Origin of the sequence: Vibrio harveyi NBRC 15634 = ATCC 14126 = KCTC 12724 (assembly GCF_001591145.1) — a bacterium.
GTDB lineage: Bacteria > Pseudomonadota > Gammaproteobacteria > Enterobacterales > Vibrionaceae > Vibrio > Vibrio harveyi.
The window spans coordinates 57,672-115,342 of record NZ_BCUF01000003.1 but is presented as its reverse complement, the minus strand read 5'-3'; the positions used below and the strand labels follow the sequence as shown (position 1 = coordinate 115,342).

The window sequence follows — 57,671 nt, the reverse complement described above, 5'->3', positions numbered from 1 at the left end:
GGTTCGATGATTTTCTCAGTTACGTACCAACCGATAGCCACAATAATTACTGAAGATAGACCAGTAAAGAAGATGTTCGCTAGAGGGTTAACCACGTACTCAGGATCTAGAACCTGCGCAGCTGTTTGCGTGAAACCAGCCAATAGAGGATCGATACCAGAAGGGATGAAGTTTGCAGAGAAACCACCCGATACACCTGCAAACGCTGCCGCGATACCCGCTAGAGGGTGACGCCCAGCCGCGTGGAAGATGATACCACCAAGAGGAATAACTAGAACGTAGCCCGCATCCGCCGCAGTGTGCGATACGATTGCTACAAGAATGAGCATTGGAGTAAGAAGTTTAGCTGGCGTGAAGTTCAGCATCTTCTTAAGACCAGTGGTGATGAAGCCAGAAGAATCGGCAACACCTACACCCAACATCGCTACAAGAACGATACCAAGTGGTGCAAAGCCAGTGAACGTTGTCACCATGTTAGCAAGGAAACTTGCTAGTGCTTCGCCTGTTAGAAGGTTAGTGATTGTGAGAGCTTCGCCAGTTCGAGGATTTAGAAGGTCGAAAGAAACATTCGACAAAAGTGCAGACGCAGCCCAAGTAATGATTAGTGCCCAGAAGAACAGAATCGCAGGATCAGGAATTTTGTTACCTGCTCGTTCGATAAAGTTCAGGAAGCGATCCATCCCGCTCGGCTTCGGTGACGGTGCCTTATTTACTGCTTGGTTACTCATCGTAACTCCATATGAATGATGTTGGTGCCATGGCCTATTTGAATAATTATAACGGCCTATTTTCAACAGAGCATTCTAGTAAATAGCGCCTCAGAAAGCACAAGGTTCTATGTTTTTTTCCATATTTGGAGACATATTTTGCAAAAACGCCATATCAATTAAACATAAAAAAAACAGTAGCACACCATTCGCATTAACAGTTGTAAAACCACCCATTAACCACGCAATTTGGCAATAAAAAGCGTCAATATTAACGATAAAAGTAATTATAAGAGGAATACCTAATCCATCACTTTTCGAATTCACTATGACGCGAAATCATAGTTTTCAATTCAACTGATTGCGTTTCCCCCATTCGGTCAACCCAACTCGATTTGATAGTAATGGTCTTAAGCGATCCTGAAACCGTAGCTGCTGGAACTTCCCACTCAACAACATAAGATCCACTAGCAGAAGATCCGGTTGCAATCGAAGCAAAATTGGCAGGCGTAATGGTAGACATCGCCTCAGAAGCACCACGAGAGCGGAACCATTCAAGTTGATTTTCAGCCAGTCTCAACGCCTCGATACTATGAATCGCATAATCCGATTCACGTTCCATGTAAATTTGTAGTTTAGTGAGTCCGAGCGCCCCAATGCCCAATAAAAGAAAAGAAATCAGCACCTCAATTAAACTAAAGCCTTGTTGTCTAGAGATCATTCCAAGACCCCTTTTGCCAATATACTTTCTTTAGCTTCTTCCAAGGTTCGTCAATAACATCACGATTGTATTGGAAGGATAAAGCCGCATTGAAGAGTGCAAATGTTCCAGGCGCGTCCATGACAAAACCTCCTAATGGGTTAAACGCTCCGTGCTGAAAATAGCCAATCTTTGTCTTTTCCATAGGCACTGTTGCATCTAAAGCCGCGATAACGCCATCCAATGCTGGGTCATTCGCGGAAGCTGCCCAGTCGGTAAAATCTAATGTAGCCCCGGTTGTCGGGTCGACATACAGTGGAGAAATAAAATGGTAAAGCATACCTTTAAAATTCTGTGTCCCTATCGTAGAAAAAATACCGTCTTGAACAACTAGGATTATTCCGTTGCCCCCTAGGCTGTTATCTATTGCGTTCTTTATACTCGTGAAATCTGCCGTGTTTATTTCACAACCACCGTAAACCCAAATGAGATCTTTTCCATTTTCGATATTGCTAACTATCCCCTCCGCGCAAGTATCATTGAATACCGGAGAAGGAAGATCCGCTTCAGAGTCCAATGTCATACCATTCAACGACAAAGGTACATATCCAAACAAAGAGCTATCAGACATCACATCGAACCATTCACTACGCGGGACATCAAAGACATCTTTAAATGGGTCCATGTCCGAAGACTGGCGATAATCGCTCTTAGATGCCGCAACACTTGTGCCCCAACTGTAGTGTGTAGATGCACATTTTTGTTCCTGTCCAGCAGGACTATCAGGGAAACTTGAATAAGGTTTGTCGGATAGCTGATAAGGGTGAAAAGTACTTACACTGGTAGCATAGAAAAAGTTGTAATAAAGAACTGAGGTGCACTCCCACAAATTACTACCGAGACTTTTACTCGGATCTGGAGAGCTCGTATATGAACCATTAATAACCAGATCAGATTTAGATTTGATCGCCCCCGCCCCGCTACTTGAAGGCAACTTGATGGTCTTTTTCGTTTCCCGATGACCAATCGTTGAAGTTACGAGACTTGAAGGACCTGAGGAAAATGTAAGTGCATCAAGACCCATCGCTGTGATGCAGTCATTGACGTTAGTTGGCAATTCTTTATTTAGTTTGGTTTTGCTGTAAACACACTCTAACCCGCCTTCTGCACGCCAATGCTCTTGTCTGGATTCAATTTGATTGTTGGCACGTTTGATTTGATAGAAAAGGGACTTGTAGCTTCCCAGTGACATCATTAATGCCGCAACCAGCAACACGCTCACAACTAATAATGCTGCGGCTCCCTGTTGATTTCTCATTACTGCCAGTTCCTCTGCTTCACGGTAAACGACTGCTCTGTTTGAACACTTGTTGCGCCAACTAATTCCGTTCCTAAGGTAATGGTGACTACCGCGCTTTCAGCATCTGTGTTTTTCAGCGTGCGAGCGGCAAGATCAAAGCGGTTAATATGAATCGCTCTCTTATCAAAAAGCGTATTGCATGTACCGGTACCAGAAAGCGCAATAACTTGACTGACGTTCCATATCGTCGTTTGTTTTTTCTCACAGACAAACAAAGACTCGGGCGTATTAATCCGCTGCTCATATACAACATTTTTATAAAGTGGTGCTGCACCTGAAGTCCCAACTTGATAGGCGTATGCAATCAACCCCATCCCCGGAGTATCAAGAGTGTAAATCGTATCGGTCGCACCTGAAATTTTGACTGAATCACTGCCACTTTCATTAAAGCCAGCTCGTTGGATATCGTTTCTTAACATCGCTAATACGCTGCCCGTGTTTTGCAGTAACATCAGCTCTTTGGAACGCTCCATCGCCACTTTTTGTCCACTGATGTAAAGCGATCCAACAATAGCTAGAGCAATCAGCCCTAAAGAGGATGCAATCATAAACTCGACGAGGCTCGCGCCTTTCTGCTTATACATATTCATTCCTCAAGAACAGGTTGAATAGCCGAAGAACTCGGTATTGTTGTTGTCGCTGCATACCCGGACACGCGCAGACAAAGTGTGAGAGATAAGTTTTAAGGCTTTAGAAGACTCTCCGACCGGGTAAAAGCGAATGTTGCCTGAAGAAGGGCGACCATGGACTTCATCAAAACTGATTTGGTCTGAAGCGTAGCTCGGAGTAACCACAATGCCCTTGTAAGGCGCGCCTGAAAACGAGAATAAAACCGTACCGGCTCCCTCGGAGCTATTATCTGTGAGCTCAATGCGCCAATTACCATCACTGGATGAACCTCCAGACATGATCAGGTGTGCCCAAAGCCTCTCTCGGCGCAATACCGCTTCTGACTTACCTTGAATAACAAAACCATGCAGTTCATTCGCTAAGCGCTGCATTTTGTTGGTTTCAAAAACATTTTGGAAAGAAGGAGCAGCAGCCGTGAGCAAAACACTCAGCACGGCGATAGTGATCAGAAGCTCCAATAATGTAAACCCGCGAGGCATTTCCCAAATTCCTATGCAAACGGCAAGAGGACCGTAATTCATCTTGCGCAGATGCTATCACCTGAGAAAAATAGGCGGAAAAGTGAAAAGGAAACTACTCGTCATGATTCGAATTTCTGGTTGTAACGGATACAACAAACGATTTAGAGGGATGACATTGATCGAAATACTGATAGCAGTTGTGATTATTGGAATCATCGCGGCTATCGCTTATCCGTCATATACCAACCACACCATTACGGCACACCGCACCGTTGCTCTAAGCGATATCAGTCGCATACAGCTGGAGCTAGAAACCTCTTACAACGGTGGGTACGATTGGAGTAGTATCATCTCTGGCGGGACTTGTACGATCTGCGACTCCGATTCAAATCGCTTTTCATTTAATATCGCAAGCACATCCAGCGCAGCTTATGTTATCGAAGCAACGGCAAAAGCCGATTTAGGGCAAAACGGTGATAACTGTTTCCCTAGTGGGGTAAATAAAATAACCCTAACGTCCACCAACATAGAGTCACCGAGTGCATGTTGGGATTAGCCCTTTCGAGAATAGATAAAGACAACTTAGACGACAAGTTCGATGCCATAAAGTCACTTTAAATAAAAAGAAAGCAGATACAAAAAAGCCTGCATCACAGCAGGCTTTTTATTGGATTCAACTAACCAGCAATTAGCTTGTTAGGTCATCAAAGAACTTCTTCACGCCGTTGAAGAAGCCTTCAGATTTTGGTTTGTGCTTAGTTGCGGCATCGCCACCACAAGATTCATCAAACTCTTTAAGCAATTCTTTCTGACGAGCGCTCAAGTTAACTGGAGTCTCTACTACAAGCTTAACGATTAGGTCACCAACACCGCCACCACGAACGCCTTTCACCCCTTTACCGCGCATACGGAACATACGTCCTGTTTGCGTTTCTGTTGGTACTTTAAGGTTCACACGACCATCTAGTGTCGGAACTTCAACTTCACCACCTAGAGCAGCCATAGCAAAGCTAACTGGCACTTCACAATACAAGTTGTTGCCTTCACGTTCGAAGATATGGTGCTCTTTCACGTGAACTTGTACGTATAGGTCACCTGCTGGTGCACCCATTTCTCCAGCTTCGCCTTCGCCAGATAGACGAATGCGATCGCCAGTATCAACACCTGCTGGGATCTTAACGTTAAGTGTCTTAGTTTTCTGTTTGCGACCTTGACCATGACATTCGTTACATGGGTCTTTGATGATCTTACCTTTACCATGACAGGTAGGACAGGTTTGCTGCACAGCAAAGAAACCTTGGCGCATTTGAACTTGACCGTGACCATGACAGGTTCCACAAGTCTCAGCTGAAGAACCTTTCTTCGCACCGCTACCGTCACAGGTATCACAATGAACAAGCGTTGGTACTTCGATTTCTTTCGATACGCCACGAACAGCTTCTTCTAGCGACAGTTCCATGTTGTAACGTAGGTCTGCGCCACGTTGTGCACGTTGCTGACCACCGCCACGACGACCACCGCCAAAGATATCGCCAAAAACGTCACCAAAGATGTCGCCGAAATCAGCACCACCGCCACCAAAACCGCCGCCGCCGAAGCCGCCACCGCCTTGTTCAAAAGCAGCATGACCATACTGATCGTACGCCGCTTTCTTTTGAGGGTCAGTGAGAATTTCGTACGCTTCTTTTACTTCTTTAAACTTATCCGCAGCAGATTCATCACCCTGGTTACGGTCTGGGTGGTATTTCATTGCTAGACGCTTGTACGCCTTTTTGATATCGCGCTCAGAGGCATCACGGCTTACGCCTAATACTTCGTAAAAATCACGTTTTGACATGTTCTTCGTCACCAATTAATTACTGCAAACGGCATGATTTACCGCTTGGTGTTTGTATCGTTCTAGGTAAGTGCACTTATTGCAAAATACTTAACTAGAAAGACAGCTTGGACAAACAGACGGGCGTAAGAGTTACCCCAAACGCCCGCACACAAAAGTCTTATCGACTCTAGGCGACCATAAGCCGCCTAGTTAAGAAATATTATTTCTTGTCGTCTTTAACTTCTTCGAACTCAGCATCAACAACATCGTCTTCTTGAGACTGTTGTGCACCAGCGTCAGCACCTTGTGCTTGTTGCGCTTGAGCTTGTTGTTGAGCGATTTCCATTAGCTTTTGAGCTGCAGTCATTAGCGCTTGAACTTTAGCGTCGATCGCTTCTTTGTCATCACCTTTACGTGCAGTTTCTAGCTCAGAGATAGCTGCTTCAATCTTCTCTTTCTCTTCTGCAGGTAGGGCTTCACCAGCTTCTTCTACTTGCTTACGAGTACCGTGAATCATTTGGTCAGCTTGGTTACGTGCAGTTGCTAGCTCTTCGAACTTTTTGTCCGCTTCTTTGTTAGCTTCTGCTTCTTGAACCATTTTCTCGATGTCGTCATCGCTTAGACCGCCAGAAGCTTGGATAGTGATCTTCTGCTCTTTACCAGTCTGCTTGTCTTTCGCTGAAACGTGTAGGATACCATCCGCATCTAGGTCGAAAGTAACTTCGATTTGTGGCATACCACGTGGTGCAGCTTGGATACCTTCTAGGTTGAATTGACCTAGAGATTTGTTGAAAGACGCTTGCTTACGCTCACCTTGAAGAACGTGGATAGTTACCGCGCTCTGGTTGTCTTCTGCTGTAGAGAAAACTTGGTTCGCTTTAGTTGGGATAGTCGTGTTTTTCTCAACTAGCTTAGTCATTACGCCGCCCATTGTCTCGATACCTAGAGACAGTGGAGTAACGTCTAGTAGAAGTACGTCTTTAACTTCACCCGCAAGTACACCACCTTGAACTGCAGCACCCATTGCTACTGCTTCATCAGGGTTTACATCGCGGCGAGCTTCTTTACCGAAGAACTCAGCAACCTTCGCTTGAACCATAGGCATACGAGTCTGACCACCAACTAGGATTACGTCAGTGATGTCGTTTACTGATAGGTCAGCATCAGCTAGAGCAACTTTTAGTGGCTCAAGAGAACGTTGTACTAGGTCTTCAACTAGAGATTCTAGTTTCGCACGAGTCACTTTGATGTTCATGTGCTTAGGACCAGTTGCATCAGCAGTAACGTAAGGTAGGTTTACGTCAGTTTGAGAAGTAGAAGAAAGCTCGATTTTCGCTTTTTCTGCTGCTTCTTTAACACGCTGCATTGCTAGTGGATCGTTCTTAAGGTTGATGCCTTGCTCTTTGTTGAACTCGTCTACTAGGTAGTTGATTAGACGGTTATCAAAGTCTTCACCACCAAGGTGAGTGTCACCGTTAGTTGCTAGAACTTCGAATGTTTTCTCGCCTTCAACTTCATCGATTTCGATGATAGAGATATCGAATGTACCACCACCAAGGTCGTATACCGCGATAGTGCGGTCGCCACCTGACTTGTCTAGACCGTATGCTAGAGCAGCCGCTGTTGGTTCGTTGATGATACGTTTAACTTCTAGACCTGCAATACGACCAGCGTCTTTAGTAGCTTGACGTTGAGCATCGTTAAAGTAAGCAGGAACTGTGATAACTGCACCAGTTACTTCCTCACCTAGGAAGTCTTCAGCAGTTTTCTTCATTTTCTTAAGTACTTCAGCAGATACTTGAGGAGCCGCCATTTTCTGGCCTTTTGCTTCTACCCATGCATCACCGTTGTCAGCCTTAACGATTTTGTAAGGCATGATTTCGATGTCACGCTGAACTTCTTCGTCTTCAAAACGACGACCAATTAGACGCTTGATTGCAAATAGCGTGTTAGTTGGGTTAGTTACTGCTTGACGTTTCGCTGGTTGACCTACTAGCGTCTCACCGTCAGTGTAAGCAATAACCGATGCAGTAGTACGTTCACCCTCTGCGTTTTCAATTACACGTGGTTTGTCGCCGTCTAGTACAGCAACACATGAGTTAGTAGTACCTAAGTCAATACCAATGATTTTACCCATCAGGCTATCTCCGAATAAATTCTATTTTGTTTTGCTATATCCCCTATGTGGGGACTTAGAATCGGGTTTCAACCCTTGCTCACAAACTAAAGTAATGTTGTTTGCTTCTCTTATGCCCAATAGATAAGGGCTGCAAATGGCTTTTCAAGGGAGAGAGTGAAAAAAAACAAAAAAAAGTTGCGCAAAAGGCGAGAGACGAGCGCAACTCAGCCCCGTTCGACTCTTCAATCTCGATTTTCGTTTCTATAAAAGAAAAAGCGAGGCATATAGCCTCGCTTTTCAACTAAGAGTGTATTGCAAATTATGCGCTTGCTTGTGCAGGCTCTGCGTCTACGACTTCTTCTTTACCAATCTCGCCTTCAGACTTCGCAACAATAGTGTTTACTGCTGTATCACCAACTACGTTAGATGAAGTACAGAACATATCATTGATACGGTCTACAGCTGCAATGATTGCTAAACCTTCTGGTGGAAGACCTAGTTGGTGTAATAGAACACCTACCATCACTACGCCGCCGCCCGGAACACCACCAGCACCGATAGAAAGTAGCAAGATAGTTAGACCAAGAGTAAATATATCAGCAGTATTGATTGGCTGACCAAACGCGTTTGCGACAAACATAGTTGCTAGTGCGATGTAGATAGAAACACCAGACATGTTCATTGTTGCGCCCAGTGGTACACCGAAACCAGCAACCGACTTAGAAACCTTAAGCTTCTCAGTTAGCGTGCGCATTGTTACCGGGATAGTTGCGTTTGAACTTGCAGTTGATAGTGAGAATAGGATCTGCTCTCGAGTTGCACGTAGGAACGCTTTTGGTGAAGTGCCCGTCGCAATACCTACCGCCATTGGGTAGAAGAAGAAAATCCAGAACACTAGCATTGCAACAACAAGTGCTACGTAGCCAGCAACAGACATCAGCGTGTTTGCATCCAGTGTTGCACCTAGTTGAATCATCAGAGCAAATACACCGTAAGGTGCAAGGCTCATTACTAGACCAACCAGCTTCATCATGATTTCGTTCGCCATTTTAAACGTACGAATTGCCGGGCCGCCTCGAGAATCCAAAGCTTGAATAGCAAGACCTGTCAAAATTGCCATAAAGATGATTTGTAACATGTCGCCATTTGCAAACGCTTGTACAGGGTTGCTTGGAACGATGTTTACAACCAACGAGAAAATGTCAGGTGTTTCAGTTGTTGTTAAGTTAACAGTTTCTGAAATCGTGCCTGCCAGATTTGCATCAGCACCCGGTTGGAAAATAAGGCCAACAGTCAGTGCCGCAGTAATCGCGATGATGGTGTTGATAATGTATAGAGCAAAGGTTTTACCACCAAGACGACCAAAAGCCGTGATGTCTTTTAGGTCCACGATACCGCATACGATAGATACGTAAACAAGAGGTACTACTAACAGCTTAATCAATGATACGAACATACCACCAGCGCCTTCCGCTGCGCCAAGTAAATATGTATCAAAGAGAGCAACGCCACTAAAAAGATACTGAATTGCAGTACCGATCAGAAGACCCGCAAACAAGCCGATAAAAATCTTGCTAGAAAGCGATTTATCCATCATAAATCTCCAAAATGTTGTGTTTGCTATTTATGCTTTTATAGTTACATCTGCTGGTTTTTACGGCAGACCTCGCGAATAATACACACCACAGTTACAAAATAAAGACTTTCTTTACAGGATTGTTAATAAATAACATTAAAAGTAAACCACTAGATCTACATTCATATTCAGAATTAAATTTTGATTGCGAGTGATAACAGGTACTTATAGACACACCCATTCCATAAGTAAGCAAGATAAAGAAAGGATATCCCTTATTGGAAAATTTTTTACCAATAAGAAAAAATTTGAAGGGGATCAAATTTCATTTTGCGCACATATTCAGAGAGATGAATATGTTGATAGAGATGTTTGAAACAAAAACGCCCGCTATTGAATAGCAGGCGTTTTAATATATTTATATCAATGAGTTATTTGATTACTTAGCAACCATAACCATTGCAGGACGAACAACTCGACCGTTTAGCTCATAGCCTTTTTGCATCACAAACATAACTGTGTTTGATTCGTGATCTGGGCTTTCTTGAATAGACATAGCTTGGTGGAATTCAGGGTTGAATGCTTCACCTTCTGGGTTGATCTCTTTCAAACCAAATTTCGATACTGCGTCTACAAACGTCTTGTGTGTTAGCTCAACACCTTCAAGAATTGGCTTAACCACTTCGTGCTCTGCATCTGCAGCTTGGATTGCACGCTCAAGGTTATCGATAACTGGAAGTAGTTCTTCAGCGAATTTGTTCAGAGCGTACTTACGAGCTTTATCGATTTCTTGCTCAGTACGACGACGCATGTTTTCTACTTCAGCTTTAGAGCGAAGAACCGCATCTTGCTGGTCTTTCACTTTTGTTTCGCTAGACAGTAGTGCTGCTTCTAGTTGAGCAATCTTAGCGTCTTTCTCATCACCAATTTCTTCAAGTTCTGCTTCAGCTTCTTGCGCTGCGGCTTCTACTTTCTCAGCTTCTTCGATGATTTGATCAAGCTCTTCTTCTGTAACTTTGTTTTCTTCGTTGCTCATGATATCTCCAGAATTCAACTTAATGTCCTTAAAGCCACTCACTTTTTGTGGGCTTTAACCACATAAAAATTCGCATATTTAGGTAACTTGCCATTATTATGGGGATGAAGATTCCTGATTCAAGCCTCTTTAATGCGGAAATGCTATGAAAAACCCATGTAACGTGATCGCGATTATCGGAAAACCACGAGATCAGCAGGCAATTCAAACTCATAGAGAGTTATACGAATGGCTGACATCCGAAGGTTACCAAGTATTTATCGATGATCGCCTTGCTGCAATTTTAGACGAAATCCCGCAAAGCCAGTTTGCTAGCCTCGTAGAGCTAGGTAAAAACGCCGATCTCGCTATCGTAGTTGGCGGTGATGGCAACATGCTGGGTGCTGCTCGTATTCTATCTCGTTTCGATGTTGCTGTGATTGGTGTCAACCGAGGTAACTTGGGGTTCCTGACGGATCTAAACCCCGACGATTTCAAAGAAGCATTAAAAGCCGTATTAAAAGGCGAATATATAGAAGAAGAGCGTTTCTTATTGGAAGCAGAGATCCATCGTCACGGTCAAATCAAGAGCCATAACGCGGCATTAAACGAAGCCGTGCTCCACCCAGGACAAGTGGCGCACATGATTGAGTTTGAAGTTTATATTGATGACAGCTTTGCGTTTTCGCTGCGTGCCGATGGTTTGATTGTCTCTACTCCAACAGGCTCTACGGCTTACTCCCTGTCAGGTGGTGGACCTATTTTGTCACCAAGCTTAAACGCGATTTCTTTAGTGCCAATGTTCCCGCACACATTGTCTAGCCGCCCATTAGTTGTCGATGGCAAACGTCGTATCAAACTGGTCGTGTCACCAGAAAACCGCGGTACTCAGGAAGTAAGTTGTGACGGACAAGTTTCGCTCCCCGTCTCTCCAGGTGATGAAATACACATCTACCAGAGCCCGAACGTTCTCAAACTTATCCACCCGAAAGACTATAGCTACTATCACGTACTAAGAAATAAGCTTGGATGGTCGAGCAAACTGTTTTAGCAATAAAGGTTGGTGTGAAAGCATCAACCTTTTTTCTTTGCTCATATTTCAGCTTTCTACTCTATCCCGATTAAGGCGACACAAAATAAAAACCTACTAAATCTAGATTTATAAAATTTGATCTTGTGGGCAGATTTTATACAAATCTTGGAGAGCAAATTGAATGATAGGTGTCTGGTGATATTCTTGCCATGAATAGAATATTAACTCTATTTCATACAAACTATCTCAAAGGACACACTATGAAAAAAACAATTATATTGTCCGCTCTCAGTACTTTAGCGCTTATGGGCTGCCAGTCTGAGGAGGCAAAGGTTAACAATATATCAAACGCAAAAGCCGAGGATATAACCAACACAAAACGCGCGCTCGCTCAGCAGCTTAGTGAGAGCTATACCAGCATGGAACCAATGCTACGTAGGGACATTACCGCGGAGCACACTAGCGTCCCAGTATCTTCCTTTGTTGAACAAACGCCTCAAGCTGCTTTCAGTAAACAGCTTGTAAAAGCCGACAACCAAATCCGCACATGGAAAGGCATCGAACAATACTCAGATCAGTTGCTAGAAGTCCGTCTAGCGAATGAAGAGATGCTAAATGTATGGCAAGAAGGGAAAGTCGATCCCCTATTCGCTTTCGAGCCAAGCGGTGATGACTCGCAATGGCAGTATATCGAAGCGTACGATGTATATGGTCAAATCCACCAGCTCGATGTCTATCAGCTTCCTGACGTACCAGTATTGGTTGTCGACAATAACAGCTCTGCAGAACTAAAAGCAGGTCTGCAAGCGATGCAAGCTGAGATGAAGAGCTTAGGGCAAGCCACGATGGTTCAGCCATACCTAGCGGACAAACAGCAAGTTAATTCCCCACTTCTCGCTAGCGCCGAAAGTTCGGTTCAACCGATTCAGACTACACAACTGAAGAAGATCCGTCTTTCTGATGACCAAGAACCATGGATCTCGGGTAAAGCAGAAATCTACGCCATCGTCACAGGGGTGAACCCAAGTCGCGACGAGCCGACGTTAGATTTAGTCGAGCTTCCATATTTGGATTATGACAACAAAGACTATTACCCGAATCAAATCATCATTCATTGGTCTCGTTACCGTTGGGGCGCGGCTGACATTGTATTGATGGAACAAGATGACGGTACGGATTACAAACAGTTGGCAAAACTGCTCGTTCAAGTTGCTGAAGAAGTATTAAAGGCGATTCCAGATCCAGAGGTGCAGGCGTATGCCATTATTCCTCAGATCACCAACAAGATCATTGATGCAATTCCTGATGGGGTTCTGACCAATGATGACGATTTCGTTGATGTTTACTACACCCTGATGCAAGACACATCTTACGTCGACCATCCTGGCGCGGGAGTCAATGCAGTCGTCACATTAGAACCGCTCACCATTAACCCAACTCGTCCATAACTTGTTCAATTTAAATAGGTCGTTGCATTTTGCACGACCTATTTTTCTTCTCTTCATCACAAAAAGCCGCTTCTTTAAGAAAAAATACCGCACCTGACTTTACTGTATAAAGAAACAGTATATACTGTTTTCTTATACAGTATTGTTCAGTTATACAGGTAAATAAAAATGCTGGCTCATCTAAGTGTTAATAATTTTGCGATTGTTAAGTCTTTACAGCTCGAGCTTTCAAAGGGCATGACCACCATTACTGGTGAAACAGGTGCAGGTAAGTCTATTGCAATTGATGCGTTAGGTCTTTGTTTAGGCGGACGTGCCGATGCAGGTATGGTGCGCCAAGGCGAAGAGAAAACAGAAGTCAGCGCTGCCTTTTTACTGGATAACAATCTACACGCAACGCGTTGGCTAGAAGATAACGACCTGCTTGATGGCAGCGAGTGTATCTTGCGTCGCATCATCACCAAAGAAGGTCGCTCTAGAGCCTTCATCAACGGCAGCCCAGTCCCACTTTCACAACTCAAATCTCTTGGGCAGTTGTTGATCAACATCCATGGACAGCACGCACATCATCAATTGATGAAGAGCGAGCACCAAATGGCAATGCTTGACCAATATGCAGGACATTTAAACCTATTAAAAGGCACACGCAGTGCTTACCAGCATTGGCGTCAGGCAGACAATAACCTCAAGCAACTAAAAGATAACAGCCAGCAAAATCAGGCACAAAAGCAGTTGCTCGAATACCAAATCAAAGAACTGAATGAGTTATCGCTAGGTGAAGAAGAATTCGCAGAGCTCGAACAAGAGCACAAACGACTGTCCAATAGCGGTGAGCTTGCCGCTACCTGTCAGCAAGCCATCGAACTTATTTACGAAGGTGAAGAAGTCAATGCGCTTGGTATTTTGCAATCGGCCAATCACTCCCTAATTCAATTAGCTGAATTGGATGAGAAATTAGCAGAGCTACCAAATATGCTGGCAGAAGCGATGATCCAGCTAGAAGAAACTAAAAACGAACTTCGCAGCTACCTTGATGGCATTGATGTCGATCCGGGTCGCATGGCTTATGTCGAAGAACGCTTTTCTAAAGTGATGTCAATGGCTCGTAAACACCACGTTATGCCTGATGAGCTATATCAACACCATCAAGATCTATTGGCTCAAATCGAAGCGCTCGATTGCTCTGATGAACGTTTGGATGAACTCGCTCAAGAAGTTGAACAAAAATATCAAAGCTTCTTGACCCAAGCGGAAAAACTGCACAAATCACGCAGTCGCTACGCAAAAGAGTTGAACAAACTGATCACACAAAGCATGCACGAATTGAGCATGGAGAAAGCGGTATTCAGCATTGAAGTGAACAACGAAAATACCCACCCATCACCGCTGGGAATGGACAGCGTCTGCTTCTTGGTTTCAACCAACCCAGGTCAGCCATTGCAACCCATCGCTAAAGTGGCATCGGGTGGTGAGCTATCACGTATCTCATTAGCCATCCAAGTGATCACCGCGCAGAAAGTAGATACTCCAAGCTTGATCTTCGATGAAGTAGACGTAGGTATCAGTGGTCCAACCGCCGCTGTTGTCGGTAAGATGCTGCGCAAACTAGGAGAGTCGACCCAAGTAATGTGTGTCACCCACTTACCTCAAGTCGCAGGTTGTGGTCATCAGCAAATGTTTGTCGCAAAACACACCAAAGGTGGTCAAACTGAAACACAAATGCGCTCACTAGATAAAGAGCAACGTGTGGCAGAATTAGCTCGTCTACTTGGTGGTAGTCAAATTACAGATTCCACATTGGCAAATGCTAAAGAACTGCTTATCGCCGCTTAAGATTATTACTGAGCCACCGCATATCAATCAGTTCAGTGGCTCTCTCCCATTTCAACAGCCCCAGTACTTTTGCTTTTCGCTAAACGAATGCGCAATGTTCCGCCAATTATTGTTCAATCTCAGCGAATAAATGCAACTCAACTCAAAATTCGTTGTCAGATTCCCTACCATACGACGCATAGCTTTTTACATCTGCGTCGAGCTTGTTTATTATCAGCGCAGTATTTTAAAGGTTACTAAGAAATTATTATGCAATTAAAGAAGTGGTTAGTTGCCGTACCATTAGCAATGACATTGCTGACAGGATGTTCGGTATTGGAAAAACTGGTTTATCGCATTGATATCAACCAAGGCAACTACGTAGAACAAAGTGCGGTTGATAAATTAAAGTTTGGGATGACTAAAGCACAGGTTCGCTACGTTCTTGGTTCACCTATGTTGGTTGAAAATGGCTACCCGAATACGTGGTACTACATTTACCACCACACTCCTGGTCACGGTGACTCAGTGCAAAAAGATCTTATCGTTCAGTTTAACGACCAAGGCACGCTGGCAGACATCACTGGTGACTACCCGAAAAGCGATGCATTTTACGAGAAGATTCAGTAAGCAACCTTTATTTTCACTGTATTCTTAAAGCCTCCTGACGGAGGCTTTTTTATTTCTGCTCAACAGAGCAAGGAAAGTTCGCCCCACAAAAAACAACACCTCCCAATTGGGAGGCGTTGTTCGTAATCAAAAGCATTATTCCTCAGCTTTTCTCAAAGCATTGGGCTTACCGCCTGTCACAGGGTCTGCACTACCAGCGGCCTTTGCTTGCTCCGCTCGTTTACGACGGATCTCTTTTGGATCTGCCAATAGTGGGCGGTAAATTTCGATACGGTCTTTGTCGCGTACCGTTGCATCTAATCGCACGTTACGGCTGTAAACACCGACTTTATTCTTCTTCAAATCAATCTCCGGGTATAGCTCAAGCACACCCGACTGGCGGATAATATCTTCAACCGTTGCTTGATTGTTTACCACCAAATTGAATACACGCTGCTCTTGAGGAAGCGCATAAACCACTTCCACGTGAATCATGTCCGACTCAATACTCATAGCACTCGTACACCTGTTTCGCGCGTTTGGTAAAAGCATTCACCATGTTATTGGTTAGCTCATTAAAAATCTTGCCGAAAGCCATTTCGATCATCTTGCTTGAGAATTCAAACTCAAGCTTCAGTTCCACTTTACACGCCTGCTCATCCAAAGCAGTGAAGATCCAACCACCACGCAGTGTCTTAAATGGACCATCGACCAAATTCATCATGATCGCTTGACCCGGAATAATCTCGTTAGAGGTTGTAAATGTCTTACTGATACCTGCTTTTGCTACATCGACAGAAGCCACCATACCATCGTCCGAAGACTCAATGATTCGTGAACCTGAACAACCAGGTAGAAACTCAGGATACTTAGAAACATCATTGACCAGATCGAACATCTGCTCTGCACTAAAAGACACCAAGGCAGAACGGCTGATTTGCTTCATACACACTCCTATCGATACGCGTACATGTTTAAGGCTTGTGCCAATTCTACTTTTATTCCACGATAGCGCAAATAAAAGGATTTCCTAACCCATATCCAACCCGTATAATGAGTCCATTATGGTAAAGAAAAAATCAAAGCAAAAAGCGGGTAGCAACACTATCGCGCTGAATAAAAAAGCTCGCCACGAATACTTCATTGACGATGAAATTGAAGCAGGCTTGGAGCTACAAGGCTGGGAAGTGAAAGCACTTCGCCAAGGTAAAGCCAATATCGCTGAAAGCTACGTTTTCATGCGTGACGGAGAAGCCTTTGTCAGCGGAATGACCATCACGCCTCTTAACCAAGCTTCTACTCACGTTGTCGCAAACCCTACACGTGTGCGAAAACTATTGATGAGTCGTCGTGAACTCGACAACCTTCTTGGTCGCATCAACCGTGAAGGTATGACGCTAGCCGCATTGTCACTGTACTGGTCTCGCTCTTGGGTGAAGATCAAAATCGGTGTTGCGAAAGGTAAAAAACTTCACGACAAACGTACCGATCTGAAAGAAAAAGACTGGGCTCGTGAAAAAGCACGCGTGATGAAGAGTTCACTGCGTTAAACTTGACCACTTAGACGCATAGTACTGGACAGCTTAGGCTTTTCTGTTACTATGCCGATATTACCTCTGGGGCTGATTTAGGATTCGACGGGAATTCAGAAGTCTGAGGTGCATGCCGAGGTGCGGTAGGCCTCGTTAACAAACCGCAAAAAAATAGTCGCAAACGACGAAAACTACGCACTAGCAGCTTAATAACCTGCTCAGAGCTCTCTCGCCCTAGCTTCCGCACGTAAGACGGGGACCAACGAGGGATCAAACCCAAACGCGCTAGCCCGGATTCTCCCGCCTGAGAGATGAACGGCGAATTTTAATTCAGGATAGTCATTCATTAGCGTGTCGGTTCGCAGGTGGGTGGTGAATTTAAAGATCGACTAAGCATGTAGTACCAATGATGAAAGGTTTTCGGACGCGGGTTCAACTCCCGCCAGCTCCACCAATTATCATATTAAAGACGTCCTAGGGCGTCTTTTTTCTTATCTAAAAGCTCTCAGAATCGATATTACGTTCAGGTTATAGACTGCATTTCCCAAATAGACGAAGTCGACACGGTAATCTATCCCATGCTATTTATGAGATTTACTGAAGTGTGATTTCTACGTATGTGTACTTTGTCAATTGTGGTGATAACCTTTATGGCAACAAATAAGAACAAGGTGTTGTGTTAACTCAAGTATGGTGTAGCGAATTAGCTGTTCAACACTTAACTTTCAAATCCATCACACCTTAACTTTACTAAGTAAAAATATCCCCTTTCTAAGCAAATGAGTAGCAATATGCCTCAACGACAATATGCTTGCCTCCTTTATCTTCACCGACGAAAAAACAAGCGAAAAACACATAACGGGGAAAACGTCAACCATATCTAGACTGTACATCACCACGCACACAAAGATTATCAAATATTAGTGTTGCATATTCATAGTTTATGCTCTCTGATGGTTTTATACTTTTGATATTGGTTTACTCAAACATCCTTATTAGTAACGTTTCACTTTGATGATATTTATCTGAAAAAAGGGTAATCACTTTTCTACAGTATGTGCCTTTTTTGTAGCAAAAGGCGATAGGATAAATTTTTGGCACTTAAAAAACGATGACACTAAATAGCTGGGCAGAAAAATAGATGAGGTAACGCCTAAGCTTGCGAATGGATAGAATAATCAAGTATGCATATCTTCAAGCGAGGTAACTTAATCCATGTTGGATTAATTAAAATCTATTATTTAATAGTACCGAGCCAAAATGATACTGCTAGACATTGGTTTTGCGTAGTAAAAACCTTGAACTAATACGTCATTGTTAAGTGACCATTTAAGAGTAAAGTGTTGCCTTGCCAATTCAACCCCTTCAATTACTACATATGGTGTAAGTGAAAAACAATTATCGAGAAGGTCTGTCAGTGAGTCAAGAGAACTGTCTGAGCTTCCAATTTCACAAACTTGACTACGGTCAATTTTAACAATTGACCAAATTGGTAACTTTAAAGCATCTTGATCAGCAAAACCTGAACCAAGATCATCCAGAGCAAATCTAACTCCAAGATTTTTCAGGGTTGTTATAGATTTCATAAAGGCATCTGTCATTATAATTTTCTTAGTCTCAGTCACCTCCAAAAATAGACGATGTGCTATATAAGGAGCTTCGCATAACATGCTCTTTAACTCATCTACATAATTGCTGTCATTTAAATCGTCAAAGGAAACATTCATAGTAAAATAGGTTACTTGCGTTTCTTTACGTATAAACAATCGAATATTATCAATAACTAACCTGGTAACTAATCTAGTTAATTTTCGTCTTAACATTGGTTCTTTTTCTGTAATAGGGATAAAAACCGATGGTCCAATATTAAAAGGATTAGACCATCTAACTAAAGCTTCAAAACCCCAAGGTTTATTAATTGAGCCCAACCAACTAATGGGCTGAAATAGAATGTAAAATTCGTGCTGTGCTAGCTTCAAATCTAATTCAATGCGTTTTTTTATCTCAATTTCAGAAATCTCTTTAGTATTTCCAATAATCATTAACTACCCCAAAACAAAAAACATACAGAATAAAAATTCATATAATCATCAAAAGAAATGGCAATAAGTGTGAACAGTTTAAAGCCGCATCGTAATCTAGGGGAAGTTAGTATAAACCACGGCTCTGAGCTAATGAATTTATGTGAACATCAATAAATAAGAAGCTAAAAATTGACTTAGAAAGAAAATTACTCTGAAAAATGGAAAATGAACTTTCCTAAATCAAAGGCAAACACTGATTATTAAACCGTTTATTGACTTTTAAGTTGACTGGACAGACCAAGTTTTTCTTTTTTTCTAGTATATTAAAGCATAAGCGTAAAGACTGATGTTCTAATCTAGCTCTGAAAACCTGAGTTATAAATACTTGAATTTGTGGTTATTCTTGGGCATTTCAACATAGGCATTGCACATTGGAATGATTATCATTATCATGTGATGGTAAAGTTAATTTGATTACTTCGTTACGTATCAAGTTTACATTCAAACACTATACTTATCAGTAAAGGACTTAAGCCAAAAGGCAGGTATCATGGAAAGCAATTACATACTTAGTTTTTAACTAAAGTATTATATTAAACAATGAATAAATATGAATACTGACACGATTTGGAATTTATACCCTCTTGCCCGTGAGCAACTAGTTAATACAAAGACATTAAGTGCAACGAAATTGAAGTCAACAGAGTGTCGTGCACTAGAAATATTAATAGAAAGTCAAGGCAAAGTGGTAACTAAAGACGAATTATTCAAAAAAATTTGGGGAAGCAGAATAGTATCTAGCAACAGTCTAACTCAATGTATCGCACAACTTAGGTTAGCTTTAAATGATAATGGGAAAGAACAAAAATTTATTAAAACAATACCATCAAAAGGATATATGTTATTCGAAAACGTAGTAGAAATAGCAAAAAACGAAGCCAGAGTTGTTGAGTTTTCAGCTAAAACGAACCATTCATACTCACAGAAAGAACCTAAGAGCAATTACAACTACACATTACAAGCTAAAGTTTGGTGTATTATCTTTTTTACAACCTTATTTATCTATCAGACTTTAGATGCTGTGTATAAACTAAACTTTTCTCAAGGTGTCACATTTAGTCAATGGTTAAAAAGAGAGCAAGATGATATAACATTTCACTTTGTTAATAGTCCTGCAACTAAGAAATTATCAAAGTATTTAAGTTTAGATAGCAAGCACCTTTCAAATACTGCTATTAGAAGTTTATTCATATCTAAGGGTGTAAATAACTATTACCTATCATGTATCTATACTTGTGATTCCACCGAAGAAATAAGAACTAAAAATATCACTTTTCCATTGAACGAAAATTTTTACTTTGTAGGAGTGACATTAAATGAAATATGTAGATAGACTAATGTATATATCCATATTTATCTCTATGGTTTCAGTGATTATCAACGTAGCGATTACGATAACTAACACTCCTGACTTTATAAAAACCTCGAATAACCAGACTTTTCATAGTAATACAATAAACTTCACAACCAAAGGCGATGTATTTTTTATTGAAGACTTGCATACGTTAAACTATAGCCCAATTCTTCATAAAAGGTCATATACAACTAGAACAATAGAAGGTGAAAAGTCAAAGCTATTCATGAACTATCAAATTAACTTTTACGATAAAGACTTGATGACATTTTCAAATATAAACTTGCCAAATGGGAAAAATTTCAAAGATAGTATTGATATTGAAACTCATAATCTTCAACATCTAGATAAAGAAATCATAAAAATAATTTACCAAGAAGGTGGCGTGTTATGTTATAACACACTTCTAGATGGTAATATAAAGTGTTTAACTAGGAAAATTTAAGAGGTCATTTGGACTAGCTGTTGAAAGTGATGAATTTCAAACTAAATGGTAAGTTAATTAACATTACCTAAATGTAGAATTTCTGACTTCAAAGAAATAAACTTCACCTAGTCCGATAACTTCACTTTAAAATATAATCTTGACGATAAATAAAACTCCTCAAAGGTGGGTTTTATTCAACTAACATACATGCTTAACTTTATGAATGTTTCGTTAAAAGATATCATTAATACTTGATAATATGTCACGATTTTATTTTCGTAAAAACAAATAGCCCATTATATTTCTACATAAAATCAGCATCTAAAATTAGTGTTACTGAACCACTAAAGTCAAGCAAATTTTCGTTAGGCAAGAGAAGTAAACTATTAGAATCAACTTCAAACAGCAAACCCAAAGGAAAATCTTGATCATCTCGGAAGCTTGGTATCTTTGTTAAGTCAATCCTTTCACCAGGGCTTAAATACACTTCTGGATGAGGACCACCTAAATGATCAAATCTTAACCCTGGTTTAATGATTATTTTATACCCATCCTTATTTCTAAGCTCGCAAGCATTATTGTTTTTATATTGGCAATCAAAACTTAGATCTATACTACTGCCATTTGATTTTACGTAACCATTAAAGACAAAAGATTTATTTTCTACAGAGTTTCTAAATAATGTCATATTTTGCTGACTTGATGAAATAAGCCTATAGCTAATATACCCTTTAAGCTTCAATGAAAATACATATTTAGTAACATCAGACAAACTATGTTTTTTTTCCATCCCCCCATTCTCTTTTATATATTCAACTTCAAATCTATCTCTAACATCGGCACTTACGGTATAGCTTCCTGATGGGATTTTTGAATATATTTTAGTATCATAGCCCAATCTAACTCCAGAACTCTTAATACCAAATCTACTGTTATTAGGGAAGAGCGTATTGCTCGTTATAGTAATTGTACAAACATTGTTTTTTGTTACTCTATTATGTAATAATACTGATGAAGAAAATTCACTACTTTCACCTACTAAATTCGTTTTTCTAGCCACACTACAATCACTTGCAATTTTATATTCATCAGCAACAATAGGTAGTAGCAACTTATAATACCTTGATGAAGTATGATGAAGCGCACCAATATGAATTATAGTCTTTTTATTTAACCTCCCTTTATTAGATTTTAATACACCCTCAAGGTATCCAGAGCCAGAAGAAAGATATAATTTAATCGTCTTGACCCCATCAGGAATAGCATCATGTTTTATGGGAGATCTATTGATACAAAGGTGGTTTATAGGCAGTTGGCAGTCGCCCCCCCAATCAGGGTAAACAGGATCTTTATCAAAATCTTCTATTGTAGGAATATGAAGACTCTTCGTCTTTCTTGCCCTATCAACTATAAATCCATAACTTGGATTTTCATACGCTCCAATTTCTCCAAAAGAATAAAATGGTATAAAAAAAAGTAAAGTTAATATTCTTTGCATATTATTCTGCCTATATATATATCTGTCTGTGTTAGATCGTATTTGTGCTCTTTTAAATCTATTGAATTACAAATCGCATTATCTAATGAAAGATCTATTTTTGGTTCCTCCCTACTCACTTTTAATTTAAAGTAACCAAACTTTCCAGTATAAGATTCCCCACTATGATTTTTAACATATACTCCTTCTATCGGTTCATCGTTTAGAAATACTCTCCCAGAAACCATTAGACTTTCTAAATCAAAATTTATTTTTATAGGATATATGCGATACTTTCCGGTTTTGAAACGCGATGAGTCACTATCCAATACGATTGAACGAGATTCAGTATCGAGTTCAATAACCCTATCAGACCAACGTCCTCCTAAAGATATTATTTTATTATCTTCCACCGGAAATTTAACATTTTCAATATTTAAATTGTATTTTAATTTATTATTGCTGGCTAACAATTCATCATTAACTTTAATTGCATTTTCAAAATTGTTTGCATTATTGACAACTCCGTATTTCGATATTCCAACGTAATTGGATAACCTGTAAGAAAAATAATTAGATTCTCTAGAATAAAAAAACACCCCATTACTAATAAAGTTATCATTACTAGATGAAAAGTTAAGATCTAAAGCGTTTACATTATCATTAATGAAGCTTAATCCAGCTTTAATCCGACTTTCATCATATTCTGCCGAGTTAGATACTCTGGTACTCAACCCAAAAGAGCTATATCCAATATTTACCGAAGGACTAAACCAGTTGTTGCCATCAAACCTTAACTCTAAATTAACACCAACCGTATGTCTTTGCTTAAAATCTGTTGATACATCTATAGAATAAATAGCTTCATAATTTTCATACTTTCTATTTGTAAAATAGTTAGCTACCATATTATTAGACAAAAAAGGAGTATCCAGATTATCAATCATATAAGTAAGTGAAAAGCTATCATTATTATTTAAATTCTTAGAAAAACTAATACTTGCCTTATCTAATCTCGAAGAACCAATATATTGATAGTTCCCCGTAAATACAGTATCAATTTGTTCAATATGAAAGGCTCTAGATAATGAAAAATTAAATCCCTCATTTTTCCCATAATCAAATTTAGAGTCAAAATTTAATAAGCTTGTAGTAAAAGTTAAGTCCCAGGACTTCGCTTTAGGAGCCCAACCTGCATTAATAGAGTAATTTTCACCACCAAGGTCCAGTTCGGAGTATACAATTTTCTCCCAGTCTTCATCCTTATCACCTTGATAATCAAATGATCCAAATTTAACATTATAATAAAAATCTAAAGACTTTTTTTTCCCATAAAAGATATACTCTTCTGATGTATTAACAACTTCATCATTAACTATTGTCTCTACAAAAACCTTCCCACCATTAAAATCACTATCGATAATTACTCTATTTAAACCTAAATTAGCTCTGGATATAGACAATATATTTTTAAATTCATCATAAACTTTAAAAACACCAATGTAATTAGAGTTAACCATTAATACATTATTGGTTTCATCATTTTTTATTATTTGCTCTTCTTTCTTATAAATATCTATACCTAAAAAACTTTTCTTTTTTAATCTACGAAAGTTTCTTGAGTTAGAATCCCCAAAGAACATCCCCCAACCAAAATCAGACGATGTATTATCATACCTTATCCCTTCCAAGTTATGATAATTCTCATCTTGATTAAATACTAACTTTGAATCCAATTTAATATTACTTTCCTCACTGAGACCATATGTCATCTCAAGATTGTAAAGACCACTAAATGAATTTTTTGAGGTACTTCCATTATATATAACGTTGAGGTCATTATGTAATAAGAGAAGAGGAGAGGAATTAGCTAAATATAAGTTTTCTTCAGTAGTTCGATTTTTATAGAACAACCGGATTGTACCTAATGGTAATGAAAATTCAAATTCTAGATATTCAAACGAGTTGCAAATTTTTTTGTCCATAACAGAACGGCATGAAAACTTAATGTAATCTATATTCTTCTCGTTGCTAATAATATATCTAATAATTTCAAAGTGTTTTTTTTCAAGATCTACCAAATGAAATTTAACATTTCCATCTTTTAAGAAACTTATATTATTATCTTCTTTATGAACAATACCATTAATATCAACTATTACCGGCATTACATATATGGAATTTGTAACATCTATAGTAGGACTATCAACTACCAAAATATTACTTTTCACTCCAAATGAAGTAAACGACACAAATAATAAAAGAATAAACATTCTCATATTAAAATATGGAGAGTATTAGACTCTCCATCTCCAAATAACTAACTCAAATCACTTTCAAAAATAAGAGCAATCGATGCACTATAACTACCTGGGACAGGCTCTCCTACAGCATTCTTCATTGAATTAAGCATACCTGTTTTAAGTGCCTTAAAAGTTACTCCGAAAATAACTTCAGTTCCGGGCTCCAAACCAGTTCCGTCTGATTCAGACGACGCTTTTACGGGATAGACAACTTGTTTAATTAAGCCAACATTTTGAACTCCAGCTTGCGACGACACTATCATATTATTACCATCAGGCTTCATGTTAATTTCTATAGGAATAGTTGCCCCTTGAATGGATTTCAATTGAGGAGGTAGATTTGTATAAACGAAAACGTCTTTTTTTGATTTTATTTTCAAATAAATTGGTGCTTGATTTGGGTTTATAAAATCGCTAATATTTTCATCCCATTTAAATACTATTGCAGAACTTGAGCCAGTCCCCACTTCCTTTACGTAAAAGTCATCTGTGTTTTGTTTTATATTTGCAGATAAATTGAAATTATGTTTAATCACAGTAGGGTTTGAATAACTAAACCCACTAAAAACAAGAAAAAAGATTGCCAATATGCGGCACTTAAAGTTAATCATACAATTATGTATCCTTAGTTTATTTTATGACATTTAATTAAAAATATTTTTATGCACTCATTACAAGTTACATATAAGACTATTAATTGAGCGTTTGTTTATAAATAGCCTTAGATGTTCCAATATAAGCAAACTCATTTAAAGACTAAAATTTCATCTACCACATGCATTCTTTGATAAATCCTCTCCCATAAATACATTAAATTAACTCATTCAAATTTGTTACTTAAAAAAATACTTTTTGCTCCTTTTTATTTTGAGAATTAAAAATTATCTGATTTAACTCATCTTCTTCTATTTTCAGTTCTAGTTTGCCAAGATTTATTTCTCTGTAGTCACCTGGTTTTATTATCATGTCCGGCAAATATTCTGTTCGCCCATTTTTATCTGTGAGTAATATATCCCTCATATTAAAAGTAAGCGCACCTATATTTCTAATCACTAAAAGTCTATCTTTCCTTAAATGCTCTACACGAAGTTTAGATGTATCTAATTTTTTAAAATCTTGCAGAACAATTATTGACCCCATCCCCAAGTTAAGAGAAACTTTTCCGCTAGCAACTCTTTTATCAAGGTTGTTAAGTTGTTTTAAAGAGAACAAATGAGAAAGTTTCGGATTATTTTTAATAGCTTCTGAAGCACTTTCAGGAATAACTCTTAACCTATAGTAAGATTCAGTAAACATATCCCTGCTTCCATTATATGGGTACAATTCAATATTTTTTATAACTTCAGGAGGCAGTACGAATTGCTTAGGCACAACATCGATTTTTTTTGATTCATTTCCAGAATCAAATTGAATTTTGCCTTTGTCATCTTTTATTCCCTCATATATAAGGAGAGTTCCTAAAGCTAACTCTTTTCCCGAATTAATAACTACAATACTATGTTTACTTTTATTGGCGTCAAAAAAATAGACTTGCTCATCTAGATCTAGTTTCACTGCCATAGAACTAAAACTAATCAAACACAATAGAAAGATGAAATTATTCTTTAGCTTCATCGACTCCCCCCCCAAATTACTCAAACTTTTTTAAAAAGATTAAAAAGTTCAAAGTTCAAAGTTCAATTACATTAAAAAACCTCACACAACATATCAATAATGCCTCCAAGTGAGATGGCGAGGGGGAATAGTAATCAAACAACAAACGCCATAAAAGTAAACTTATATCAATCATTTTCACTGACACAGCTTAAACGTAAGTTATTGTTAAAAAACAGAAAAATACCGAAAGAAAAAACCACTTAACGTAAGTTCACAGAGATTAATCCTACCCAAATTCAATGCTAACTATCATTCAACGACAAATCACAAACATTCACTAGCCACTATTTAAACATGTCAGAGTTAATCACAAGGCACTGGAGTGCATTTTGAATAATCAAATTTCAAAAATAATAAATTGGGAGCCTTATACAAATCACACCTTAAATAAGACCTGAGCTATCGACAATTAGGTTACATTGCGCATTTATACGACCTAACATTAGGTTAATTAATGAAGGGGCTTATAAAATCAACATCTACAATTATTTTTTACTTGATGAATTAAAATTAAATCACTTTATATAAAACATTTAAATTTATTTGATAACAAACAGGCACATCAATAATGCTTATTAAGAAGCTTTCTAAGCCAAAGAAGATATAGCTCGTTCTCTTTTTTATTGCAATAATCAACTTTACTTTGCTTATATTTCCAAAAAAATAATAAAACCAGAACAACTTAACGTTGCAGAAAAGACTCTCCTATCTAAGAGAAAAATAGAGAATAGGATAAGCTTAAGAATAAAGTAGCGAAAGAATATTAAAGTACACATTGCATTAAATGACTAAAGTATTGGAAGAAATGGTCTTGATATGTCGAAAAACAGACAGAAAGTCATAAAAATCGTGAACAAAAACGAATTGACGTTGTTTTATTTGGAACACAAAAAAGGTATAGCAATCACTGGACCTGAAATGAAAATCATGCAGAGCTAATTTTCCCTGAGTTGTACTCGTTCCGGGGCGGTACAAGTTCTAAAATCTATACGAAATAAATCCAGTTCCATTCACTCAAGAAATATATTATGGAATTGGGAGTTGAATTAGTAATTATTAAAAGGTCATATGAAGTATAAAAAGTAAGTTCAGTGTTAAATGATGAGCCATAAACAGAGTAATTTTAACTCCAAATTCCTCTGCTCATTCCGACCAAGGGTCAACTCGAAAGGGTTGGCCCTTTTTGTATCTGCGATTCGTAGTTCCCCTCAACTCATCGCTTTGATTCCTAGCCAAAATCTCTTAGTCTGTGTTTAAGCATTCATCAATGGACATGAGTTTATGCTAAAAGGCAGTGAGTACCCTTCTATTCGTGCGCTGCGAACCTTTGTTGCAGTTGCTAACCATCTGAGTTTTTCTAAAGCGGCAGAGAGTTTGTGCGTAACTCAAGGTGCCGCGAGCAAACAAATTGCGACGTTAGAGCAACTGGTTGGGTTACCTTTGATTCAGCGTGGTATCAATGGTATTGAACTCAGCGAAGAAGGAAAACGTTACTTGCCCAAGGTGACCGAAGCGTTGGAGATCATCCAACATGCGACGGCGAGCTTAATTCAAACCGATACAGAGCAAGAGTTACTGGTGGTCGATGTTACGCCTTCTTTCGCCAGTTTGTGGTTGGTGCCAAACATTGATGAATTCCATCAAATCCATCCTGACATCCGCGTTAAAGTTCGCACCAGTGATGGTCCAATAAATCAGTTAGATGTAGACAGCGACATCACCATCCGTTGCCTTCCTCTCTCTAGTCACTACGAACATGGTCGATTGCTGCGTCAAGAAACGCTGCTGCTAACGGGCTCATCAAGTTCTTCAACGTGTAATGACAAACAATCCATTACGGATTTCGCTTTTATTCCTCAAACAACGCGCCCGCAGTTGTGGGAGCAGTTCAAACTAGAGCAATCTCTGCAAAGCGCGATTCATTATCACCCCGTCGGTCATGAGCATTTCTATCTCTCTTATGAAGCGGTAAAGCTTGGTAAAGGTCTTGCCCTCCTGCCTGATTTTATGGTGCAGCAGGCGATGTCGAGAGATGAGGTCTACCACATCCAACAATTGCGTATGCATAGCCATTATGGCTATTACGTATTTGTGCCGAACTACCGTCTAGCGGCGCGAAAAGTCTCACTGTTCAATGATTGGCTATTTAGTCAACTTGGAGAAGGCGTCGGTTAGATAACGACTCTGCTTCAATTTTTCAAACTGTGGTTGAAGCCAGCACATCTAAAGATATTCGCGTTACACTGAAGGTGTTGCCAACTGTAATGAGGGTTTATGACGTTATCTCCTGCCTTTCTGCGTAAAATCTGGTACTCCCCTTCTGTCAACCTTGGTTTGCGTGCCACCAGCGCGATTGTCCTATTCATGGGATTGGGTGTGTTATTCAACCAAATCAATCTCGCCATGACAGCTTTAATGACCATGCCTGCAGCATTGATCAGCGGTTTAGACACTGCCGGTCCTAGACGCTGGACACGCTTTGCGATTACCGCTTTTACGTGGAGCATTACGCTCGTCATCAGTTATGCTCTGCTGAATATGGGCTTACCGCTGTGGCTGACTTACGGCGCGATGGGAGCAATATTGGCGAGTACAGCAGTGAATGGTCCGTTTTGGGGACGTCTTGGCATGTCGAGCTTACTGATCGCGGTCGTGAGCTTGTCACTACATAATTCCAGCGCGGTACTTGGTCTCTATCCTATGTTGGTGTTGGGACCACTCACTTTTGCGCTGTTCAGTTGGCTTTGGTTTGCCTTATGGAAACATTACGCGCTGCGTGTTTGTCTTTCTGCGATTTACGAGACGCTAGCGGACTACATTCAATATCGCCAAGCTTTCTTACTTGGAAGCGAAACCGATGCTCCGAAACGACGCATCAAATATCAGTTGATTGAACTGTTCCAACAAGCGCTGCAATCAGAATCTTTTCGCTCGAAACATGAAGACGCCAACTCTCTACGTCAGGCTTTGTTTTTGGCGCTCGATACATTTGAAGTCGTCTTGAGCAGCCATACCAGCAACCCTGATCTGCTTAAGCAATTTCAATCCAGTAAACCGAAACGAGATCTGCTCTTGGTTTGGAGCCAACACTGCCAGCAAAGATTAAGACACAAAGCCAAGCAGCTTTTGCATAACACGCATGAAGAGATGGAACACTTGAGCTCACTAGAGCAGGAAGCCCATGATTTGATTGAGGCGGTGAAGCTAGAAGACCAGCCTCGCTTTCGCTACTGGGCATACGCGGTAAAGCATATTTCTCGTCGTATTGAGCTCAATGAGCCCGCTTATGAACGCTCCTTTGAGGTGCAACCATTCGAGCTGTCTTTTCGTTTGCCAAGTCGAGGCAACCCAATTTGGCGCCATGTGACTCGCGTTGGTTTGATGTTCGCTCTTGGAGCTGGGATTGCTGAATACTTTGAATTGATTCGCCCGGATTGGGTGTTGATTTCCATGTTGATGGTCATTCAACCGAGTTTCTTGGCAACCCGAAGTAAAACTTGGCAACGCTGTTTGGGTACGGCACTTGGGGTACTCTTCGCCACCTCCTTGATTCATCTTGGCGTACCAACGACCATCCTGTTGGTATTAATCGCGGTCCTATTACCCATCGCAATGCTCAATATTATGCGCCATTACTCGCTGGCGATTGGCTGTATTACCGCGCTGTTGATTTTGGTTTATCAAACCATGGCACATCAGGGGCTCGACTTTGCCGCTCCGCGCTTGATCGACAATGTCGTCGGTGGCGCAATTGTCCTACTCGGTTATGGCTTATTGTGGCCGCAGTGGCGAGGTAAGGAGATTCATACCCAAGCATTAAAAGCGCTCGATAGTTCAAAAAGCTTATTTGTGTATTGCTATGAGCAGTTACAAGTCGACACAGAGCAACGTGATCACATGGCGCTCACTAAGCAACGTGCCGCCATGCTCACTGCAGAAAGCGATCTTGAACTGATTTACAACGAGATGCAGCAAGAGCCAAGGCACACTCGCGCCGATCCGCATTATTACGAAGATATGTTGAGCCATTATCGCTTGTTGAGTCACTACCTCTGCTTGCTGATCCCTCTAGTGAGAGCGGGCACCCATTACCAAGGTTCATTGCAAGTAGAACGCCTGATTCATGATGCGATGGATGCGTTGATCAGTACGATTCGTGACAATCGTGTTCATGAGCTGCCAGCACTGAGCAATAAAACCGATGCCAATCATCCCTCCTCGACCGCAGGACAGCGCTCTGTCGAAGAGATCATCTGGTTAGCATTGATGACGATTAAGCAAATGCACGACTTAGTAAGGCGTAACCTAAAAGACTAAATACGCACCACTATTATCAACGGAATGTCAGATTTGACTATTTGAGAACAACGTCGATTGACCAAGCTAACTAACAGGAGTATCACTCCAGCTTCGTTCCACTTTGGTTAGAGGAAAGCATTTGGAACACATTAATGATTTACTGATGGCGATGAAGCCGCTGCTTGAGCAATATGGCTATCTCGCCCTTATCGTCAGCATCTTTCTTGAAGGTATTGGCATTCCGATGCCGGGGCAATCGCTGATGATTGCGGCGTCTATCATCTCATCTGAGCATGTCATGAACCTTAGCCTAGTGATGATAGTCTCTTGGTTGAGTTGCTTTTTTGGCAACACGTGCGGCTACCTGATTGGCTATCACTTTGAAGGTTGGTTAGACAAGAAAGGCTATATTTCTGGCCCTAAAATGCAGAAGCTACAAAATACAATTCAGAAGTATGGTCCTGCTTGCTTGGTTGTCAGCCGCTTTATTGAAGGAATGAAACAGTTTATGCCGCTTGCTTGTGGCATTGCTAAGATGTCGCGTAAAGAGTTCTTATTGGGCAACGCCCTTGCAACCACCATTTGGGTTGCCGTGTTCAGTTTGCTCACTAACTTTGCGTTTGAGCATCTAAGCGTTCTCAGCCAGTTCTATACCGATCATCGCTACGTGGTTTGGTCGAGCGCAGCGTTGTTGTTCTCACTGATGATCTTCGCGCTCCTCAAACGAAAAAAAGCATAAATACTCTACACAAGTAAAATTCTACAAAGGCTCACAGTATCAATAAGATATGTTATGTGAGCTTTTTTTCTTGGTCTTTTCGATTAAAAATAACCAGCCATTTAGACGTCTAGACGTTGACAAGTCTTTGGTGTCAGATTAGTCTGCTCGCCTTATTTGTTGATTATGTTGTCGTTCACATGTCTGGTTCTAAAAATTCTAATAAAGCAATCGCACCATCAGCGGTCGCACTTTTACCTTTAGTGCTATTCCTTGCGCTGTTTATTGGCGTGGGCACTTACTTATCCTTGCAAGGCGTTGATTTCGCCTTCTACCAACTGCCAGCGCCTATCGCGGTATTGCCTGCTGTGATCCTTGCGCTCATCCTAAGCAAAGACAAACTCAATCGCTCTATCGAACACTTTATGCGTGGCGTTGGTCATCAAGACATCATCGCGATGTGTATGATCTACCTGCTTGCCGGTGCCTTTGCTGCAGTTGCAAAAGCGTCTGGCGGCGTAGATGCGACAGTTAACCTTGGTCTTTCTGCGATTCCAACCAGCATGATCTTGCCGGGTATCTTCCTGATTTCTGCATTTATTGCGACAGCGATGGGCACCTCAATGGGTACCATCGCAGCAGTTGCGCCTGTTGCTCTGGGCATTGCTCAATCAGCAGGTATGAGTCTTCCATTGACTGCTGGTGTAGTACTTAGCGGCGCAATGTTTGGTGATAACCTTTCTATCATCTCAGACACCACAATTGCGGCAACCCGTTCTCAAGGCTGTGAGATGAAGGACAAATTCAAAGAGAACATCCGTATCGCACTACCAGCAGCACTGGTTGCGCTTGTGATCTTCGCCTTCAACAGCACAGCGACTCAAGTACCAGAAACCGGTCCTATTGAATGGTTGAAAGTGCTGCCATATGTGACGATTCTTATCCTTGCTGTATCAGGCATGAATGTGTTTGTCGTGCTTACTATTGGTATCGTTTTGGCAGGCGGCGTGAGCTTGTCTTCTATCGATGATTACGGTCTAACCAACTTCGCGCAAGACATCTACTCAGGCTTTGGCAACATGCAAGAGATCTTCCTGCTATCCATGCTGATTGGTGGTCTGAGTGAGCTTATGCGTCGCCAAGGCGGTCTCGCGTTTCTAACTAACCTAGTGAGCGGCATCATCCGTACGTTTGGCTCTAGCCACTCGAAAGAAGCAAATGGTCGTGCAAGTGAGCTCGGTATTGCTGGTCTGGTTTCGATGGTGAATACCTGTACCGCCAACAACACCGTTGCCATCATCGTATCAGGTAGCGTGGCTCGTCAGCTGGCAGAAGAGAACAACGTTTCACCGCGTCGCTCTGCAAGTTTGTTGGACATTTTCTCGTGTGTTATCCAAGGTGTATTGCCATACGGTGCGCAAGTTCTGCTATTGGGCTCGGTATTTAACCTTTCTCCACTAGAAGTTGTCGCGAATTCTTATTACTGTTTCGCGCTTGCAATTGCAGCTATCGTGGCGGTGTTTATCAAGCATCCGGCACGTCAGCCTGTCCCTCAGACTGAAAGCTAAAATTAACTTTGAAGAAGGGCTCCGATTGGAGCCTTTTTTGTGTCTTAAGAAAAGAAGCGATTCCCTACTCGCTCCTTCGCCGCTCTAGATAATGACGCTATGTAAAACCAAGCATCAACCAAGGCTAATTCCGTCATTCTCGAGAAGGAGGAACGACTGAGTCGGGAATCTCTCAAATCAACTACCACTCAGGCTAAGGCGAAAACTCTCCGCATCATGCAGGGGCACATCGAGCAATTCACAAATCTCTTTCAATCGCCGAACTTGCTCTGCATTGCTTTTCGCGAGCTGACCATCCGAACTCAAATGGTTGTTCTCAAAGCCTACCCGAACATCCAATCCCAGTAACATTGCATGGGTTAAACTGTCTTGCTCTCTCACGCCAAACGCGCACACGGCACACCTAACATTCTCTTCGATAAATCGCTCCAAATGCAGTGCCCGTAAATTCCATGGTGAAGATTGTTGAGCCTCATGATATCGACCAAGTACCACTAACGCGTGTTGGTTTTGCTTTGGTAAAACACCTCGCTCTCTTAGGGAGAAATAGCGCTCGATGTCTGCCTGATCATACAAAATGATTTGGCTGAGAATGCCCTGAGAAGCGACCCAATCAAAAAAGACAAGACCTTGCTCCTCACTCTGCTCATCAGGAATCAGTTCACGCAAAGCAAAAGAAGCGGCTTCTGGTTTTACCACTTTGATCAGCGCCATTTGCTGTTGTGGTGAATACATACCAACAGCCTCAGTTGTGAGCTGAACAATCATCGAATTCCCAACCGCAGCTTTCACCGCGTGGTAGATTTCTAAGTTGTCATCAACCTCTAGAGAATGCCTGCCTTGCACATCTCTCGCGTGCAAATGGATCATGGTAGACCCTGCCGTTTGACATGCTTTCGCCTCGGCAACTATTTCTTCAGTATTCATCGGCAATTGAGCATGGTCTTGTTTGTTTTTTCTCGCTCCATTAGGCGCAACAATAATCGCAATTCGAGCTCTTTCTGTAGGGGAATTTATTACCATGTTTGCGACACCTCTCTGAGTGTACGAGTGAGCTTTTCCACCAGCTCGTCAATGTGGCTTCGCTCGATGATAAAAGGCGGTGCCAGAAGGATATGATGCCCATTGATACCATCAATCGTGCCCCCCATTGGATAGCACATCAGTCCATTTTCCATCGCTTGATGTTTGATCTTTTTGTCTGCCAAAATTGAATTAGGCAGAGGTATTTTACTTACTTTGTCTGCCACAAGTTCAATGCCAAGAAACAGTCCTTTACCACGAATATCCCCAATATACGGGAAGTCTGAAAGCGCTGACTCGAGTTCTCTTTTTAACATTGCTCCTTGTTGGTTGACGGCTTGCAGGAGCTTTTGGGCACCGATGGTCTGAATGGTTGCAACGGCAGCAGCGCATGCGACGGGATGCGCCATAAAAGTATGCCCATGTTGAAAGAAGCCACTACCAGACGCGATTGCTTGATAGACTCTGTCATTGGCAACAACGGCTCCGATAGGTTGATAACCCGCACCTAATCCTTTCGCCATGCAAACTAAATCTGGGACGGCTTGCTCTTGTTCAAAAGCAAAAAAGCTACCGCTACGTCCAACGCCACACATCACCTCATCCATGATCAGCAACACATCATAGCGATCGCAAATCTCTCGTATTCGTTTGAAGTAACCTAGAGTGGCAGGTACTGCGCCAGCTGTTGCGCCAACAATCGGCTCTGCAACAAACGCCATGACGTTATCCGAGCCCAGTTCTAAAATTTTAGCTTCAAGTTCATTGGCAGCTCTCAGTGAGTAATCGAGCTCTGATTCACCTTCTCTTTGATGACGATAGGCATAGCACGGCGCAATGTGATGGCTTGGGTGCAAAATGGGTTTAAAAGGCTCACGCCGCCATTCGTTACCACCAACAGCCAACGCACCAAGCGTATTACCGTGATAACTTTGCTGGCGAGCAATAAACTGCTTTTTCTCTGGCTTACCACATTCCACAAAGTATTGTCTTGCCATCTTTAGTGCAGATTCAACCGCTTCAGAGCCCCCACTGACTAAGTAGACGTGATTGAATTGCGATGGCATTTGCTGGCAAATCAACTCAGCCAACTGCTCACTTACTTCACTAGTAAAAAAGCCAGTATGAGCAAAAGGTACTTTTTCGATTTGATCGAGCATGGCTTGTTTAATTGCTTGGTGGCTGTGCCCAAGGTTTGATACGGCAGCGCCACCGCAAGCATCGAGATATTGATTACCTTGGCTATCGAACAGATAAACCCTTTCCCCTCTGGCGATAGTAGGCAACTTGGCGTGACAATGGCGGTGAAACACATAAGACATGAGCGTCCCTTCCTCGTGACTATTTGCTAAGCATAGTCAGGAAGATGCGATTTATACGCAAGGTAAGAAAAGTGCACCGCGATGAGCATTTGGAATAGACACTGGAGTAACGATAAAAACGCATAAGAAGCCTTGATTTATAAATGATAATAATTATCATTAAGATTAAGTAATAGATGGAAGGTGTTTTATGGATTGCGTGATGACATGGCTAACTGCAGAGATTGACGACTATAAGGATAGATTACAAACGGCCACTTCAGAGTTCTTTCTTGCAGAGATGAATCTTAATCGTCATGGTCCGTCTGAAAAACGGTTATCAGAATATTATCATGCGAGTCTCGACGTCGCCCTGACTGCTCGTGATAGCGGTGATGATATGAGTTATCTACTTTGCCTAAAAAAGCTCTACACCAGAATGATGGCTGAATTGAATGACACCAATAACGAGCTTTGCTGCCGCTCCCAATGCAAAGCCTACGCGCTTGATTCACTCAATCTCACTTGTCAACTCTACAAAGGCTATGACGTGATGGACAAAGCCAAGATCCTTCGCACTGACTTTGCCAAACGCTCGTCCATTACCTAACACAGAAGCTCTGCGGAAATCACGCCATCTCTAGCGCTTGAACTTGCTTAAAAATACTCTTAACCATAGCTTCAATGCCTTGGTTTCTGGCCGGAGTTAATTGTTGCTGTAAACCTAACTCAGCAAAAATGCTTTTAATGTTAGTCTCCAACAACTGCTTCGGTGTTTTATCTTGCAATAACAAGCACACCACAGCGACAAGCCCTTTCACTAAAGCCGCGTCGCTGCTACCCAACAATTGCACTTTTCCTTGTTCTACTTGTACCTGAATCCATACTTGGCTTTGACAGCCGTAAATGGCGGTCTGTTCAGTCTGTAACGCTTCTGGTAAACGAGCAAACTTCTCGCCAAGCGAAATGATGTATAAGTACTTATCTTCCCAATCAATACATCGATTGAAGTTTTTAATTAATTGTTTTTGGTCCACTGCTTTCTCTTTCCTATCCGACTAACAAGGTATGGATACGTTTTAGACTAGAAACCAAAACATCAATATCTTGTTGATTATTATATAAAGCAACCGATGCACGACACATCGCAGGTACTTGGTAGTATTTCATCAGAGGTTGAGCGCAATGATGTCCCGTTCGAATCGCAACACCGTACTTATCTAAAAAGCTACCCACATCAAAGGCATGCACTTGTGCAAGGTTGAATGACACTACGCCGCAGCGCTCTTGAGGACCATAAATGACAATATCCGGCACCGTCTTTAATTGATCGTAGAGGTAGTCAACCAATGCTTGTTCATAGCAACCAATCGCTTCAAATCCAAGATCGAGCACATAATCAATCGCACACCCCAAACCGATAATGCCTGCAACATTAGGAGTGCCAGCTTCAAAACGCCATGGCGCGTCGTTATAAGTGGTTCCTTGGTAAAGATCGACCTCTTTTATCATCGCGCCGCCACCTTCCCACGGAGGCATAATATCAAGCAGCTCTTTCTTCGCGTATAACACCCCTACCCCTGTCGGACCATAGAGCTTATGCCCTGAAAAGACATAGAAGTCGCAGTCAATTTCTTGTACATCGACCGCTTGGTGCATCACTGCTTGTGCCCCATCTACCAGCACTCGGGTGCCATTCTGATGAGCCAACTCGATGATATTTTTGACCGGATTAATGGTACCAAGCACATTAGAGACGTGGGTGACCGCTAATAAGCGAGTACGCCCAGTCATCAGCGTTTTCAGCGTATCCAAACTCAAGCTTCCATCGAGCTCTAGCGGCCACACCACCACTTTGATCCCGATGTCTTGTTCTAGCATTTGCCAAGGCACGATATTGGCGTGATGCTCCATTTCAGACACGATGATCTCATCACCTTCCGTCAACTGCGCTTTCGCATAAGCATTCGCAACAAGGTTAATGCCATGCGTGGTTCCATGAACAAAAACCACCTCTTCACGCAGCTTGGCACTAATGAATTGCTGAACCTTATCACGCGCTTGTTCCATCAAGTCTGTCGCATGAGCACTCAAATGATGGATTCCACGATGAACCGCTGCGTTTTCATGTCGATAAAAGGTGTCGACTCGTTCAATCACGACCGATGGTTTATGTGCACTTGCTGCGCTGTCTAAGTAAACCAAAGACTTGTTGTTCACTTCCTGATGTAAGGTTGGAAAGTGTGCTCGTTGCGCTGTTATGGAAGAGCTCATGCATTTACCTCTGCTAGCTTGGACTCTATATGCTGTAAAACCAGCGTACGAATAACGTCAATATCAATCGCCTCTGCGACTTCCGCGGCAAAGGCAAGGGTGATCAATTGTTCAGCTTGGTGCTTTGGTAATCCGCGAGCCTGCAAATAAAACACCTGCTCTTTGCTCAATGCTCCTGTGGTAGTACCGTGACTGCACTTCACGTCGTCCGCATAGATCTCCAGTTGAGGCTTACTGTTGACCTCACACGCTTTACTTAGCAACAAGTTGTGATTGTCCATTTGTCCGTCAGTTTTGAGCGCATTTGGGGCGACTTTGATCATGCCGTTAAATACTGCTTTGCCTTGCTGACTGGCAATAATTTTGTGCAGTTGCTGACTCGTGCAATGCCCTTTGTTGTGTTCAAGGTAAGTACGCGTGTCGTACGTTTGCTGATGGCTAGGTAGCGCTAGGCTGTTGATTTCAATCTCTGTATTTTCGCCATTTAACTGGCAGCTGGTGTGGTGGCGCGTCAATTGACCAGCGAGCAAAAAGGTCTGGCTTGATACATTTGCATCTCGTCCAACGAAAAGATCATTGTGAGCAAAATGGTAATGTTCCACAGAACCCAAGCAGAGCTTGTAATGGGTAAGTTCAGCATTGTCCGAAACCTCCATCGTAAGTCGCGAACCGGAATAACTTGCTGCCACACGGTTGCCATGACAAGCAGAAAGAAGGTGCTCAACAATTTTAACTTCGCTACTTTGTCCGACTTTTAGGTGTACGCGATGATGTGCCATACCACCTTGAGGTCGAGACTCAATTTGCATCAAGTAAATAGGCTTGGCTACGGTATGTTTGGCATCGACCTCAATCAACAAAGTCGTATCGGAAAATGCTTCCGTGAGATGCAAAAAGATTTCTGGTGCAATCGCGGCAGGCAACGCTTGTTTTGCATCACCATTAAGTAAAGAAAGTCGAAATGCCTCGCCATCAATATCACTCAAATTAGGTTGGAACTGACCATTCACAAATACTAACCTTTCTGCATCCATATCAAGCTTGTGAGCCTGAACGAAAGCCATCGATACATCAGTCTCACGCTGGCTGGAAAAATCAATGGCATCGAAGCCTTCAAGCGAGGTGTATTTCCAATCTTCATGCTGACGAGTCGGTAATCCTTGTGCTAATGCGGCTTGCCAATGGTATTTGGCAACCTCATCTAACGCAGTCAGACGAGGCTTTAAATAGTCACTGAATGGCAATAGACAATTACTCCTCTCCGGTGAGCCAACCATAGCCCTTCTCCTCTAACTCAGCCACCATAGAGAAATCACCCGATTTGATGATTTTTCCTTGATACAGCACGTGCACAAAGTCAGGTTTGATGTAATCAAGAATGCGTTGGTAATGGGTCACAATGATGAAAGAACGCTTGCCGTCTTTTAGGCTATTTACGCCATTAGCAACTTCTTTAAGTGCATCAATATCTAATCCAGAATCGGTCTCGTCCAAAATGCAAAGTTGTGGGTCAAGTACCGCCATTTGCAAGATGTCATTACGCTTCTTTTCTCCGCCAGAAAAGCCGACGTTTACCGAGCGAGAAAGTAAGTCTTTCGGCATATTGAGAAGCTCAATTTTCTCCTCAATTAAATCCGCAAGTTCAAAGCGTTCCAATTCCGGAAGTTCACGGTATTTTCGCACCGCATTCACTGATGCTTGTAAGAAGAGATGGTTACTCACTCCCGGAATTTCGACAGGGTATTGGAATGCCAAGAACACGCCTTCGCCTGCACGTTCATCAGGATCTAATTCCAATAAATCCTTGCCGTTGAAATCGACAGATCCATCGGTAATTTCGTAGTCTTCACGTCCCGCGAGCGTGCTTGCCAGCGTGCTTTTACCGGAACCGTTTGGTCCCATGATGGCGTGAATTTCTCCAGGGTTAATCTGAAGATTGACTCCTTTTAGAATTTCTTGTTCTTCAATTTGGGCTTTTAAGTTGTTAATTGTTAACATTTTTCATTATCCAACGCTGTGTTCTAAGCTGATTGCCAATAATTTTTGTGCTTCTACGGCAAACTCCAGCGGTAATTCGGAAAACACATCCTTACAAAAACCGTTCACAATCATTGAGATCGCATCTTCTTCAGCAATGCCTCGTTGTGAACAGTAAAACAGTTGGTCTTCACCAATTTTGGTTGTGGTTGCTTCATGCTCGACCTGAGCGGAGTTGTTTTTTACTTCAACGTAAGGGAAGGTATGCGCCCCACAATCCGGACCGATGAGCATCGAGTCACATTGAGTGAAATTTCGCGCATTTTCAGCGCTCGGTAAGATCTTCACTAATCCGCGGTAGCTGTTTTCACTGTACCCAGCGGAGACGCCTTTTGAGATGATGGTGGACTTGGTATTTTTACCGATATGGATCATCTTAGTGCCAGTGTCAGCCAACTGCTTACCCGACGTTAACGCGATGGAATAAAACTCACCGATCGAGTTATCCCCTTGGAGAATGACGCTTGGGTACTTCCATGTAATGGCAGATCCCGTTTCGGATTGAGTCCAAGACATCTTTGAACCATCGCCTTTGCACAGCGCTCGCTTGGTCACAAAGTTGAGGATACCGCCGTTGGTATCTTTGCCTGAGAACCAGTTTTGTACGGTCGAATACTTCACGTAAGCATCTTTGAGGACGATCACTTCTACCACCGCAGCATGCAGCTGGTAATTATCATGCGATGGTGCCGAACATCCTTCGATATAGCTGACATAGCTGCCCTCATCAGCAATCAAAATCGTACGTTCAAATTGACCTGTTTTTGCAGCATTGATCCGGAAATAGGTCGAGAGCTCCATAGGACACTCAACACCTTTGGGGATGTAAACGAAGGTGCCATCCGACGCAACGGCAGCATTTAGCGCAGCAAAGAAGTTATCTTCTGGCGGGACGACTGTCCCTAGGTACTCTTGTACTAGCTCAGGGTACTTGTGAATCGCTTCGCTGAATGAGCAAAAAATGATGCCTTTCTCTGCCAATTTTTCACTGTACGTGGTTTTGACCGATACGGAGTCAAAGATTGCATCAACAGCGACTTCGCTTCCCTCACGAACTGGCACACCCAGCAGGTCAAAAGCTTGTTCGACTTCTTTAGTCAAAAACTCCGGGTCTTGCGATGCTTCATCGCCAGCACAAGTATCATCGCACTGACCACAAGATGGCGCGGAATAATAGCTATAATCTTGATAGTTAAGCGGATCGTAGTGCGCTTTTAACCAATGCGGTTCCTCCATGGTTTGCCAAATTCGAAACGCCCGAAGTCGGAACTCCAGCATCCATTCAGGTTCGTTTCTTTTGGCAGAAATCGCACGTACAACATCTTCATTGATGCCTTTTGCGAACTGGTCTGTCGCAATATTGCTGTAGAACCCTTGTTTGTAACTATCATCATCAACCCAAGCTTGAACATCTTCTTGGATCTCAATACCACTTTGTGTCATTGTCGGTACCATTTAAAACCAGCCACTGCCCTAGAGCAGTGCTCGCTTTTACACATTAAAACTTTCACCACAACCACAAGCACTTTGTACTTTAGGATTGTTGTACTGGAACATCTGGTTCAACCCTTGTGAAATGAAGTCCACTTCTGTTCCATCGAGATAAGGCATGGCATCAAGAGGCACAAATAACTTGGCGCCGAGATGCTCATATACAAGATCGTCAGCGATGACTTCATCCACGGTGGACAGTACATACGCGTAGCCCGCACAACCTGAAGGCTTAATTGTGAGTCGCAAGCCACATAGAGATTCGTCTTTTTCGAGCAGCTTGTTAATTTGATTGGCAGCTTTATCGGTCAGAGTTAGCCCTTGCCAACTGCTGCTTGGATCGAAGCTGTCTACTGAGTTGAGTCCCGACATGACTATTCACCTATTTAAAAACAAACACTGAGAATGATAGTTATTATCATTTATCCATTCAACCATAATGAATTTATGGGATTAAGGCATGCTGCTCGGTCACAATTTGGAATAGAAAACGAAATGGGGTTTGAAAAAGAAATAGGGTCTGAAATGAAAGTTGAATATCGACGGTGTCTTCAAAAAGCAGCCCTATCAGAGAGCTGCTTTTCACTTTTAATTCAATAATTAAGCATTAAAGGCTTGTTCAAGGTCTACCAAGATGTCATCAATGTGTTCAATACCGACGGACAAGCGAATCATCTCTGGGGAGACGCCCGCTTGCTTTTGCTCCGCTTCACTCAATTGACGGTGCGTAGTCGACGCCGGATGGCATGCAAGCGATTTTGCGTCACCAATGTTCACTAAACGCTTAAAGATCTTCAATGCATCGTAAAAGCGCACACCAGCTTCATAACCATCTTTCAAGCCAAACGATAATATCGCTGATGGTTTACCTTGCATGTATTTTTCTGCCAATGGATAGAATTCCGACGTAGGTAAACCCGCGTAGCTTACCCAACTCACTTTCTCGTGCTGGCTTAAGTATTCCGCGACTTTCAGCGCATTTTCGGTATGACGCTCCATACGCAGCGACAGCGTTTCCAGCCCCTGCATCAGCATAAAGGCATTCATTGGTGACAAAGCAGAACCAGTATTACGCAAAGGAACGGTACGAGCACGACCAATAAAAGCCGCCTCACCAAATGCTTCGGTGTAAACCACGCCGTGGTAAGAAGGCTCAGGCTGATTAAATACTGGGAAGCGATCTTTATGCTGTGCCCACGGGAACTTCCCTGAATCAATGATGATGCCACCCAGCGTCGTACCATGCCCACCAACATACTTAGTGAGCGAATGAACCACGATGTCGGCACCAAATTCGATTGGCTTGCATAGCACTGGAGTTGCGACCGTATTGTCTACAATCACAGGCACGCCCTGCGCATGAGCCAGTTCGGCAACACGTTCTAGGTCTATGATGTTCCCTGCCGGATTACCGATGCTTTCACAGTAAACCGCTTTGGTATTCTCATCGATAAGCTCAGCAAGACTTTCAGGCTTATCGTCCTTGGCAAAACGCACTTCAATACCTTGGCTTGGCAACATATGCGCAAACAAGGTGTAAGTACCACCATATAATTGAGGAGTAGAAACGATGTTATCGCCAGCTTGCGCGAGCGTGAGAATAGCGTAGTTAATTGCCGCACTACCTGCACTCACAACCAAACCAGCAATCCCCCCTTCCAACGCTGCCATGCGTTTTTCCAACACGTCATTGGTTGGGTTCATAATACGAGTGTAAATATTGCCCGGAACTTCAAGGTTGAATAAATCCGCACCATGTTGCGCATTATCAAACTCATACGCTACCGTCTGGTAAATCGGTGTCGCTACTGATTTGGTTGTTGGGTCGGTTTCGTAGCCAAAATGGATCGAGAGTGTTTCGTCTTTCATGCATCTTCCCTGAACTATTGAGTGAATGGTTATTCTTTTATATTGCCGATTTTTTCAACAAAGAAAAGCAGTTCAAGTCACAGGGAGAGGAACTAGGTTTTAGAAAGACTTTATTGTAAAACAAAAATCGCCTCGCTTGAGGCGGTTTATAGATGATTAAAAAGTACTTTTTAGTGCAGCTTTAACCGCCTGATTCAATTTGTTTAAAACCAATTCGAATACCCAGCGGATAAATGAATAGGTAAACTTAATCGCGATCTGAGCTCCCTTGCCCGCAAATACCAGCATATGACCAAGTAAGCCTTTTACACGTTCTGCAAATTCACTTGATAATTCTGAGATCTTAACCATTGAACGAGCAATAGCATCATAGATAGTTGAAATCGCCGAGCCTATATTTTGCGCAGCAAAGACTATAGAAGCACACCCCCCATCAATTAACAATGTCAGGATTGCAGCTGAGATTTTGTCTGCCCAAAACTCATTCGGTCTGGTTTCAAGCCGATTGTTATAATTTAAGACTACCCTTTCAAAGGGATAGGCAACCTTCTGGGAATAGATTTTTTCCCAACTCTGAAATTCCGTCAATTGAGCATAACGCTTCATATCATGAGCTTTATGATCTAGACCCTGTTGTCTGCTCGATAAATACTCCGAACCATTGTAAGGAGTGTGATAGAAAGGCCACACAGGAACTTTAGGTACAGGGTCAGCACCATTAACACATCTAAAAATACTATCTAGACGTTGAGTTGCATTCATAGAGAAACTTTTTCCACCTACTCTGGGAGCACCAAATGTATAAAGGTGAACTTTTGCATTAACTTCAGGAAAAGATTTAAGCCAGTTCGCGGCTAAAGTGGCTAAAGCACCACCAAGGCTATGACCCACACAGTGAATATTTAGTAATTTATCTGACTTACTGGTTTTCACGAAAGCTCTAATTTCAGGAACCATAGAATTAAAGGTTCCTTGAAACCCATTGTGTACTAGCTCTCCAGAATGTGTACCTCTATGGTTTGCCGTCATATTAGTCAATGCATCAGCAAGTGTTTTAGTGCCTCGAAAAGAAAGTACGATATCTCTCTTATAAATTTCACTAACCCCTTTACCTACAACGATGAAACCTGAAGTAGGGCGATAAAAAAAGCCTCCAGAAGTTCCTGATATCACGTTGCTAATATCAAACTTAAAGTGGGCCTTTGTGTTTTTTTGTAGAGAAATACTTTTTCTTTTTAATCTTGCTTGATAAGCAAGAGTTGCAATATCTGATGCAATTGTAGGTGATAATACACTCATATTAATCCTCTGACGGTAAGTCATTTGTTTCTTTAATCAGCTGTTCATTTGTATAACCTTTTAATCCTTCCCAACGACAAACCGAGACTAGAGGTAGATATATTCGCTCTCCACTTTGAGGTTCTCTGAACTCATAATTGAGTTCCTCTTGATTTAGTTCACAGTTAAGAGCCAACAATAATTCAGATACAAAAGGAATTGGCTTTGCATGCTTAGTAGCGTTCCACAGATAAACTTCCTTGCCTTCTTTTAAGATATATATTTCTTGAGCTACAACGAAGTTTTGCCCGAAAACATCTTCTGGCGCTCTCGAACGAACCTGAAAATTAGGAAAATAAAACTCCCCTTTTAAGCCAGTTATTGCCTCATCGGAGATTTTCTCTCCATCTTTGTAACCTTCGTAGAATAAGTCCCGATGAACCGTTAACCCCGCTTGCGGTACGCCATCAAGTGTGATGACACCACGAACTTCTGGAGACATTTCCACATCGTATTTTTTAAACGGCCAAAACATTGCGCTTGCTCCTACCGAAAATAGAGCTAAGGCTAATATAAGAGAGTTTTTTTTAGCCATAGTCTTTCTCATCCATTGATTAATTCTTGGATGATATGGAAAAAGAGGACGGAGTGAGAGGAGTTAATAAACGGAAGACAATTTGTGGGAAGCAATTCGAAGTATCATGTAATTAAGAAATTTATTTTTATTATTTCTTAAACACTCGTGCCAATTGGCTCTCTCTACATTGATAATTGAACTTGTTGTAAAAGCCACTTTTTAAATCGTTCGGTTGGTTCGCTTTTCGTGTTAATGATCAAGTAGTACCCTGCGTTGGCATCAACGGGTTCAAATGGTGAGACCAAACGACCATTTTTAAGTTCATCCTCCACCAGCGCCATACGTGCCATCGCAATACCAACGCCGGCTTCAGCCGCGGACATCGCCATATCCGTTCGATTAAAAAAATGCCCAGAATCCGTTTTAAAGTCTAGCCCCATACTTGATGCCCAATAGAGCCACTCATAGTCACGCGGCGCTTTATCCCATGGCATAGCATCGTGCAATAACGTCGCATCTCGCCATTGCTCTGGTGTCGTTTTAGGTGTTTTTAGCCACCCATGATCCTCAAGGTATTTGACACTCATCACTGGAAGAAGTTGCTCATCAAGAATCCGCTTCGCGTTTTTGTCTCGATACGGGTGCGGACCATAGTCAATTGCAACGTCGTAATCCTTCAGCTCACTATTCACAAGCGCTCCCTCTGCAAAAATCTGTACTTGCAGGTCGGGGTTATTTAGGTGGAAGCTTTCAAGCCTAGGAACCAGCCATTTAAATGCAAAAGAAGGTGTCAGTTTGAGGCGAATTTCATTGTGGAGCTTTTCAATCTGTAGCTCTTCAAGTGCTTTCCTAAGTTCAGAGAAGTGAAATTGCGAAGTCTGAGATAACTGCAAACCTTTAGGTGTCAGCCTAATTCCTCGCGAATGGCGTTCAAACAAAGTAAAGCCTAGTTGCTCTTCCAACTGGATAATTTGCTGGCTAATTGCGCCTGTCGTCAAGTGCAATGCCTTTGCTGCACTGGTAAAACTGTTGTGTTCCGCTACTTGGTTAAATAACCACAATCCACTTACGACACTACTTTTCATCCTGAGCCTATAGTTTTTCTAAACGCTGGATGTAATTTATATCGATTGTTAACAAAAGGTAAAGAAGACAAACTGCGCACATCGAAAATGTGTGGAGCACATCAATGGAAGTCATCGTATTAGGTAGTGGTGTTATCGGTTTGACCTCAGCTTGGTATCTAGCTCAAGCAGGTTATCAGGTCACCGTGATCGATCGCCAACCAAGCAGTGCGATGGAAACCAGCTTCGCCAATGCAGGACAAATCTCTTACGGCTACTCCTCACCATGGGCAGCCCCAGGCATTCCACTCAAAGCCGTGAGATGGCTAACCGAAGAGCATGCCCCACTCAAAATAAAACCGTCTCTCAGCCCAGAGCTTATCCGCTGGGCTACGAAAATGGTGTCTAATTGCACCTTATCTCGCTATCAGATCAACAAAGCACGAATGCTATCCATCGCCAATCACAGCCGCACTTGTTTAGAGCAGCTAAGACGTGATCATGCGATTGAATACCAAGGTCGCCAACTCGGAACGTTACAAGTATTTCGATCTCAACAGCAGTTAGACGCCATAGAAAAAGACCTTAAGTTGTTAGAACAAAGCGGTACACGTTTTCAGCTAATGAACGTCGAGCACTGCATCAAACAAGAGCCTGGGTTAGCGTTAGTAAAAGAAAAACTGGTCGGTGGGTTGTACCTACCCGATGATGAAACCGGAGATTGTTTCCAGTTTTGTCAGCAGTTAACTAAGCTGGCGAAAGCTTATGGTGTCAGGTTTGAATTCAATACAGAGGTAAGCAATTGGGTTACCATAGGCAAAAAGGTCATGGGTGTCCAAACGGATCGTGGTTTATTTAAAGCAGACCAGTTTGTACTTGCTTCGGGCAGTTACTCAACGGCGTTACTCAAGCAGCTTGAGATTGATATTCCGATCTATCCCGTCAAAGGGTATTCACTGACGGTTCCGATTGAATGTGAACAATTTGCACCGCGATCTACCGTCATGGATGAGACCTATAAAGTGGCAATGACACGCTTTGACGATCGCATCCGGGTCGCAGGGACCGCTGAACTTGCGGGCTTTGATCCTTCATTACCGCAAAAGCGCAAGAATACGATTGAAATGGTGATTCGAGATTTATTTCCGCAAAGTGCCGATTTCACTCAAGCCGAATTTTGGACAGGATTTCGCCCCATGACGCCCGATGGTACACCCATCATTGGTGCGACCCCTTACGACAATTTATTCACGAATACCGGACATGGAACGCTAGGTTGGACCATGGCTTGTGGGTCAGGACAACTCCTTGCCGACATTATGATCGGTGCAGAAAGCAAAGTAACAAATCACTCAGAATTGAGCCTAAGCCGTTACGCCTAAACACCTGCAAACCATTTCAAATAGAACATTATTCCACATGTTGAATAGCATTCAGAAGATATAACTTCCATATCTCGCAGCATATTTTCATGACAATGTGCTGCATATTCAATCAATTCATTGTCATTTCCAATAAAAACCACACACAAACATAACAAGAACCAATTTTTAACAATATTTAACCATTCTGTGTTCATCATCACGCTACAAAGGATTTTTAGTCAAAAAGGTTAACAATTACATTACAAAAAAGGGTAATGTGTTGTACGAAAAACAACCACAACCGTAACAAACAGGGAAAATACTCATGCAGTCATTAGTTGATTTTCTGAATGGAATTATCTGGAGTCCGGTACTGATTTATTTGTGCCTTGGCGCTGGTTTGTTCTACTCGATCATGACGCGCTTTGTGCAGATTCGTCACTTCTTTGAAATGTGGCGCTTGCTACTTTCTGGTAAGAGTTCAACCAAGGGGATTTCATCATTTCAGGCTTTGGCCGTTTCACTATCTGGCCGTGTAGGTACAGGTAACATTGCAGGTGTTGCAGCCGCTATCGGTTTCGGTGGTCCAGGTGCTGTTTTCTGGATGTGGGTTGTCGCCTTCTTTGGCGCAGCAACCGCATACGCAGAATCAACACTCGCACAGATTTATAAAGAAGAAGACGAAGGCGAATTCCGCGGTGGTCCAGCTTATTACATCGAAAAAGCAATGGGTCAAAAGTGGTACGCTTGGATCTTCGCTATCGCAACCATCTTTGCATGTGGTGTTCTACTTCCTGGCGTTCAATCGAACAGTATTGGTAACGCAGTAGAAGCAGCATTTGGCTCAGGTGACATGATTGAAACCGCTATTGGTACCTTCAGTTTCGCTAAAATTTTCACTGGTACGGTTGTCTGTGTCATTCTCGCTTTCATTATCTTTGGTGGTGTGAAACGAATCGCGAACTTCACTCAAATCGTAGTTCCGTTCATGGCTCTGGCGTACATCATCACAGCATTCGTTATCATCCTACTTAACATCGGTGAAATTCCACGTATTGTTGGCATGATCATTGGTGATGCATTCACACCGATGGCGGGTATTGGTGCTGCGATTGGTTGGGGTGTAAAACGTGGTGTTTACTCTAACGAAGCAGGTCAAGGTACTGGTCCTCACGCTGCAGCAGCAGCAAGTGTTGATCACCCAGCACAGCAAGGTCTGGTTCAATCATTCTCTATCTACATCGATACACTGCTAGTGTGTTCAGCAACCGCATTTATGATTCTTATCACGGGTGCGTACAACGTACACGGTGCAGTCGAAGGTGCGTTCTTAGTACAGAACCTTCCAGCAGATATCGGTGCAAATGGTCCTGTATTTACGCAAATGGCGATTGAAAGTGCCCTTCCGGGTGTGGGTAAACCATTCATCGCAATTGCTCTGTTTTTCTTCGCCTTTACAACGATTTTGGCGTACTACTACATCGCAGAAACCAACATCGCTTACATCCGTCGCACAGTAAAAGTAAACGGTCTGATGTTTATCTTGAAGGTCATTCTGATCTCAGCGGTATTCTACGGTACGGTTAAAACAGCTAACCTTGCGTGGGCAATGGGTGACGTAGGCGTAGGTCTAATGGCATGGCTAAATATTGTCGGCATTCTGATCATCTTCTTCATGTCTAAGCCAGCACTAAAAGCTCTAGCTGATTATGAAGAGCAGCAAAAACGTGGGGTTACAGAGTACACATTCAACCCTGTTGCGCTTGGTATCAAAGGTGCTGACTACTGGGAAGAAAAGTACAAACGTAAAACAGGCAAGGCGCCTACAGCGGATAGCGACACGGCAGAAACAGTAGAACAGCCATCTACCTAATGCCTCATTAACCTCCTCCCCCAGCAGGTTGGCGGGTATATAAGAAAAAGCAGTGGTCCGAAAAGGACATTAAAAAAGGGTTAGCCAGTGGCTAACCCTTTTCTTTTGCATTCAATTCGAAGCGATTATGCTGCGATTTCTTGCGTTGCAACTTGAGGCTTTTGCTTTTCGCCGATTGGAAGAACCGTGCGACCGTACTCGTTGTTTAGTACTTGAGCCATTGCGAAGTAGATTGCGCTTGCACCACAGAAGATACCTTCAAAGCCTGCGATAGTGCCGATCAGCTCACTACCAGTAAAGTCACGTGCAGCTAGTAGGAAGAACAGGATAGTAAGAGAACCAAATACGACTTGCTTCGCTACTGGGTAGCATAGAGAACCAATAAACATGAAGCCAGTGAAGATGCCCCATAGTAGTAGGTACCAACCCATAAAGTGTGCTGGGCTTGCAGGAAGACCCATGTAAGGCATTACGATTAGACCAACCAGTGTTAGCCAGAACAGACCGTAAGACGTAAATGCAGTCGTACCGAAAGTATCACCACGTTTGAAGCACATCATGCCAACAAGAACTTGGCTAAGACCACCGTAGAAGATACCCATTGCTAGGATCATTGAGTCAATTGGGAAGAATCCTGCGTTGTGGATGTTAAGCAGAATCGTGGTCATACCGAAACCCATTAGGCCTAGCGGCGCTGGGTTAGCCAGTTTAGTAGACATGTAAGCGTACCTGTTTTCAAAAATGTTGATAAAAATTGCGCGCGAATTTTAATGGACTAAAAAACAAAAGAGAAAAGACGTTATTGGAAACTTAGATTGCACAAATAGGCAATCAAATGAATAAAAAAAGACCCTACTAAAAAGCAGAGTCTTTATAGATACTTAGACTATTTATTGTTCAATCACTGGCAAGAGATCTCATCCCAGAACCAGTTACTCTGGGTTGGCGTTTCCCATACACCCGGACCGTTTTTCGCAATAAAACACTTACCTTGATAAGTCACTTTGTCACCATTGGCTACTTGAGTGACACCTGGTTCCCATGCGATAAAGTCCCCTGAAACAGGAGGCTCTGTCACCGGTGGTTCGGTTACTGGAGGCTCAGTTACTGGTGGCTCTGTCACAGGAGGTTCAGTCGTTGGTGGCTCGGTTGGCGTGCCCGAAACGAGCTTCCAAGGGTCACCTTTGGTCGGCTCATTGCCTTGTGACCACCACTTAGCTTCATATACCGCCCCCTTGTAAGAGACTTGGTCGCCTGTGTTATAAACCTTGCCAGCATCCCATGCAGCAACACCACCTACAGGTGGGTCAACCGGATCGACTGGGTCTAGTTTGTCGACAATGCGTACTTCAGGCCAACCCGCGTGAGATTGGTAGAAGTTGGTAACACATTTCTCGTAATCTCCTGCTACCAGAGCCGAATATGCGGTTTGGAAGCCAACCAATTCACACTCAAATGAATGACCCCCAGGGCGATCTGAGTAGTACTTCCAGTTACCATCCCAGTTGGTGTAAAGCACATCAGTCGCACCGTTAAGGTTTAAGCTACCGTACGGCGTTTGTTGCCAACAAGTATTGGTTTCATCAGCTTCGATAGGAATTTGATAATGCGCTGCTAAACCTTCCCAGTAACGAATACGGTTAACAGGCTGACCTTTGTCTTTGTTTTGCTCGCCACATTCAATACCGCCATTGATGACGTTGATAGTGGTACCAAAACCGTAACCAATGCCCGCATCGATCTCACGTTGCGATGGCACCCATGTACGATCAATTACGTGTAACATCGCTGGTTTTGGCGCTTGAGGGGTTAAGAAGAACCAAATTGCAGAAGCCAAGTTCAACCAAGAGTCAGCGACTAAACCCGGATTCTTCAGCAGCACCGATGCATCGCCATCAAACATTACTTCAGAGAATGCGCCATAGTTAAAGTGGTAAGAAAGCTGTTTGGCACCACGCCCAAAATACCCTTGACCAGGTTCGCATGGCCAGCGCTTATTTTGCCAATCGTTCTGACCACAGCCTGTGGTGTAACCCTCTTGACCTTCAGACCATCCCATTTCGCGTACATGCACGAGTGCCTGCTGCCACTCTTCTAATGCAAGTGGGTTGTCTGATACGTTATCAACCGCAATGTGACCACCAGTTTCTTGAGCAAAATGCGCAAATGCTGTCACGATGGATTTCTTACAGATTGCGTCAGAGTCTCGACCATCGGTGTACTCACCACAGAATGCAGGGAACTTACCTATCGCACGTAAGAAACGAGTATAAGTGTATTCAGGCGCAGCCATTTGCGTTAGGAAGTCCCACTCACTTTCGGGGAATACACGTTCAACACGTTTAACGTTTTCTGGGTTACCTGCTGCGCCCGGTACGATAGCTTCTACAACGCTGTTCGGACGAGTCTCTAACGCCTGTGCCCAGATGGCATACATTGGGTCAGATGTTTTGCTTTGCTCAACCGCTTGAATGTCACCACGAGCGATCACGTAGCCATTCGGGTTTTGAGGATCAGGTTGGATATTCATACTGGCATGAGCTTGTGCCGCGAGCACACAGCTTAATGCAAGAGGCAGATGTTTGAGTGCAAACATGTCTAATCTCCGTATTTATCAATACAATATACAAGGAATAACTAGACACATAGTGGATCATGTAGAAAAAACGCCGAGTAAAGCCCATTCATTCTGCGACGCAAAGTTTATAAATAAATACTGTTACACAGCGGGTATCACAAAAACTGTTACCTTGACTCAAAACAAAACGGGAGAACCTTCCCCCGTTTTTATTCTTGGTTATTGGTTGGCTGTTATCGACTCTAAAGCCTGCGAAGATTTCTGTTTAGAAAGCAATAAATAGACAGCAAACTGAACCACAACCGCCACCAGTACAATCACAGGCGAAGCCATTACCCCAGCGACAAGAAAACTTGCTAGGGCAATGGCACCATTAAGCACCGCATAAGGTAATTGAGTTCTAAAGTGTTCGTACTGCTCGCAACCAGCACCAGTCGAAGACAAGATGGTGGTTTCAGAAATTGGCGAACAGTGATCACCAAATAGACCGCCAGACAGAACCGCACCAATACACACCAACAATGGTGCATCAATCGCAACTGCAGTTGGGATAACCAACGGCATCATAATAGCGAATGTCCCCCACGACGATCCTGTTGCGAACGAAATAATACCAGCTAACAAAAATGCCACCGCTGGCAATAACCAATAAGGGAAACCAGCCTGCGCTTGTTCTGCAATGTACGCCGCTGCGCCAAGCTCCTTGCCAACCGAACTCAATGACCAAGCAAGAACCAAAATCACCGCAACGGACATCATGTTCGACATCCCTTTTAGGTAAACCTGAATGCCATCAGAGAACTTTCTCACGCCATAAAACGCCATCAAGCTAATTAGGGTAATTGCAGCAAAGAAATACGCCGACGACAATGCAGCACGGAAGGTCGAGCCTGCGACTTTCTGAAATGGAAAACCGTGAGGCACTAGAATCGAGCAAAGCACAACTAGCATGACGAGCAGCGGTGCCCAAACAAAACTTGTTTTTGAATTTTTATGCTCAAACACATTTAATGAATCTTGCACTTTTCCAAAATCAGAACCCTGCTCTGCAAGCTGTTCGGCTTTCGCCATTGGTCCAAAATCCAGCTTGAAGAAAGAGACAATCGGAACAATCGCGATCGCTAAAAAGGCATAAAACTGGTAAGGGATCGCGCCAATAAAAGCATCCCAATCACTGATACCTACATCCAGTGCAGCAAACTCTTTTTGAATCAGGCTCATGATATAAACGCCCCAACCGATGAAAGGGATGAGGATCGCCACTGGGGATGAAGTTGAATCGATGATAAAGGCTAGCTTCTGGCGAGAGACTTTCAGTTTATCAAAAAGAGGACGAAAGACAGGACCAACAATTAACGGTGTACCAAGGTCTGAAAAGAAAATAACAACGCCGCCAAACCAAGCAGAAAGCTGTGCTTGGCATTTGCTTGCAACCCACTGAGTGACCTTTTTAGCGAACGCCACGCCACCGCCAGATTTCTCCATCAAGGCAACAAAACCACCAATGAAAACCAAAAGAAGGATGACGCCCGCATTGTAACTGTCAGTCAGTTGCGGCAACAGGTAACTTTTCATCAGTGCGCTAAACGAATCGAGCGGACCTTTGTCAACGAATGTGCCTTCTAACATAGCCACACCGCTAACAACACCGGCAAAAAGACCTACAACAACGTTTCTTGTAGTTAGCGCAAGGACTAACGTAATAATGATGGGGATGAGGGAGGTAACATCTGCCTGTTCCATAGCAATACCAACTTTAATATTTAAACACTAAAAATGAATATACATTCAACAATGTCGCATGTATATATTTTCTAATAAAAAAGTTGAGACCTGCGTTCACACTTTTCAGGCATAAAAAAACCAGCCCGAAGGCTGGTTTTACTATTTTAATCTTTACGTCAAGTACTCCAACTAATTCCCAAAATAGTTGGAGTTGCAACTAGGCGACAAGCCATTTCAGCCCTATGAGCATAGGTTTACTATGTGATTAGGGTGAAATGGACAAATCAACAACGTTGCTACTTCAAATATGAAGGGAATATTATTCCCATTCGATTGTCGCTGGTGGCTTACCAGAAATGTCGTAAACCACGCGAGAAATACCGTCAACTTCGTTGATGATACGGTTAGAAACCTTACCTAGGAAGTCGTATGGTAGGTGTGCCCAATGCGCAGTCATAAAGTCGATAGTTTCTACCGCACGTAGAGATACAACCCAATCGTACTTACGACCATCACCCATTACACCTACAGAGCGAACTGGTAAGAATACCGTGAACGCTTGAGATACTTTGTTGTATAGGTCTGCAGCGTGTAGCTCTTCAATGAAGATAGCGTCTGCACGACGTAGCAAGTCACAGTACTCTTTCTTGATTTCACCAAGAACACGAACACCTAGACCAGGACCCGGGAATGGGTGGCGGTAAAGCATGTTGTACGGAAGACCAAGCTCTAGACCGATCTTACGAACTTCATCTTTAAACAGCTCACGTAGTGGCTCAACAAGACCCATTTCCATGTCATCTGGAAGACCGCCCACGTTGTGATGTGATTTGATCACGTGCGCTTTACCAGTCTTAGATGCAGCAGATTCGATAACGTCTGGGTAAATCGTACCTTGAGCTAGCCATTTCGCGTTTTTCAGCTTCTTAGACTCTTCATCAAATACGTCTACGAATACGTGACCGATTGTCTTACGCTTCTCTTCTGGATCCGATTTGCCTTCAAGTGCTTTTAGGAAACGTTCTTCAGCGTCAACTTTGATGATGTTCAAACCAAATTGGTCGCCGAACATATCCATTACTTGTTGACCTTCGTTTAGACGAAGAAGACCGTTATCTACGAATACACACGTTAGCTTGTCGCCGATTGCACGGTGAACTAGCATCGCTACTACCGATGAATCAACACCACCAGATAGACCTAGGATAACTTCGTCGTCACCCACTTGCTCTTTAATACGAGCAACCGCGTCTTCGATGATAGATTCAGAAGTCCAAAGACGCTCACAGCCACATACGCCAAGAACAAAGTTCTCTAGCATTTGTAGACCGCCTTTCGTGTGCGTTACTTCTGGGTGGAACTGAACGCCGTAGTACTTCTTCTCTTCGTTCGCCATCGCAGCGTACGGACATGTGTCTGTCTCACCAACTTTCACGAAGTCAGCAGGAATTTCTACTACTTTGTCACCGTGGCTCATCCACACGTCTTGAGTTAGCTCAAGATCTTTAAATAGTGCAGATTCACCAGAAACTTTAACTTGTGCGTAGCCAAATTCACGTTCTGTAGAACCCGCTACTTTACCACCTAGCTGCTCAGCCATAGTTTGCATGCCGTAACATACACCTAATACTGGCACACCAGAGTCAAATACATATTGAGGAGCGCGTGGAGAGTTATCTTCCGTTACGCTTTCTGGACCACCAGAGAGGATAATACCGTCTGGATTGAATTCACGAATATCCGCTTCTTCAACGTCCCAGCTCCACAGTTCACAGTAAACACCGATTTCACGTACACGGCGCGCTACTAGCTGAGTGTACTGAGAACCGAAGTCCAAGATCAGAATACGTTGGTCATGAATATTTTTAGTCATTTTGAGCAGTCTTATAAGCTAGGTTATTAAAACGGAGGCGAGTGTACTCGCCTCTTATTAATGCTTCAAGGAAAAAAGCAAACGTTTACGTCGAGTGTATAGGTTTTATTTTTACAACAGTAAAAATTAACCGCGACGGTAGTTTGGAGCTTCCTTAGTGATTTGAACGTCGTGTACGTGTGATTCAGCCATGCCCGCACCTGAGATACGAACAAATTCAGCTTTAGTACGCATATCTTCAATCGTTGCAGAGCCAGTAAGACCCATGCTTGAACGTAGACCGCCCATTTGTTGGTGTACGATTTCTTTTAGACGACCTTTGTATGCGATACGACCTTCGATACCTTCTGGTACTAGCTTGTCTGCTGCATTGTCAGACTGGAAGTAACGGTCAGATGAACCTTGAGACATCGCACCAAGAGAGCCCATACCACGGTAAGACTTGTAAGAACGACCGTTGTAAAGAATCACTTCACCCGGTGCTTCTTCTGTACCTGCGAACATTGAACCAACCATCACACATGATGCGCCAGCTACGATTGCTTTACAGATGTCACCAGAGAAACGGATACCGCCGTCAGCGATAACTGGGATACCGAATGAGTTAGCCACTTCTGCTGCGTCTGCGATTGCTGTTACTTGAGGAACACCAACGCCCGTTACGATACGAGTAGTACAGATTGAACCAGGACCGATACCCACTTTCACAGCGCTAACGCCCGCTTCGATAAGTGCTTTAGCACCAGCACCTGTCGCAACGTTACCGCCGATGATGTCTAGATCTGGGTAAGCTGCGCGAGTTTCGCGGATACGGTTTAGTACACCTTCAGAGTGACCGTGTGAAGAGTCGATAAGTAGAACGTCAACGCCCGCTTCAACTAGAGCAGCAACACGCTCTTCGTTACCAGCGCCAGCACCAACGGCTGCGCCAACACGTAGACGACCGCGCTCATCTTTACATGCGTTTGGTTTACGTTCTGCTTTGTGGAAGTCTTTCGCAGTGATCATACCGGTTAGTTGGAACTCATCGTTCACAACCAATACTTTCTCAACGCGTGCTTCGTGCATCTTCTCTTGCACTTCTTCACGTGTTGCACCTTCTTTTACTGCTGCAAGGTTTTCTTTTGCTGTCATTACTGAAGACACTTTCTTAGAAAGGTCAGTAACAAAGCGCACATCACGACCAGTGATAATGCCTACAAGCTCGTTGTTCTCTGTGATTACAGGGAAACCAGCGAAGCCGTGTTTTTCAGTCAGTGCAACCACGTCAGCGATAGTCGCTTCAGGGCTAACAGTTACTGGATCAGAAACGACACCAGCTTCAAACTTCTTAACTTTACGAACTTCAGCAGCTTGCTGCTCAATAGACATGTTTTTGTGGATAAAGCCAATGCCACCCTCTTGCGCTAGCGCGATAGCTAGACGAGCTTCTGTAACAGTGTCCATAGACGCTGAAATCATTGGGATGTTTAGGGTGATGTTCTTAGTCAACTGAGTGCGAAGATCAGCTGTGTTTGGGAGAACGGTGGAGTGAGCTGGCACGAGTAGTACGTCATCGAATGTCAGCGCTTCTTTGGCAATTCTTAGCATTTGCAATATCTCACAATTAGAGGAGTAAAAAGACAATCCAATCTCATCGTTTCGCGTAATGAGGGTAACCAGTTTTAGGTTGTTGGCTACATTTGGATTAGATATTGCGGAGGGATTATACGGTTAACGCAATCGCTTGACCACAAATTTTTTAATTTTTTTCTTGCAATTACCCCCTTGATATGTATTATATTGCCGCTAATTTCCATACTCACGTCTACGGAATTAGCTGTGCTCTCCCAGACCAATCAAAACATCTTCACTGTTTCTCGTCTCAATGCCGAAGTGCGTCTGCTGCTCGAAAACGAAATGGGGATCGTCTGGCTTGTCGGAGAGATATCCAACTTTTCAGCTCCCGTCTCTGGTCACTGGTACCTCACTCTTAAAGATTCTCGCGCTCAAGTTAAATGTGCCATGTTCCGTGGTAACAATCGTCGCGTCACTTTCAAACCTGCTAACGGCAATCAAGTATTAGTTAAAGCACGTCTGTCTCTGTACGAGCCTCGTGGTGACTATCAATTGATCATTGAGAGCATGCAGCCTGAAGGTGATGGTCGTCTGCAACAAGAGTTCGAAGCACTTAAGATGAAATTGGCAGCAGAAGGTTTGTTTGCTCAAACCAATAAGCAGCCTTTACCTGAGCACCCAAAACGCGTTGGTGTGATCACCTCAAAAACCGGTGCAGCACTGTACGACATCTTAGACGTATTGAAACGTCGTGATCCTTCCCTACCCGTGGTGGTTTACCCAACCATGGTGCAAGGTGAAGAAGCCGCGATTCAAATTGCGCAGGCAATCGGCCGTGCAAACAGTCGTGACGAATGTGATGTATTAATTGTTGGTCGTGGTGGCGGTTCGTTAGAAGACCTTTGGTGCTTTAACAACGAAATCCTTGCTCGCACTATTGCAGCAAGCCAAATTCCGATCATCAGTGCAGTTGGTCATGAGGTTGACGTGACAATTGCTGACTTTGTTGCGGACATGCGAGCGCCGACTCCATCAGCGGCGGCTGAATTGGTAAGCCGCGATAACAGCCACAAAGATCAA

Annotated in this window: 49 protein-coding genes and 1 other RNA gene (2 of these 50 cut by a window edge); 17 read left to right on the top strand and 33 right to left on the bottom strand. The window is 42.6% G+C overall.

The window, feature by feature from the left end:
• The 5 genes from VHA02S_RS02635 to VHA02S_RS02615 all read right to left on the bottom strand — a co-directional run.
• Window positions 1-728 carry the beginning of an AbgT family transporter gene (locus VHA02S_RS02635; protein ID WP_005447634.1) on the bottom strand. It extends 832 nt beyond the left edge of the window, so the window shows 728 of its 1,560 coding nt (coding positions 1-728); the start codon lies at window positions 726-728; its stop codon lies beyond the left edge, outside the window.
• 289 nt (window positions 729-1,017) lie between these two features.
• Entirely contained in the window at window positions 1,018-1,428 is a 411-nt protein-coding gene (locus VHA02S_RS02630; protein ID WP_005447635.1) for a type IV pilus modification PilV family protein, read from the bottom strand.
• Window positions 1,418-2,725, bottom strand: a complete 1,308-nt coding sequence (locus VHA02S_RS02625; protein WP_005447637.1) for a hypothetical protein — start codon at window positions 2,723-2,725, stop codon at window positions 1,418-1,420. The genes VHA02S_RS02630 and VHA02S_RS02625 overlap by 11 nt, the downstream gene beginning before the upstream one ends.
• Complete coding sequence (locus VHA02S_RS02620; RefSeq protein WP_005447638.1) at window positions 2,725-3,351, bottom strand: PilW family protein; 627 nt, start codon at window positions 3,349-3,351, stop codon at window positions 2,725-2,727. Before VHA02S_RS02620 ends, VHA02S_RS02625 begins: the two co-directional genes overlap by 1 nt.
• A gap of 9 nt (window positions 3,352-3,360) precedes the next feature.
• A complete protein-coding gene (locus tag VHA02S_RS02615; RefSeq protein ID WP_038898507.1) occupies window positions 3,361-3,876 on the bottom strand; it encodes a GspH/FimT family pseudopilin in 516 nt (171 codons plus the stop codon).
• 103 nt (window positions 3,877-3,979) lie between these two features.
• Between VHA02S_RS02615 and VHA02S_RS02610 the strand changes: the two genes are divergently transcribed.
• Window positions 3,980-4,414, top strand: a complete 435-nt coding sequence (locus VHA02S_RS02610; RefSeq protein ID WP_017818911.1) for a type IV pilin protein — start codon at window positions 3,980-3,982, stop codon at window positions 4,412-4,414.
• 132 nt (window positions 4,415-4,546) lie between these two features.
• On the opposite strand, the gene dnaJ is transcribed toward VHA02S_RS02610, so the two are convergent.
• From dnaJ to grpE, 4 genes are all read right to left on the bottom strand, one after another.
• Window positions 4,547-5,695 carry a molecular chaperone DnaJ gene (gene dnaJ / locus VHA02S_RS02605; RefSeq protein ID WP_005447647.1) on the bottom strand — a complete coding sequence of 383 codons (1,149 nt, stop codon included), beginning with the start codon at window positions 5,693-5,695 and terminating at the stop codon, window positions 4,547-4,549.
• Window positions 5,696-5,897: 202 nt separating this feature from the next.
• Complete coding sequence (dnaK, locus tag VHA02S_RS02600; RefSeq protein WP_005447648.1) at window positions 5,898-7,814, bottom strand: molecular chaperone DnaK; 1,917 nt, start codon at window positions 7,812-7,814, stop codon at window positions 5,898-5,900.
• Window positions 7,815-8,115: 301 nt separating this feature from the next.
• Complete coding sequence (locus VHA02S_RS02595; protein WP_005447650.1) at window positions 8,116-9,390, bottom strand: dicarboxylate/amino acid:cation symporter; 1,275 nt, start codon at window positions 9,388-9,390, stop codon at window positions 8,116-8,118.
• A 421-nt stretch (window positions 9,391-9,811) separates the two neighbouring features.
• Entirely contained in the window at window positions 9,812-10,408 is a 597-nt protein-coding gene (gene grpE / locus VHA02S_RS02590) for a nucleotide exchange factor GrpE (RefSeq protein WP_005447652.1), read from the bottom strand.
• Between the two features lie 145 nt (window positions 10,409-10,553).
• Between grpE and nadK the strand changes: the two genes are divergently transcribed.
• From nadK to bamE, 4 genes are all read left to right on the top strand, one after another.
• The gene (nadK, locus tag VHA02S_RS02585) at window positions 10,554-11,438 is read left to right on the top strand and encodes an NAD(+) kinase (protein ID WP_005447653.1); all 885 of its coding nucleotides are present in this window, start codon (window positions 10,554-10,556) and stop codon (window positions 11,436-11,438) included.
• Between the two features lie 242 nt (window positions 11,439-11,680).
• Window positions 11,681-12,868, top strand: a complete 1,188-nt coding sequence (locus tag VHA02S_RS02580) for a DUF3103 domain-containing protein (protein WP_038898506.1) — start codon at window positions 11,681-11,683, stop codon at window positions 12,866-12,868.
• A 168-nt stretch (window positions 12,869-13,036) separates the two neighbouring features.
• The gene (gene recN / locus VHA02S_RS02575) at window positions 13,037-14,701 is read left to right on the top strand and encodes a DNA repair protein RecN (RefSeq protein WP_038898505.1); all 1,665 of its coding nucleotides are present in this window, start codon (window positions 13,037-13,039) and stop codon (window positions 14,699-14,701) included.
• A 249-nt stretch (window positions 14,702-14,950) separates the two neighbouring features.
• Entirely contained in the window at window positions 14,951-15,310 is a 360-nt protein-coding gene (gene bamE / locus VHA02S_RS02570) for an outer membrane protein assembly factor BamE (protein ID WP_005447656.1), read from the top strand.
• Between the two features lie 135 nt (window positions 15,311-15,445).
• On the opposite strand, the gene VHA02S_RS02565 is transcribed toward bamE, so the two are convergent.
• Window positions 15,446-15,802 (bottom strand): RnfH family protein, encoded by a 357-nt coding sequence (locus VHA02S_RS02565; protein WP_005447657.1) that lies wholly within the window; start codon window positions 15,800-15,802, stop codon window positions 15,446-15,448.
• A complete protein-coding gene (locus tag VHA02S_RS02560) occupies window positions 15,792-16,235 on the bottom strand; it encodes an SRPBCC family protein (RefSeq protein WP_005447659.1) in 444 nt (147 codons plus the stop codon). The genes VHA02S_RS02565 and VHA02S_RS02560 overlap by 11 nt, the downstream gene beginning before the upstream one ends.
• A gap of 118 nt (window positions 16,236-16,353) precedes the next feature.
• On the opposite strand from VHA02S_RS02560, the gene smpB reads away from it, so the two are divergent.
• Both smpB and ssrA read left to right on the top strand, forming a co-directional pair.
• Complete coding sequence (gene smpB, locus VHA02S_RS02555; RefSeq protein WP_005440253.1) at window positions 16,354-16,839, top strand: SsrA-binding protein SmpB; 486 nt, start codon at window positions 16,354-16,356, stop codon at window positions 16,837-16,839.
• A gap of 68 nt (window positions 16,840-16,907) precedes the next feature.
• Window positions 16,908-17,275, top strand: a transfer-messenger RNA (tmRNA) gene (gene ssrA, locus VHA02S_RS02550).
• Window positions 17,276-18,062: 787 nt separating this feature from the next.
• Here the strand turns inward: ssrA and VHA02S_RS02545 are convergent.
• On the bottom strand, window positions 18,063-18,863 hold the full coding sequence (locus VHA02S_RS02545; protein ID WP_038898504.1) for an EAL domain-containing protein: 801 nt from the start codon (window positions 18,861-18,863) through the stop codon (window positions 18,063-18,065).
• A 592-nt stretch (window positions 18,864-19,455) separates the two neighbouring features.
• Between VHA02S_RS02545 and VHA02S_RS02540 the strand changes: the two genes are divergently transcribed.
• Window positions 19,456-20,238 carry a winged helix-turn-helix domain-containing protein gene (locus tag VHA02S_RS02540; protein ID WP_038898502.1) on the top strand — a complete coding sequence of 261 codons (783 nt, stop codon included), beginning with the start codon at window positions 19,456-19,458 and terminating at the stop codon, window positions 20,236-20,238.
• Complete coding sequence (locus VHA02S_RS02535; RefSeq protein WP_038898501.1) at window positions 20,222-20,704, top strand: hypothetical protein; 483 nt, start codon at window positions 20,222-20,224, stop codon at window positions 20,702-20,704. The genes VHA02S_RS02540 and VHA02S_RS02535 overlap by 17 nt, the downstream gene beginning before the upstream one ends.
• Before the next feature lie 286 nt (window positions 20,705-20,990).
• Here VHA02S_RS02535 and VHA02S_RS02530 read toward each other — a convergent pair whose 3' ends face one another.
• From VHA02S_RS02530 to VHA02S_RS02515, 4 genes are all read right to left on the bottom strand, one after another.
• Window positions 20,991-22,184 (bottom strand): hypothetical protein, encoded by a 1,194-nt coding sequence (locus VHA02S_RS02530; RefSeq protein ID WP_038898500.1) that lies wholly within the window; start codon window positions 22,182-22,184, stop codon window positions 20,991-20,993.
• Window positions 22,169-24,379: a peptidase associated/transthyretin-like domain-containing protein gene (locus tag VHA02S_RS02525; protein WP_127891275.1), complete on the bottom strand. Its 2,211-nt coding sequence runs from the start codon at window positions 24,377-24,379 to the stop codon at window positions 22,169-22,171. The genes VHA02S_RS02530 and VHA02S_RS02525 overlap by 16 nt, the downstream gene beginning before the upstream one ends.
• 104 nt (window positions 24,380-24,483) lie before the next feature.
• The gene (locus tag VHA02S_RS02520; protein WP_038898498.1) at window positions 24,484-25,077 is read right to left on the bottom strand and encodes a hypothetical protein; all 594 of its coding nucleotides are present in this window, start codon (window positions 25,075-25,077) and stop codon (window positions 24,484-24,486) included.
• A gap of 226 nt (window positions 25,078-25,303) precedes the next feature.
• A complete protein-coding gene (locus tag VHA02S_RS02515) occupies window positions 25,304-26,080 on the bottom strand; it encodes a hypothetical protein (RefSeq protein WP_038898497.1) in 777 nt (258 codons plus the stop codon).
• 1,323 nt (window positions 26,081-27,403) lie between these two features.
• Here VHA02S_RS02515 and VHA02S_RS02510 point away from each other — a divergent pair.
• From VHA02S_RS02510 to VHA02S_RS02495, 4 genes are all read left to right on the top strand, one after another.
• Entirely contained in the window at window positions 27,404-28,297 is an 894-nt protein-coding gene (locus VHA02S_RS02510) for a LysR family transcriptional regulator (protein WP_038898495.1), read from the top strand.
• A gap of 99 nt (window positions 28,298-28,396) precedes the next feature.
• A complete protein-coding gene (locus tag VHA02S_RS02505) occupies window positions 28,397-30,439 on the top strand; it encodes an FUSC family protein (RefSeq protein ID WP_038898493.1) in 2,043 nt (680 codons plus the stop codon).
• A gap of 145 nt (window positions 30,440-30,584) precedes the next feature.
• Complete coding sequence (locus VHA02S_RS02500; RefSeq protein ID WP_005447665.1) at window positions 30,585-31,160, top strand: DedA family protein; 576 nt, start codon at window positions 30,585-30,587, stop codon at window positions 31,158-31,160.
• A gap of 179 nt (window positions 31,161-31,339) precedes the next feature.
• A complete protein-coding gene (locus VHA02S_RS02495; RefSeq protein ID WP_005447666.1) occupies window positions 31,340-32,707 on the top strand; it encodes a Na+/H+ antiporter NhaC family protein in 1,368 nt (455 codons plus the stop codon).
• 177 nt (window positions 32,708-32,884) lie between these two features.
• On the opposite strand, the gene VHA02S_RS02490 is transcribed toward VHA02S_RS02495, so the two are convergent.
• Both VHA02S_RS02490 and VHA02S_RS02485 read right to left on the bottom strand, forming a co-directional pair.
• Window positions 32,885-33,730 (bottom strand): beta-keto acid cleavage family enzyme, encoded by an 846-nt coding sequence (locus VHA02S_RS02490; RefSeq protein ID WP_038898492.1) that lies wholly within the window; start codon window positions 33,728-33,730, stop codon window positions 32,885-32,887.
• Complete coding sequence (locus VHA02S_RS02485; RefSeq protein ID WP_038898491.1) at window positions 33,724-35,052, bottom strand: aspartate aminotransferase family protein; 1,329 nt, start codon at window positions 35,050-35,052, stop codon at window positions 33,724-33,726. Before VHA02S_RS02485 ends, VHA02S_RS02490 begins: the two co-directional genes overlap by 7 nt.
• A 202-nt stretch (window positions 35,053-35,254) precedes the next feature.
• Between VHA02S_RS02485 and VHA02S_RS02480 the strand changes: the two genes are divergently transcribed.
• The gene (locus VHA02S_RS02480) at window positions 35,255-35,641 is read left to right on the top strand and encodes a hypothetical protein (RefSeq protein WP_227740455.1); all 387 of its coding nucleotides are present in this window, start codon (window positions 35,255-35,257) and stop codon (window positions 35,639-35,641) included.
• Between the two features lie 19 nt (window positions 35,642-35,660).
• Here the strand turns inward: VHA02S_RS02480 and sufE are convergent, their stop codons facing one another.
• From sufE to VHA02S_RS02430, 10 genes are all read right to left on the bottom strand, one after another.
• Window positions 35,661-36,068 carry a cysteine desulfuration protein SufE gene (gene sufE / locus VHA02S_RS02475; RefSeq protein ID WP_005447670.1) on the bottom strand — a complete coding sequence of 136 codons (408 nt, stop codon included), beginning with the start codon at window positions 36,066-36,068 and terminating at the stop codon, window positions 35,661-35,663.
• 13 nt (window positions 36,069-36,081) lie between these two features.
• Window positions 36,082-37,305, bottom strand: coding sequence for a cysteine desulfurase SufS (gene sufS, locus VHA02S_RS02470; protein WP_038898490.1), 1,224 nt, complete (start codon window positions 37,303-37,305; stop codon window positions 36,082-36,084).
• Window positions 37,302-38,582 carry a Fe-S cluster assembly protein SufD gene (gene sufD, locus VHA02S_RS02465; protein WP_038898489.1) on the bottom strand — a complete coding sequence of 427 codons (1,281 nt, stop codon included), beginning with the start codon at window positions 38,580-38,582 and terminating at the stop codon, window positions 37,302-37,304. Before sufD ends, sufS begins: the two co-directional genes overlap by 4 nt.
• Entirely contained in the window at window positions 38,557-39,303 is a 747-nt protein-coding gene (sufC, locus tag VHA02S_RS02460) for a Fe-S cluster assembly ATPase SufC (RefSeq protein ID WP_005447675.1), read from the bottom strand. Before sufC ends, sufD begins: the two co-directional genes overlap by 26 nt.
• Before the next feature lie 6 nt (window positions 39,304-39,309).
• Window positions 39,310-40,785, bottom strand: a complete 1,476-nt coding sequence (gene sufB / locus VHA02S_RS02455) for a Fe-S cluster assembly protein SufB (protein ID WP_038898488.1) — start codon at window positions 40,783-40,785, stop codon at window positions 39,310-39,312.
• Between the two features lie 48 nt (window positions 40,786-40,833).
• Complete coding sequence (gene sufA / locus VHA02S_RS02450) at window positions 40,834-41,205, bottom strand: Fe-S cluster assembly scaffold SufA (RefSeq protein ID WP_005447677.1); 372 nt, start codon at window positions 41,203-41,205, stop codon at window positions 40,834-40,836.
• Window positions 41,206-41,433: 228 nt separating this feature from the next.
• Window positions 41,434-42,702, bottom strand: coding sequence for an O-acetylhomoserine aminocarboxypropyltransferase/cysteine synthase family protein (locus tag VHA02S_RS02445; RefSeq protein WP_038898486.1), 1,269 nt, complete (start codon window positions 42,700-42,702; stop codon window positions 41,434-41,436).
• 156 nt (window positions 42,703-42,858) lie between these two features.
• Window positions 42,859-44,001, bottom strand: a complete 1,143-nt coding sequence (locus VHA02S_RS02440) for a lipase family protein (RefSeq protein ID WP_026138334.1) — start codon at window positions 43,999-44,001, stop codon at window positions 42,859-42,861.
• 1 nt (window position 44,002) lies between these two features.
• Entirely contained in the window at window positions 44,003-44,575 is a 573-nt protein-coding gene (locus VHA02S_RS02435; protein ID WP_017188494.1) for a DUF6795 domain-containing protein, read from the bottom strand.
• A gap of 164 nt (window positions 44,576-44,739) precedes the next feature.
• Entirely contained in the window at window positions 44,740-45,642 is a 903-nt protein-coding gene (locus VHA02S_RS02430; RefSeq protein WP_038898485.1) for a LysR substrate-binding domain-containing protein, read from the bottom strand.
• A gap of 104 nt (window positions 45,643-45,746) precedes the next feature.
• Here VHA02S_RS02430 and VHA02S_RS02425 point away from each other — a divergent pair, with 104 nt between their 5' ends.
• Together VHA02S_RS02425 and VHA02S_RS02420 are read left to right on the top strand one after the other, a co-directional pair.
• Window positions 45,747-47,003, top strand: coding sequence for a D-amino acid dehydrogenase (locus tag VHA02S_RS02425; protein WP_038898483.1), 1,257 nt, complete (start codon window positions 45,747-45,749; stop codon window positions 47,001-47,003).
• A 307-nt stretch (window positions 47,004-47,310) separates the two neighbouring features.
• Entirely contained in the window at window positions 47,311-48,858 is a 1,548-nt protein-coding gene (locus VHA02S_RS02420) for an alanine/glycine:cation symporter family protein (protein WP_005447683.1), read from the top strand.
• Window positions 48,859-48,983: 125 nt separating this feature from the next.
• Here VHA02S_RS02420 and VHA02S_RS02415 read toward each other — a convergent pair whose 3' ends face one another.
• The 5 genes from VHA02S_RS02415 to guaB all read right to left on the bottom strand — a co-directional run bounded on the left by VHA02S_RS02415 (window position 48,984) and on the right by guaB (window position 56,624).
• Window positions 48,984-49,577 carry an acetate uptake transporter gene (locus VHA02S_RS02415; protein ID WP_005447690.1) on the bottom strand — a complete coding sequence of 198 codons (594 nt, stop codon included), beginning with the start codon at window positions 49,575-49,577 and terminating at the stop codon, window positions 48,984-48,986.
• 182 nt (window positions 49,578-49,759) lie between these two features.
• Window positions 49,760-51,454: a chitinase gene (locus VHA02S_RS02410; protein WP_038898482.1), complete on the bottom strand. Its 1,695-nt coding sequence runs from the start codon at window positions 51,452-51,454 to the stop codon at window positions 49,760-49,762.
• Between the two features lie 201 nt (window positions 51,455-51,655).
• Window positions 51,656-53,179, bottom strand: a complete 1,524-nt coding sequence (locus VHA02S_RS02405; protein WP_038898481.1) for a Na+/H+ antiporter NhaC family protein — start codon at window positions 53,177-53,179, stop codon at window positions 51,656-51,658.
• Window positions 53,180-53,480: 301 nt separating this feature from the next.
• Window positions 53,481-55,034 carry a glutamine-hydrolyzing GMP synthase gene (gene guaA / locus VHA02S_RS02400; RefSeq protein WP_005447693.1) on the bottom strand — a complete coding sequence of 518 codons (1,554 nt, stop codon included), beginning with the start codon at window positions 55,032-55,034 and terminating at the stop codon, window positions 53,481-53,483.
• 126 nt (window positions 55,035-55,160) lie between these two features.
• On the bottom strand, window positions 55,161-56,624 hold the full coding sequence (gene guaB / locus VHA02S_RS02395) for an IMP dehydrogenase (protein ID WP_005447694.1): 1,464 nt from the start codon (window positions 56,622-56,624) through the stop codon (window positions 55,161-55,163).
• A 231-nt stretch (window positions 56,625-56,855) separates the two neighbouring features.
• Here guaB and xseA point away from each other — a divergent pair, with 231 nt between their 5' ends.
• Window positions 56,856-57,671: the 5' portion of an exodeoxyribonuclease VII large subunit gene (xseA, locus tag VHA02S_RS02390; RefSeq protein ID WP_038898480.1), read on the top strand. It continues 516 nt past the right edge of the window; the window shows 816 of its 1,332 coding nt (coding positions 1-816); it begins with the start codon at window positions 56,856-56,858; its stop codon lies off the right edge, out of view.

Bases quoted from the DNA above. Each gene is read 5' to 3' on its own strand.
- VHA02S_RS02490 (WP_038898492.1), bottom strand. From the start codon at position 33,730: ATGGTAATAAATTCCCCTACAGAAAGAGCTCGAATTGCGATTATTGTT.
- VHA02S_RS02495 (WP_005447666.1), top strand. From the start codon at position 31,340: ATGTCTGGTTCTAAAAATTCTAATAAAGCAATCGCACCATCAGCGGTC.
- VHA02S_RS02515 (WP_038898497.1), bottom strand. From the start codon at position 26,080: ATGAAGCTAAAGAATAATTTCATCTTTCTATTGTGTTTGATTAGTTTT.
- VHA02S_RS02610 (WP_017818911.1), top strand. From the start codon at position 3,980: ATGATTCGAATTTCTGGTTGTAACGGATACAACAAACGATTTAGAGGG.
- VHA02S_RS02405 (WP_038898481.1), bottom strand. From the start codon at position 53,179: ATGGAACAGGCAGATGTTACCTCCCTCATCCCCATCATTATTACGTTA.
- VHA02S_RS02415 (WP_005447690.1), bottom strand. From the start codon at position 49,577: ATGTCTACTAAACTGGCTAACCCAGCGCCGCTAGGCCTAATGGGTTTC.
- VHA02S_RS02520 (WP_038898498.1), bottom strand. From the start codon at position 25,077: ATGATTAACTTTAAGTGCCGCATATTGGCAATCTTTTTTCTTGTTTTT.
- VHA02S_RS02615 (WP_038898507.1), bottom strand. From the start codon at position 3,876: ATGCCTCGCGGGTTTACATTATTGGAGCTTCTGATCACTATCGCCGTG.
- smpB (WP_005440253.1), top strand. From the start codon at position 16,354: ATGGTAAAGAAAAAATCAAAGCAAAAAGCGGGTAGCAACACTATCGCG.
- VHA02S_RS02505 (WP_038898493.1), top strand. From the start codon at position 28,397: ATGACGTTATCTCCTGCCTTTCTGCGTAAAATCTGGTACTCCCCTTCT.
- guaA (WP_005447693.1), bottom strand. From the start codon at position 55,034: ATGACTAAAAATATTCATGACCAACGTATTCTGATCTTGGACTTCGGT.
- sufD (WP_038898489.1), bottom strand. From the start codon at position 38,582: ATGGTTGGCTCACCGGAGAGGAGTAATTGTCTATTGCCATTCAGTGAC.
- VHA02S_RS02620 (WP_005447638.1), bottom strand. From the start codon at position 3,351: ATGTATAAGCAGAAAGGCGCGAGCCTCGTCGAGTTTATGATTGCATCC.
- VHA02S_RS02485 (WP_038898491.1), bottom strand. From the start codon at position 35,052: ATGTCTTATGTGTTTCACCGCCATTGTCACGCCAAGTTGCCTACTATC.
- VHA02S_RS02595 (WP_005447650.1), bottom strand. From the start codon at position 9,390: ATGGATAAATCGCTTTCTAGCAAGATTTTTATCGGCTTGTTTGCGGGT.
- VHA02S_RS02420 (WP_005447683.1), top strand. From the start codon at position 47,311: ATGCAGTCATTAGTTGATTTTCTGAATGGAATTATCTGGAGTCCGGTA.
- sufS (WP_038898490.1), bottom strand. From the start codon at position 37,305: ATGAGCTCTTCCATAACAGCGCAACGAGCACACTTTCCAACCTTACAT.
- VHA02S_RS02565 (WP_005447657.1), bottom strand. From the start codon at position 15,802: ATGAGTATTGAGTCGGACATGATTCACGTGGAAGTGGTTTATGCGCTT.
- VHA02S_RS02630 (WP_005447635.1), bottom strand. From the start codon at position 1,428: ATGATCTCTAGACAACAAGGCTTTAGTTTAATTGAGGTGCTGATTTCT.
- sufB (WP_038898488.1), bottom strand. From the start codon at position 40,785: ATGACACAAAGTGGTATTGAGATCCAAGAAGATGTTCAAGCTTGGGTT.
- VHA02S_RS02500 (WP_005447665.1), top strand. From the start codon at position 30,585: ATGGCGATGAAGCCGCTGCTTGAGCAATATGGCTATCTCGCCCTTATC.
- VHA02S_RS02580 (WP_038898506.1), top strand. From the start codon at position 11,681: ATGAAAAAAACAATTATATTGTCCGCTCTCAGTACTTTAGCGCTTATG.
- grpE (WP_005447652.1), bottom strand. From the start codon at position 10,408: ATGAGCAACGAAGAAAACAAAGTTACAGAAGAAGAGCTTGATCAAATC.
- VHA02S_RS02535 (WP_038898501.1), top strand. From the start codon at position 20,222: ATGAAATATGTAGATAGACTAATGTATATATCCATATTTATCTCTATG.
- sufA (WP_005447677.1), bottom strand. From the start codon at position 41,205: ATGTCGGGACTCAACTCAGTAGACAGCTTCGATCCAAGCAGCAGTTGG.
- VHA02S_RS02480 (WP_227740455.1), top strand. From the start codon at position 35,255: ATGACATGGCTAACTGCAGAGATTGACGACTATAAGGATAGATTACAA.
- VHA02S_RS02425 (WP_038898483.1), top strand. From the start codon at position 45,747: ATGGAAGTCATCGTATTAGGTAGTGGTGTTATCGGTTTGACCTCAGCT.
- VHA02S_RS02540 (WP_038898502.1), top strand. From the start codon at position 19,456: ATGAATACTGACACGATTTGGAATTTATACCCTCTTGCCCGTGAGCAA.
- bamE (WP_005447656.1), top strand. From the start codon at position 14,951: ATGCAATTAAAGAAGTGGTTAGTTGCCGTACCATTAGCAATGACATTG.
- VHA02S_RS02435 (WP_017188494.1), bottom strand. From the start codon at position 44,575: ATGGCTAAAAAAAACTCTCTTATATTAGCCTTAGCTCTATTTTCGGTA.
- nadK (WP_005447653.1), top strand. From the start codon at position 10,554: ATGAAAAACCCATGTAACGTGATCGCGATTATCGGAAAACCACGAGAT.
- recN (WP_038898505.1), top strand. From the start codon at position 13,037: ATGCTGGCTCATCTAAGTGTTAATAATTTTGCGATTGTTAAGTCTTTA.
- dnaJ (WP_005447647.1), bottom strand. From the start codon at position 5,695: ATGTCAAAACGTGATTTTTACGAAGTATTAGGCGTAAGCCGTGATGCC.
- VHA02S_RS02430 (WP_038898485.1), bottom strand. From the start codon at position 45,642: ATGAAAAGTAGTGTCGTAAGTGGATTGTGGTTATTTAACCAAGTAGCG.
- VHA02S_RS02445 (WP_038898486.1), bottom strand. From the start codon at position 42,702: ATGAAAGACGAAACACTCTCGATCCATTTTGGCTACGAAACCGACCCA.
- VHA02S_RS02410 (WP_038898482.1), bottom strand. From the start codon at position 51,454: ATGTTTGCACTCAAACATCTGCCTCTTGCATTAAGCTGTGTGCTCGCG.
- VHA02S_RS02440 (WP_026138334.1), bottom strand. From the start codon at position 44,001: ATGAGTGTATTATCACCTACAATTGCATCAGATATTGCAACTCTTGCT.
- VHA02S_RS02545 (WP_038898504.1), bottom strand. From the start codon at position 18,863: ATGATTATTGGAAATACTAAAGAGATTTCTGAAATTGAGATAAAAAAA.
- VHA02S_RS02510 (WP_038898495.1), top strand. From the start codon at position 27,404: ATGCTAAAAGGCAGTGAGTACCCTTCTATTCGTGCGCTGCGAACCTTT.
- VHA02S_RS02560 (WP_005447659.1), bottom strand. From the start codon at position 16,235: ATGAAGCAAATCAGCCGTTCTGCCTTGGTGTCTTTTAGTGCAGAGCAG.
- VHA02S_RS02530 (WP_038898500.1), bottom strand. From the start codon at position 22,184: ATGCAAAGAATATTAACTTTACTTTTTTTTATACCATTTTATTCTTTT.
- dnaK (WP_005447648.1), bottom strand. From the start codon at position 7,814: ATGGGTAAAATCATTGGTATTGACTTAGGTACTACTAACTCATGTGTT.
- guaB (WP_005447694.1), bottom strand. From the start codon at position 56,624: ATGCTAAGAATTGCCAAAGAAGCGCTGACATTCGATGACGTACTACTC.
- sufC (WP_005447675.1), bottom strand. From the start codon at position 39,303: ATGTTAACAATTAACAACTTAAAAGCCCAAATTGAAGAACAAGAAATT.
- VHA02S_RS02625 (WP_005447637.1), bottom strand. From the start codon at position 2,725: ATGAGAAATCAACAGGGAGCCGCAGCATTATTAGTTGTGAGCGTGTTG.